The organism is Streptomyces spongiicola, assembly GCF_003122365.1.
GTDB lineage: Bacteria > Actinomycetota > Actinomycetes > Streptomycetales > Streptomycetaceae > Streptomyces > Streptomyces spongiicola.
Window position 1 is genome coordinate 1,036,565 of sequence record NZ_CP029254.1, and the last position, 57,270, is coordinate 1,093,834.

General features: G+C 74.2%; 49 protein-coding genes (2 of these 49 only partly in view). 26 read left to right on the forward strand and 23 right to left on the reverse strand.

Annotated features, from left to right (window positions below):
- The 3 genes from DDQ41_RS04415 to yaaA form a co-directional block, all read left to right on the forward strand.
- Window positions 1-544, forward strand: partial view of a MerR family transcriptional regulator gene (locus tag DDQ41_RS04415; protein WP_109297530.1) — the 3' portion only. Its footprint begins 251 nt before the window's first position; 544 of the gene's 795 nt are visible here — the last part of the coding sequence; its start codon lies off the left edge, out of view; its stop codon occupies window positions 542-544.
- Window positions 545-621: 77 nt separating this feature from the next.
- Window positions 622-1,455 carry a hypothetical protein gene (locus tag DDQ41_RS04420; protein ID WP_262508350.1) on the forward strand — a complete coding sequence of 278 codons (834 nt, stop codon included), beginning with the start codon at window positions 622-624 and terminating at the stop codon, window positions 1,453-1,455.
- Between the two features lie 256 nt (window positions 1,456-1,711).
- A complete protein-coding gene (gene yaaA / locus DDQ41_RS04425) occupies window positions 1,712-2,512 on the forward strand; it encodes a peroxide stress protein YaaA (protein ID WP_109293295.1) in 801 nt (266 codons plus the stop codon).
- Window positions 2,513-3,122: 610 nt separating this feature from the next.
- On the opposite strand, the gene DDQ41_RS04430 is transcribed toward yaaA, so the two are convergent.
- From DDQ41_RS04430 to DDQ41_RS04440, 3 genes are read right to left on the reverse strand one after another with little or no spacing between them, the layout of a single operon-like run.
- Window positions 3,123-4,595, reverse strand: a complete 1,473-nt coding sequence (locus DDQ41_RS04430) for a bifunctional RNase H/acid phosphatase (RefSeq protein ID WP_109293296.1) — start codon at window positions 4,593-4,595, stop codon at window positions 3,123-3,125.
- Window positions 4,595-5,338, reverse strand: coding sequence for a zinc ribbon domain-containing protein (locus DDQ41_RS04435; RefSeq protein WP_217364456.1), 744 nt, complete (start codon window positions 5,336-5,338; stop codon window positions 4,595-4,597). Before DDQ41_RS04435 ends, DDQ41_RS04430 begins: the two co-directional genes overlap by 1 nt.
- On the reverse strand, window positions 5,335-6,150 hold the full coding sequence (locus DDQ41_RS04440; RefSeq protein ID WP_109293297.1) for a Nif3-like dinuclear metal center hexameric protein: 816 nt from the start codon (window positions 6,148-6,150) through the stop codon (window positions 5,335-5,337). Before DDQ41_RS04440 ends, DDQ41_RS04435 begins: the two co-directional genes overlap by 4 nt.
- A 360-nt stretch (window positions 6,151-6,510) precedes the next feature.
- Here DDQ41_RS04440 and DDQ41_RS04445 point away from each other — a divergent pair, with 360 nt between their 5' ends.
- Together DDQ41_RS04445 and DDQ41_RS31590 are read left to right on the forward strand one after the other, a co-directional pair.
- A complete protein-coding gene (locus DDQ41_RS04445; RefSeq protein WP_174720237.1) occupies window positions 6,511-7,707 on the forward strand; it encodes a hypothetical protein in 1,197 nt (398 codons plus the stop codon).
- A gap of 104 nt (window positions 7,708-7,811) precedes the next feature.
- Window positions 7,812-7,982: a hypothetical protein gene (locus DDQ41_RS31590; RefSeq protein WP_167450234.1), complete on the forward strand. Its 171-nt coding sequence runs from the start codon at window positions 7,812-7,814 to the stop codon at window positions 7,980-7,982.
- Window positions 7,983-8,236: 254 nt separating this feature from the next.
- On the opposite strand, the gene DDQ41_RS04450 is transcribed toward DDQ41_RS31590, so the two are convergent.
- The 6 genes from DDQ41_RS04450 to DDQ41_RS04480 all read right to left on the reverse strand — a co-directional run bounded on the left by DDQ41_RS04450 (window position 8,237) and on the right by DDQ41_RS04480 (window position 16,597).
- Window positions 8,237-9,178, reverse strand: a complete 942-nt coding sequence (locus tag DDQ41_RS04450; protein ID WP_109293299.1) for a 3-oxoacyl-ACP reductase — start codon at window positions 9,176-9,178, stop codon at window positions 8,237-8,239.
- An 11-nt stretch (window positions 9,179-9,189) separates the two neighbouring features.
- Window positions 9,190-10,266, reverse strand: a complete 1,077-nt coding sequence (locus DDQ41_RS04455) for a Zn-dependent alcohol dehydrogenase (RefSeq protein WP_109293300.1) — start codon at window positions 10,264-10,266, stop codon at window positions 9,190-9,192.
- A gap of 369 nt (window positions 10,267-10,635) precedes the next feature.
- Complete coding sequence (locus DDQ41_RS04460; protein WP_109293301.1) at window positions 10,636-11,490, reverse strand: MaoC/PaaZ C-terminal domain-containing protein; 855 nt, start codon at window positions 11,488-11,490, stop codon at window positions 10,636-10,638.
- A gap of 593 nt (window positions 11,491-12,083) precedes the next feature.
- Window positions 12,084-13,547, reverse strand: a complete 1,464-nt coding sequence (locus DDQ41_RS04465; RefSeq protein ID WP_109293302.1) for an MFS transporter — start codon at window positions 13,545-13,547, stop codon at window positions 12,084-12,086.
- A gap of 748 nt (window positions 13,548-14,295) precedes the next feature.
- Window positions 14,296-15,486 carry a thiolase C-terminal domain-containing protein gene (locus DDQ41_RS04475; protein WP_109293304.1) on the reverse strand — a complete coding sequence of 397 codons (1,191 nt, stop codon included), beginning with the start codon at window positions 15,484-15,486 and terminating at the stop codon, window positions 14,296-14,298.
- An 829-nt stretch (window positions 15,487-16,315) separates the two neighbouring features.
- Window positions 16,316-16,597, reverse strand: a complete 282-nt coding sequence (locus DDQ41_RS04480) for a hypothetical protein (protein WP_109293305.1) — start codon at window positions 16,595-16,597, stop codon at window positions 16,316-16,318.
- Between the two features lie 708 nt (window positions 16,598-17,305).
- On the opposite strand from DDQ41_RS04480, the gene DDQ41_RS04485 reads away from it, so the two are divergent.
- The 5 genes from DDQ41_RS04485 (at window position 17,306) to DDQ41_RS04510 (ending at window position 23,929) form a co-directional block, all read left to right on the forward strand.
- Entirely contained in the window at window positions 17,306-17,956 is a 651-nt protein-coding gene (locus DDQ41_RS04485) for a class I SAM-dependent methyltransferase (protein WP_109293306.1), read from the forward strand.
- A gap of 486 nt (window positions 17,957-18,442) precedes the next feature.
- Window positions 18,443-19,384 carry an N-acetylmuramoyl-L-alanine amidase gene (locus tag DDQ41_RS04495; RefSeq protein ID WP_109293307.1) on the forward strand — a complete coding sequence of 314 codons (942 nt, stop codon included), beginning with the start codon at window positions 18,443-18,445 and terminating at the stop codon, window positions 19,382-19,384.
- Between the two features lie 161 nt (window positions 19,385-19,545).
- The gene (locus DDQ41_RS04500) at window positions 19,546-20,304 is read left to right on the forward strand and encodes a DUF5336 domain-containing protein (protein ID WP_262508352.1); all 759 of its coding nucleotides are present in this window, start codon (window positions 19,546-19,548) and stop codon (window positions 20,302-20,304) included.
- A 158-nt stretch (window positions 20,305-20,462) separates the two neighbouring features.
- Window positions 20,463-21,482, forward strand: coding sequence for an LLM class F420-dependent oxidoreductase (locus DDQ41_RS04505; protein ID WP_109293308.1), 1,020 nt, complete (start codon window positions 20,463-20,465; stop codon window positions 21,480-21,482).
- Window positions 21,483-22,405: 923 nt separating this feature from the next.
- Window positions 22,406-23,929, forward strand: a complete 1,524-nt coding sequence (locus DDQ41_RS04510; RefSeq protein ID WP_109297534.1) for an NHL domain-containing protein — start codon at window positions 22,406-22,408, stop codon at window positions 23,927-23,929.
- Window positions 23,930-23,983: 54 nt separating this feature from the next.
- Here DDQ41_RS04510 and DDQ41_RS04515 read toward each other — a convergent pair whose 3' ends face one another.
- Both DDQ41_RS04515 and DDQ41_RS04520 read right to left on the reverse strand, forming a co-directional pair.
- Entirely contained in the window at window positions 23,984-24,472 is a 489-nt protein-coding gene (locus tag DDQ41_RS04515) for a hypothetical protein (protein ID WP_109293309.1), read from the reverse strand.
- Between the two features lie 40 nt (window positions 24,473-24,512).
- Entirely contained in the window at window positions 24,513-25,607 is a 1,095-nt protein-coding gene (locus tag DDQ41_RS04520; protein WP_109293310.1) for a hypothetical protein, read from the reverse strand.
- Between the two features lie 396 nt (window positions 25,608-26,003).
- Here DDQ41_RS04520 and DDQ41_RS04525 point away from each other — a divergent pair, with 396 nt between their 5' ends.
- Window positions 26,004-26,723, forward strand: coding sequence for a hypothetical protein (locus tag DDQ41_RS04525; protein ID WP_109293311.1), 720 nt, complete (start codon window positions 26,004-26,006; stop codon window positions 26,721-26,723).
- Between the two features lie 143 nt (window positions 26,724-26,866).
- Entirely contained in the window at window positions 26,867-28,699 is a 1,833-nt protein-coding gene (locus DDQ41_RS04530) for an FG-GAP-like repeat-containing protein (protein WP_109293312.1), read from the forward strand.
- Between the two features lie 324 nt (window positions 28,700-29,023).
- On the opposite strand, the gene DDQ41_RS04535 is transcribed toward DDQ41_RS04530, so the two are convergent.
- From DDQ41_RS04535 to DDQ41_RS04545, 3 genes are all read right to left on the reverse strand, one after another.
- Entirely contained in the window at window positions 29,024-30,118 is a 1,095-nt protein-coding gene (locus DDQ41_RS04535) for a glucosidase family protein (protein ID WP_109293313.1), read from the reverse strand.
- Entirely contained in the window at window positions 30,115-30,846 is a 732-nt protein-coding gene (locus DDQ41_RS04540) for a class I SAM-dependent methyltransferase (protein WP_109293314.1), read from the reverse strand. The genes DDQ41_RS04535 and DDQ41_RS04540 overlap by 4 nt, the downstream gene beginning before the upstream one ends.
- 121 nt (window positions 30,847-30,967) lie before the next feature.
- A complete protein-coding gene (locus DDQ41_RS04545) occupies window positions 30,968-32,281 on the reverse strand; it encodes a glycosyltransferase family 4 protein (protein ID WP_109293315.1) in 1,314 nt (437 codons plus the stop codon).
- 274 nt (window positions 32,282-32,555) lie between these two features.
- On the opposite strand from DDQ41_RS04545, the gene DDQ41_RS04550 reads away from it, so the two are divergent.
- Window positions 32,556-33,185, forward strand: coding sequence for a TetR family transcriptional regulator (locus DDQ41_RS04550; RefSeq protein WP_109293316.1), 630 nt, complete (start codon window positions 32,556-32,558; stop codon window positions 33,183-33,185).
- A gap of 259 nt (window positions 33,186-33,444) precedes the next feature.
- Here the strand turns inward: DDQ41_RS04550 and DDQ41_RS04555 are convergent, their stop codons facing one another.
- Together DDQ41_RS04555 and DDQ41_RS04560 are read right to left on the reverse strand one after the other, a co-directional pair.
- Window positions 33,445-33,687 carry a ferredoxin gene (locus DDQ41_RS04555; RefSeq protein WP_109293317.1) on the reverse strand — a complete coding sequence of 81 codons (243 nt, stop codon included), beginning with the start codon at window positions 33,685-33,687 and terminating at the stop codon, window positions 33,445-33,447.
- Window positions 33,680-35,149 (reverse strand): aldehyde dehydrogenase, encoded by a 1,470-nt coding sequence (locus DDQ41_RS04560; protein ID WP_109293318.1) that lies wholly within the window; start codon window positions 35,147-35,149, stop codon window positions 33,680-33,682. Before DDQ41_RS04560 ends, DDQ41_RS04555 begins: the two co-directional genes overlap by 8 nt.
- Before the next feature lie 511 nt (window positions 35,150-35,660).
- On the opposite strand from DDQ41_RS04560, the gene DDQ41_RS04565 reads away from it, so the two are divergent.
- A complete protein-coding gene (locus DDQ41_RS04565; protein WP_109293319.1) occupies window positions 35,661-36,704 on the forward strand; it encodes an MBL fold metallo-hydrolase in 1,044 nt (347 codons plus the stop codon).
- Between the two features lie 259 nt (window positions 36,705-36,963).
- Here the strand turns inward: DDQ41_RS04565 and DDQ41_RS04570 are convergent, their stop codons facing one another.
- Window positions 36,964-37,494, reverse strand: a complete 531-nt coding sequence (locus tag DDQ41_RS04570; protein WP_262508353.1) for a PaaI family thioesterase — start codon at window positions 37,492-37,494, stop codon at window positions 36,964-36,966.
- Window positions 37,495-37,970: 476 nt separating this feature from the next.
- On the opposite strand from DDQ41_RS04570, the gene DDQ41_RS04575 reads away from it, so the two are divergent.
- The 6 genes from DDQ41_RS04575 to DDQ41_RS04600 all read left to right on the forward strand — a co-directional run bounded on the left by DDQ41_RS04575 (window position 37,971) and on the right by DDQ41_RS04600 (window position 45,244).
- A complete protein-coding gene (locus DDQ41_RS04575) occupies window positions 37,971-39,230 on the forward strand; it encodes a prenyltransferase/squalene oxidase repeat-containing protein (protein WP_109293320.1) in 1,260 nt (419 codons plus the stop codon).
- The gene (locus tag DDQ41_RS04580) at window positions 39,227-40,045 is read left to right on the forward strand and encodes an SCO2322 family protein (protein WP_109293321.1); all 819 of its coding nucleotides are present in this window, start codon (window positions 39,227-39,229) and stop codon (window positions 40,043-40,045) included. Before DDQ41_RS04575 ends, DDQ41_RS04580 begins: the two co-directional genes overlap by 4 nt.
- A complete protein-coding gene (locus DDQ41_RS04585; protein WP_109293322.1) occupies window positions 40,042-41,415 on the forward strand; it encodes a cobalt ABC transporter permease in 1,374 nt (457 codons plus the stop codon). Before DDQ41_RS04580 ends, DDQ41_RS04585 begins: the two co-directional genes overlap by 4 nt.
- Window positions 41,412-43,499 (forward strand): ABC transporter ATP-binding protein, encoded by a 2,088-nt coding sequence (locus DDQ41_RS04590; protein WP_109293323.1) that lies wholly within the window; start codon window positions 41,412-41,414, stop codon window positions 43,497-43,499. Before DDQ41_RS04585 ends, DDQ41_RS04590 begins: the two co-directional genes overlap by 4 nt.
- A complete protein-coding gene (locus tag DDQ41_RS04595; RefSeq protein WP_394342124.1) occupies window positions 43,496-44,542 on the forward strand; it encodes an ECF transporter S component in 1,047 nt (348 codons plus the stop codon). Before DDQ41_RS04590 ends, DDQ41_RS04595 begins: the two co-directional genes overlap by 4 nt.
- 300 nt (window positions 44,543-44,842) lie before the next feature.
- On the forward strand, window positions 44,843-45,244 hold the full coding sequence (locus tag DDQ41_RS04600) for an aggregation-promoting factor C-terminal-like domain-containing protein (RefSeq protein ID WP_109293324.1): 402 nt from the start codon (window positions 44,843-44,845) through the stop codon (window positions 45,242-45,244).
- Window positions 45,245-45,587: 343 nt separating this feature from the next.
- Here the strand turns inward: DDQ41_RS04600 and DDQ41_RS04605 are convergent, their stop codons facing one another.
- On the reverse strand, window positions 45,588-46,757 hold the full coding sequence (locus tag DDQ41_RS04605) for a steroid 3-ketoacyl-CoA thiolase (protein ID WP_109293325.1): 1,170 nt from the start codon (window positions 46,755-46,757) through the stop codon (window positions 45,588-45,590).
- A 261-nt stretch (window positions 46,758-47,018) separates the two neighbouring features.
- On the opposite strand from DDQ41_RS04605, the gene DDQ41_RS04610 reads away from it, so the two are divergent.
- Window positions 47,019-48,284, forward strand: coding sequence for a cytochrome P450 (locus tag DDQ41_RS04610; RefSeq protein ID WP_109293326.1), 1,266 nt, complete (start codon window positions 47,019-47,021; stop codon window positions 48,282-48,284).
- 236 nt (window positions 48,285-48,520) lie between these two features.
- Window positions 48,521-49,753 (forward strand): serine hydrolase domain-containing protein, encoded by a 1,233-nt coding sequence (locus DDQ41_RS04615; protein ID WP_109293327.1) that lies wholly within the window; start codon window positions 48,521-48,523, stop codon window positions 49,751-49,753.
- A gap of 164 nt (window positions 49,754-49,917) precedes the next feature.
- Here DDQ41_RS04615 and DDQ41_RS04620 read toward each other — a convergent pair whose 3' ends face one another.
- Both DDQ41_RS04620 and DDQ41_RS04625 read right to left on the reverse strand, forming a co-directional pair.
- Window positions 49,918-50,253: a DUF397 domain-containing protein gene (locus DDQ41_RS04620; protein WP_109293328.1), complete on the reverse strand. Its 336-nt coding sequence runs from the start codon at window positions 50,251-50,253 to the stop codon at window positions 49,918-49,920.
- The gene (locus DDQ41_RS04625; protein ID WP_109293329.1) at window positions 50,234-51,061 is read right to left on the reverse strand and encodes a helix-turn-helix domain-containing protein; all 828 of its coding nucleotides are present in this window, start codon (window positions 51,059-51,061) and stop codon (window positions 50,234-50,236) included. The genes DDQ41_RS04620 and DDQ41_RS04625 overlap by 20 nt, the downstream gene beginning before the upstream one ends.
- Before the next feature lie 92 nt (window positions 51,062-51,153).
- Here DDQ41_RS04625 and DDQ41_RS04630 point away from each other — a divergent pair, with 92 nt between their 5' ends.
- The 3 genes from DDQ41_RS04630 (at window position 51,154) to DDQ41_RS04640 (ending at window position 53,181) form a co-directional block, all read left to right on the forward strand.
- Window positions 51,154-51,639 carry an ATP-binding protein gene (locus tag DDQ41_RS04630; RefSeq protein WP_109293330.1) on the forward strand — a complete coding sequence of 162 codons (486 nt, stop codon included), beginning with the start codon at window positions 51,154-51,156 and terminating at the stop codon, window positions 51,637-51,639.
- Between the two features lie 369 nt (window positions 51,640-52,008).
- Window positions 52,009-52,677, forward strand: coding sequence for an O-methyltransferase (locus DDQ41_RS04635; RefSeq protein ID WP_109293331.1), 669 nt, complete (start codon window positions 52,009-52,011; stop codon window positions 52,675-52,677).
- A gap of 132 nt (window positions 52,678-52,809) precedes the next feature.
- The gene (locus DDQ41_RS04640) at window positions 52,810-53,181 is read left to right on the forward strand and encodes an antibiotic biosynthesis monooxygenase family protein (RefSeq protein WP_167450235.1); all 372 of its coding nucleotides are present in this window, start codon (window positions 52,810-52,812) and stop codon (window positions 53,179-53,181) included.
- Window positions 53,182-53,361: 180 nt separating this feature from the next.
- Here the strand turns inward: DDQ41_RS04640 and DDQ41_RS04645 are convergent, their stop codons facing one another.
- Both DDQ41_RS04645 and gdhA read right to left on the reverse strand, forming a co-directional pair.
- Window positions 53,362-54,513, reverse strand: a complete 1,152-nt coding sequence (locus DDQ41_RS04645; RefSeq protein WP_262508354.1) for a serpin family protein — start codon at window positions 54,511-54,513, stop codon at window positions 53,362-53,364.
- 218 nt (window positions 54,514-54,731) lie between these two features.
- Window positions 54,732-56,093 carry an NADP-specific glutamate dehydrogenase gene (gene gdhA / locus DDQ41_RS04650; protein ID WP_109293333.1) on the reverse strand — a complete coding sequence of 454 codons (1,362 nt, stop codon included), beginning with the start codon at window positions 56,091-56,093 and terminating at the stop codon, window positions 54,732-54,734.
- Between the two features lie 402 nt (window positions 56,094-56,495).
- Between gdhA and DDQ41_RS04655 the strand changes: the two genes are divergently transcribed.
- Window positions 56,496-57,002: a GNAT family N-acetyltransferase gene (locus tag DDQ41_RS04655; protein WP_174720257.1), complete on the forward strand. Its 507-nt coding sequence runs from the start codon at window positions 56,496-56,498 to the stop codon at window positions 57,000-57,002.
- A 263-nt stretch (window positions 57,003-57,265) separates the two neighbouring features.
- Here DDQ41_RS04655 and DDQ41_RS04665 read toward each other — a convergent pair whose 3' ends face one another.
- Window positions 57,266-57,270, reverse strand: the end of a protein-coding gene (locus DDQ41_RS04665) for an MDR family MFS transporter (RefSeq protein ID WP_262508640.1). The gene runs 2,074 nt beyond the window's last position; only the last 5 of its 2,079 coding nucleotides appear in the window; the start codon falls outside the window, past its right edge; it ends in the stop codon at window positions 57,266-57,268.

Sequence of the window (57,270 nt, forward strand, 5' to 3'; positions counted from 1 at the left end):
CGATCTCGCCCGGCAGCAGGAACTGCTCGCCGAACGGCGCGCACGGCTGGGCGCGGTGCTGGAGCAGGCACGCTCCGGGCGGTTGCCCGCCGAGGGCCCGGTGTCGCCGGAGCTGGCGGCGCTGTTCGGCAGTCTCGCCGGGGAGGCCGCCGGACGGCCCGAGTCCGCGACGGCTGCGAAGGAACGCGAGGTACTCGCCCTGCTGGACACGGTCGTACCGGCCGGGGACCGCGACCGGCTGCTCGGCGCGATGCGGCGGATAGCCGAGGCTCCGGGGGCGGTGGAGCGCGTGTACGAGGTGTACGGGCTTTTCGACGCGCTCGCGGACGTGGACGCGGACGCCCGCGATCCCCGGGTCGAGGCGGCGGCCCGGGCACTGGCCGGCTGCGTACCCGACGAGGTCGTGGCGGGGCTGGGGGAGAAGGACACTTCGGCGGGAGAGGGCGGGAGTCCGTTCGTGGACGCCTTCTTCGCCGAGTTCCACCCGGCCCAGGCCGAGGCCGTGCGCCGTGCGCTGCGCCTGGTCGCGGAGCGGACCCGATGATGCGGCTGAGGCGGTTGGGCTCGAAGATGCGGCCGGGGTGGCTAGGCTCGAAGATGCGGCCGGGGTGGCTGGGGTGGATGAGGCAGCCGAGGCGACTGCTCAGAGGCGTCGCGTATCTCGTCGTACCCGGTGAACTGACGCTGCTGGTCTGTCTGTTGGCGGGTCTGCGCCCGCCCGCGCCGGTGCTCGCCGCCGGTGAGGCGGCCGTCCTGCTCCTGCTGACGGCCGAGGCCGCCGTGTTCCTGCGGCTGTGGCGCCGGGAGGGGCGGACACCGCGCGAGGCCGTACGTGAGCTGGTCCCCCAGCCGGTACTGCGGCTGGCAGGGCACGAACTGCGTCTCATGTGGAGCCTGCTGCTCTGGGCGGCCCGGCGGCGCTCGGGTCCCGGGCCGGGCGAGCAGGTCTTCGGACATGCCCGCGACCAGGCCGGGCTCCTCCTCGGCCTGGGCTTCGTCTGCGTCGTCGAGACGGTGGCGATGTCCTACCTGCTCAGGCCCTGGCCGGTACTGCACGCCGTGGTGCTCGCCCTGGACGTCTACACCGTTCTCTTCGTCGTGGGCCTGCACGCGGCGTCCGCGACCCGCCCGCACACGCTGTCCGAGCACACACTGCGGCTGCGCCGGGCCACCCACGTCGATCTGCGGATCCCGCTGGAGCGGATCGCGTCCGCCTCCTACGAACTGCTGTCCGCGCACGACGGGAAGGAGGACGGCGTGCTCGACCTTCCCGTCGGATCGCAGACGTCGCTCACCTTCACGCTGTCGGAACCCGTCGAGTCGGTGGGGCTGCTGGGCGGGACGCGCCGGGTGCACACCGTGCGCTGCCACGCCGACGACGCCCGTTCGCTGCTCCAGGCGGTCACGCGGGCACGGAGTTCCCTGCCACCGCCCCGGGGCGGGCCGCCGTCCTGAACCGTACCCGCAGCGCCTCCCGCGGTGGCAGCCGCGCCTCACCGCCGTCGGCAGGGGCCACGGGCGGGCGCATGCAGGGCACCGGGCGGGCACGGGCGAGCACAGGCGGGCCACGGGCGAGCACAGGCGGGCCACGGGCGGGCACAGGCAGGGCACAGGCGGGGCACGGGCGGCATACCGAGGCGGGCGATTACGCTGGTGCGGGGCCGCATCCCCGGATTCCCGGATTCCCGTACACAGTCAGAGGAGAATCGCCGTGCTCGTGCTGTTGCCGCCGTCCGAGGGCAAGGCCGCTTCGGGCCGCGGTGCGCCGCTCAAGCCGGAGGCACTCTCGCTGCCCGCCCTGGCCGGGGCTCGCGCGACGGTCCTGGACGAGCTCGTGGAACTGTGCCGGGGGGACGAGGAGAAGGCCCGGGACGTACTCGGGCTCAGCGAGGGCCTGCGCGACGAGGTCGCGAAGAACGCCGGGCTGCGGACGGCCGGGACACGCCCGGCGGGCGAGATCTACACCGGCGTGCTGTACGACGCGCTCGGACTGGCCACCCTCGACGCCTCCGCGCGCCGCCGGGCCCGGAAGTCACTGCTGGTGTTCTCCGGGCTCTGGGGCGCGGTCCGCATCGGCGACCGCATCCCCTCGTACCGCTGCTCGATGGGCGTCAGGCTGCCCGGGCTCGGGGCACTCGGCGCGTACTGGCGGGCGCCGATGGCGTCCGCCCTGCCCGAGGCGGCCGGGAGCGGCCTGGTCCTGGATCTGCGGTCGTCGGCGTACGCGGCCGCCTGGCGCCCGCAGGGCGAGGTCGCCGGCCGTACGGCGACCGTGCGGGTGCTGCACTCGCAGATCGTCGACGGCGTCGAGAGGCGTTCCGTGGTCTCCCACTTCAACAAGGCGACCAAGGGGCGCATCGTACGCAGTCTGCTGGAGGGCGGCGTGGCGCCGAAGGGGCCGGGAGAGCTGGTGGAGGCGCTTCGCGACCTCGGCTACGCGGTCGAGGCGGAGGCACCGGGGAAGCCGGGGAAGGCGTGGGCGCTCGACGTGGTGGTCACCGAGATCCACTGATCGGGGTCCACTGACGGTCCACTCACGGTCAACTGATCGAGTCCGGTGAACGGGATCCGGTGAGGGTGAGCGTACGGGGTGCGAGGCATTCGTCCCCGGTGTGAACGCCGGGGCGTTCTGCAGGTGTCCCGCCAACCGCGCCGAGTGCCGGAGCGGTAGGCAAGGCGACGTGCACTCCGTGCTCGGCCGGGCCCGTCGTCCCGTGGCGGTCCCGGGCCGGGCGTCCGTCCCCGGTCGCGGGCTCAGGTCCCCTGGTGACCGGCGTCGGGCGCCGGATGCCCGATGGCCGATGCCCGATGGCCGATGTTCCCACCGTCGGGTCGCCACCGGGCCACCGGTGGGCGACCGCCGGGCGGAACACCGAAGGCGTCGCGCACGCCGAGCGCGGGAGGGCACTGGCCGGACACCGCACGCCCCGGACACCGCACGGGCCGAAGCAGCACGGGTCGGCGCCGTCACGACCCGGCGCGGCGCCGGGCCGAGAGCGGCGCCGGGCACGAGGCACCGAGCACCGGGACCACGTCGGCAACGTGGTCGGCGCCTGGTCGGCGCCGGTGACCCGGCGCCGGCGCGAGGCGGACCCCGGCGCCGGCACCAGGCCGGCCCGACGTCAGCGCAGGTGGCCCGTGTCGTTCAGCAGCCGCAGCGACGCGTTGCCGTCCGCGTAGTACGCCACCGCCGACACCGAAGCCGCCGAGAGCTCCATGCGGAACAGGGACTCCGGGGGCGCGCCGATGGCCAGGCGTACCAGCGTCTTGATGGGAGTGACATGGGTGACCACGAGGACCGTGCGTCCCCGGTACTCCCGGACCAGCCGGTCGCGCGTCGCCGCGACGCGCTTCGCGACCGTCGCGAAGCTCTCCCCGCCGCCGGTGGGCGCCGCCTTGGTCGAGGCGAGCCAGGCGTCGAGGTCGTCGCCGTGACGCTCCCGGACCTCCGCGAACGTCAGGCCCTCCCACGCGCCGAAGTCCGTCTCCCGCAGCCCGTCGTCGATCCTTACGTCGAGCCCGAGGCGGGCCCCGACCGCCTCCGCGGTCTGCCGGCAGCGCTTGAGGGGCGAGGAGACGATCGCCTGGATCGTGCCGCGCGCGGCCAGCGCCGCCGCCACGGCCTGGGCCTGGCGCCGGCCCACCTCGGACAGCTCGTGGTCGCCGGTACCGGAGAAGCGCTTCTCCGGGGTCAGCGCCGTCTCACCGTGCCGCAGCAGGACGAACGTGGCGGGGGGGCCGAGGTCCGGGCCCCAGCCGGCACCCTCGACCTCGGTGCTCTTGGGCAGTGCCGCCTGCGCGGCAGCACCACCAGTCGCAGCACCACCGGAAACGGCTGCACCACCGGAAACGGCTGCACCACCGGAAACGGCTGCACCACCGGAAACGGCTGCACCACCGGATACGGCAGCACCACCGGATACGGCAGCATCAACCCCGGCGCCGCCGATCCCGCCACCACCGGAAGCCGCGTCGCCGGACACCGCATCGCCGGACGCAGCCGAAGCGGCCTGCGCCCCGGCCGCGTACGCGTTCCCCGCACCGGAGTTCACGGCCGCGCGCGAGTTCAACGCGGCCCGCGCCTTCGCCGCACCCGCCGCCGCGTCGCCGACGACCCGGGCCGCCCGGTCCTCCTCCGCGGAGGACGACAGCGCCGCCGAGGACGCCGAAGGCTCCCACCGCTCGCCGCGCCGTCCCGCGTCCATCGCCTCGTTGGCCAGCCGGTCGGCGTGCTTGTTGCGCTCGCGTGGGATCCACTGGTAGGTGACCTGCCCGGACGGGAGGATCCGCGCGGCCTCCGCGGCCAGCGGCTTCATGTCCGGGTGCTTGATCTTCCAGCGGCCCGACATCTGCTCCACGACGAGCTTGGAGTCCATGCGGACATGGACACGTGCGTCCGGGTCGAGTTCCCCCGCCGCTTTCAGGCCGGCGATGAGTCCCCGGTACTCGGCGACGTTGTTCGTGGCGACGCCGATGTACTCGGCCCGTTCCACGAGGGTTTCGCCGCTCGCCGCGTCGCGGACGACCGCCCCGTAGCCCGCCGGTCCCGGGTTCCCCCGGGAACCGCCGTCGGCCTCGACGACCAGCTCGCGCATCAGAGACCGGACTCCGGTGTGCGGACCAGGATGCGGCGGCAGTTCTCGCAGCGCACGACCGCGTCGGGGGCGGCGGCGCGGACCTCGTTCAGTTCGGTGATGTTGAGCTCGATGTGGCAGCCCTCGCAGCGCCGCTGGTACAGCCGGGCCGCGCCCACACCGCCCTGCTGCTCGCGGAGCTTCTCGTACAGCTTCATCAGGTCCGCGGGCACGGAGCCGGCGACGACCTCGCGCTCCTTGCCGACCGACGCGGACTCGCCGTCGAGTTCCTCGTACGCCGCGTCCCGGCGGGCCGCCGCGTCGTCGGCCTTCGCCTGGACCGAGGAGACGCGCCCGCTCAGTTCGGCCACGCGCTCCTGCGCGGACTCGCGGCGCTCCATCACCTCGAGGACGACGTCCTCCAGATCACCCTGGCGCTTGGCGAGCGAGGCGATCTCCTTCTGGAGGTTCTCGAGGTCCTTGGGGGAGGTGACGGCCCCGGAGTCGAGGCGCTGCTGGTCCCGCGCCGAGCGCTGGCGGACCTGGTCGACGTCCTGCTCCGCCTTGGTCTGCTCGCGGGCGCAGTCGCTCTCCTCCGTCTGCGCGGCGACGAGCAGGTCGCGCAGCTGCGAGAGGTCCTTGTTCAGCGACTCCAGTTCGGCGTGCTCGGGCAGCGACTTGCGCCTGTGCGCGAGCTGCGAGAGGCGGACGTCGAATGCCTGGACGTCGAGGAGTCGGATCTGGTCTGCGGGCGCGGCGTTCAGTTGGGGGCTCCAGAGGTGTGGTGGGAGGACCAGGGGTCGGTGACCGTCTTCGAGACATGGACCCGCAGGTTCCAGCCGTGGCGGTCGGAGATCTCGTCGAGCTGGGCGGCGGCCTGTTCGCACCAGGGCCACTCGGTGGCCCAGTGGGCGGCGTCGACCAGGCCGAGCGGTGACTGCTGGACGGCCTCGGACACGGGGTGGTGCCGCAGGTCGGCGGTGAGGAAGGCATCCACGCCCGCGGCCCGGGCGGCCCCGATGAGGCCGTCGCCGGAGCCGCCGCTGACGGCGACGCGGCGGACGGTCGCGTCCGGGTCTCCGGCGACGCGGATGCCCTGCGCGGCCGCCGGCAGCCGTGCGGCGGCGCGGGCCGCGAACTCCCGCAGCGTCTCGGGGTGGTCGAGTTCGCAGATCCGGCCCAGGCCGTTCTCGGGCACCAGCGGCCCGGTGACGCGGAGGTCGAGCGCGCCGGCGAGGGCGTCGGAGACACCCGGGTCCGCGGTGTCGGCGTTGGTGTGCGCGACGTGCAGCGCGATGTCGTGCTTGATGAGGGTGTGGACGACCCGGCCCTTGAAATGGGAGGCGGCGACGGTCGTCGTACCGCGCAGATAGAGCGGATGGTGCGCGACGACCAGGTCCGCGCCGAGGGCGACGGCCTCCTCCGCGATCTCCTGGACGGGGTCCACGGCGAACAGGACGCGGGCGATCTCGGCGCCGGGGTCACCGCAGACCGTGCCGACGGCGTCCCATTCCTCGGCCCGCTCGGGGGGCCAGAGGGCGTCGAACTCGGCGATGACTTCAGACAGGCGGGGCACGGGGGCAAGGCTACCTGTCATCCGTGCGCCGTCACCCGGCGCCGGGTGCCCCGGGACGGGCAGGTCCCGGGTAGGGCCCGGCCGAACGGCCCCGGGACCTGCCCGGCCGGTGACGGGCCCCGGCGGCTTCCAGGCGCCCGCGGCGGGAGGCGGGCAGGGCGGAGCGGACCCGCGGCGGGCAGGTCCCCGGGCACCCGGCGCCACCCGGAGGCACCGGGTCTTCAACACCCGGGGAGCACAACCACCAGCCCCCTCTCAGCCGAATCCGGATTCGGCCACCCTTATGTGTGAAGTGAAACGGCTCGCGGCGTTCGGCTGGAAGTGCGAAAACTAGCTTCGATGTCCGGAGGTGACCATCCGATGACAGCGTGTGCCATCGAAGAAGCCGCGGACCACGAGGCCCTGCGGCCCGCCCCCCGGGCGGCGCTCACGGTCGGCGCGGGCGGCGGCTACGCGGCGCGCCTCACGGGGCGGGGAGACGCCCTGTTCGCCGAGCGGTGGACGCTCGACGGCCCGGAGCCGTACGCGGTGTCCCTGCCGCTCGGGCAGCCCGAGGAGCCGGACACGGAGGTGGCCCCGCTCGCCGACGGCCGGGTGCTGGTCCACCGGCGGGTGGCAGGGGTCCGCTCGTTCTCCCTGCTCTACCCGGCGGGTCCCGGTACGGGTGAACTGCCTCTGGGCCGCGTGGAGTCGGCAGAGCTGCGGCTGCTCCCGCCATCGCCGGACGGCACCTGCGCCTACGCCCTGGCACCGGGTGAGGGCTCGACCGCCGTGTGGCTGGTGGCGGGCGGGGCGTTCGGACCGGAGCGGGTGGCGGTGGTGCCGGGCCGCTGCTCGGGCGGGGTGTGGCTGGACCGGACGGGCCGGATGCTGGCGCTGGACCGCGAGCGGGACGGGGTCACCAAGGCGGTGGTGGTCGATCTGGAGCGGGGCGGTGAGGTGACGCCGCTGCTGCAGATCACGGAGGACAGCAACGACCGGTTGCTGCTCGCCGACGCGGAGAGCGGACTGCTGATGATCCGCTCGGACGCGGCGGGCCACGACCGGCTCGGATGGGGGGTGCTGGGGAGCCTTCGTCCGGTCCGGTTCCCCGAGTGCCTGCGGCTGCCGGACGCGGCGGTGACGCCGTTCGCGATCCAGCCGGGGCGGGTGCTGTTACCGGAGAGCTGCGCGGTGGCGCTGCGGATCGACGCGGCGGCGGGCACCCGGGTGGGGGTCTGGCGGCCGTCCGGGCGGCGCCTTCACCGGTTGCCCCCTCCCGGGGGATGGCTGGCGGGCTCCGGGCTGTGGACCCGGGAGGGAGCGCTGCGACTGCCGTACTCGACGGAGGAGGTGGCGTGCGGAATGGCCAGGCTGGAGCCCCCCGGGGACGCTCTTCCACCGGGTCCACCGGGTCCGCCGGCGTCCGGCTCGGCACCGGCACCGGCACCGGCACCGGCACCGGCACGACCGGAGCACGCAGGTGGGGAACCGTACGGGGAGGCAGGACGTCCTCCCGTGCGCAGACCCGTGCCGCTTCAGCAGGCGCCTCTCACGGGGCGTGTGGCGCGTGGTTAGACTCTGCGGCCGGGGGATACACAGTCGCACCGTCCGGATTCCGGCGGTGACGGCTACCCCGGTGACACCAGATCGGCGATGGAACAACGGGGTGGATTTCCCACATGTCTGAGGCCCGAACCGACACGACCCAGGCGCGTCCGCAGGGAGCGGCCGCGAACCAGGCCGAGGCCGTCGGCTCCGGCAAGCACCGGGGCGGTGCCGCTGCTTCGGAGGACACGGCGTCTCCGGTACACGGCCGCCACCGCCGCCCGGCGAAGAACGAGGCGGCATAAGTAAGGCCCCGCGAGACACATCGGATGAGTGAGGGCCGCCGCGGGGCTTCCGTGGCGGCCCTCACTCATGCGTGCCGCGCTCCCGCCCGGTGGGTCCGGCGGGGGATCGCACGGCAAGGACGCCGGTCGGCCCGCACCGACCGTGCAGCACGGCCCCCCAAGGCCCCCATGTCCCCCACGCCCCGCACGCCCCCGCGTCCCACACGGCCGGTGTGCCTGTGGAGGCCCGCCGGAGCAGGAGTGGGGAGGAGGGGCTACGCCCGCTTCAACGACAGCACCTCCGCCGCCGCGAAGGTCTCGTCCGGCGGCCGGTGGGCGTAGTACGGGCCGAGGACCCCCTCCAGCTCCTGGTACGAGAAGGCCTCCCCGGCCGAGTCGAACTGCGCCGCGACCCTCGGGCGGTCGACTACCGCGACCATGCCTCCGTGCACGACGAGGAGCTGCCCGGTGATACGGGACGCGGCCGGCGAGGCCAGGTAGCCCACCAGCGGGGCGACGTGTTCCGGTGCGAGCGGGTCGAGTTCGCCGGGGGCGGGTTCGGCGAACCCGGCGAAGACGTCCTCGGTCATTCGGGTACGGGCCCGGGGGCAGATGGCGTTGGCGGTGACCCCGTACTTCCGCAGCGCCAGCGCCGTGGAGGTGGTCAGGCCGACGACGCCGCCCTTGGCCGCCGCGTAGTTGGGCTGTCCGGCCGAGCCGGCGAGGAACGCCTCGGAGGAGGTGTTGACGATCCGGCCGTGGACGGGACCGCCCGACGCCTTGGCGCGTTCGCGCCAGTGTGCCGAGGCGAAGTGGGTGGTGTTGAAGTGCCCCTTGAGATGGACCCGGATCACCGAGTCCCACTCGTCCTCGCTCATCGAGAAGATCATCCGGTCGCGGAGGATGCCCGCGTTGTTCACCAGGATGTCGAGCCTGCCGTGGGTGCAGATGGCGAGCGCGACGAGGGATCGGGCGACCTCGAAGTCGGAGACGTCGCCGGTGTGGGCGACCGCCCGGCCGCCCGCCGCCCGGATCTCCGCCGCGACCCGCTCGGCGGGGGCGGTGGACGCCTCGCCCGAGCCGTCGCGGCCCGGCTGCCCGTAGTCGTTGACGACCACCGCCGCGCCGAGCCGGGCGAGTTCGAGCGCCTCGGCCCGGCCGAGGCCGCGGCCCGCGCCCGTGACGATCGCGGACAGGCCCCGGAGTGGGAGTGACATCGCGGTCCCCCTCAGATCTCGATGCAGGTGCGCAGCGCCTCGCCCGTCCGCATCTGGGTCAGGGCCTCGTTGATCCCGGTCAGCGGGACCCGGTGGGTGATGAGCGACTCCAGGTCGATCCGGCCCGCGCGCCAGAGCGCGATGGCCCGTTCGTAGGAGCGGAGCACGTCGCCGCCGCCGTACAGCGAAGGCAGGATGCGCTTCTCGTCGAAGAACAGCTCGAACATGTTGAGCCGGAGGAAGTCGTCCATCGCCCCCGCGCCGACGATGCACAGGGTCCCGCCGCGCCGGGTCGTCTCGTACGCCGTCCGCGCGGTGGCCGACCTGCCGACGACCTCGAAGACGTAGTCGAACCCCTCACCGCCGGTGATCCGCTGCTTCGCGTCACCGAGCGCGTCGGGCGCGACGGCCTCGGTGGCGCCGAAGCCCAGCGCCGCCTCCCGCCGTGAGGCGACCGGGTCGACGGCGACGATCTGCGCGGCCCCCTGCACCCGGGCGCCCTGGACGACGGAGATGCCCACACCGCCGCAGCCGATGACGGCGACCGACGAACCGGGCTCCACCCGGGCGGTGTTGAGGGCCGCGCCGAGGCCGGTGGTGACACCACAGCCGATCAGTGCCGCGATCTCGTACGGGACGTCGTCGGGGATCGGGACCGCGCAGCCCGCGTCGACGACGACCTCCTCCACGAAGGTGCCGGTCCCGGCGAAACCGAAGACATCGCCGCCGGGGCGCCTGAAGTTGGGCGTGCCGGCGTTCACGAATCCGGCGAGGCAGAGCTGGGTCTGACCGCGCCGGCAGGCCGGGCAGTTCCGGCAGGCGGGCAGCCAGCACAGCAGCACCCGGTCGCCCCGGCCGACGGCGGTCACGCCGTCGCCGACGTCGAGCACCTCCCCGGCGCCCTCGTGGCCGGGGACGAACGGCGCCGGCTGCGGCAGCACCCCGCTCATCGCGGACATGTCCGAATGGCACAGACCGGTCGCCCTGACCCGGATCCTCACCTTCCCCGGGCCGAAGCCCACCGCCTCGACGTCGTCGAGGACGTCGAGCTTGTCCTGGCCGATCTCATGCAGTACGGCAGCGCGCATGGGGTGCGTCCCCTTCGGGAGTCGGGCTTCGGTCGGGTGGGGTGGGGGTGGGGTGTGGGTCGGGACGGGTGCGGTTAGGTGGGGACGGTTGGGGTCGGGTCGGGGTCGGGTCGGGGTCGGGGCCGGGTGGGGTTGGGTGGGGTGGGGTCGTCCTCGCCGCCGTTCACGGGTGCGGGGGTGCACGGCGGACTGATCGGCTGAGTGCGACGGTCGGCCCGGTGGCCGGGGGCTCACGGGCCGTCCGGGTGGCCGGGGTCTCACAGGCCTTCCGGGGCCGGGCTGCCGTCCGGGTGGCCGGGGGCTCACGGGCCGTTCTGGGGCCGGTCCGCTCTCGGGTGCGTGTCGGTCCGGCGTACCCGGCGCACCCCGTCAGGCGTGTTCGACGACGGTGTCGGCGAGCACGGGTGCGTCGTCCCGCTCCACGGCCGTCACCGCCGCCTCGACCCGGCCCTCGCCCGCCCACATGCGGATGCGCAGGGTCTCCCCGGGGAACACCACCCCGGCGAAACGGGTGCCGTACGACCGGACGCGGGTGACGTCCCCGCCGAGGAGCGTGTCGACGATCGCCTTGAGCGCCATGCCGTACGTGCACAGGCCGTGCAGGATGGGCCGGTCGAAGCCCGCGAGCTTCGCGAACTCCGGGTCGGCGTGCAGCGGGTTCCAGTCGCCGGAGAGCCGGTAGAGGAGCGCCTGGTCCTCGCGGACGGGCCGCTCCACGGTCCAGTCCGGCGCGCGGTCCGGCTGACCGGGGCCGACGGAGGGGCCCCGTTCACCGCCGAAGCCGCCCTCCCCGCGAACGAAGATCTGCGCGTCGCTCGTCCACAGGGGACCGTTCCCGTCGGCCGCTTCGGAGCGCAGTACGAGGACCGCGGCCTTGCCCTTGTCGTAGACGGCTGCGACACGGGACGTGCTGGTGACCCGGCCGCCGGCGGGGACGGGGCGGTGCAGGGTGACCGACTGGCCGCCGTGCAGCACCGCGGCGAGGTCGATGTCGATGCCCGGGGCGGAGAGCCCGCCGACCACGCCCATGCCCGCTCCGGCGACGGTGGCGAAGCTGGGCAGCACATGCAGCCGGGACTCGAGGGTGTAGCGCAGCTCGTCGGGGTCGGTGGCCGGCACGCCGGCGCCGATCCCGAGGTGGTAGAGCAGGACGTCCTTGTGGTCCCAGCTGATCTCGGCACTGCGGGGTTCGGCGGCGATCGCCCTGGCGGCGTCGATGGGCATGGGGATGCTGCTCCTTGGTTCCTTGGCTCCCGGAGGGAGCGGAAGACCTCGGTGCGGCCGTCCGCACCGTCGGCCGCACCGAGGCCGTACGGGGCCGGCCGCTCGACGAGCCCTGTTCTAGAACGCGTTCTAGGCCGGTTGGCCTCATGTATAACGCACCCCCCGTCGCTTGTGAAGGCCACTGACGGCACGTCAGATCAGCGTGTCCGGCGGGCCGCTCGGTCGCATGAGGGCACCGCTCGGGCACACCGGGCCGCCGCTCGGGACCCTGGTGCGCCCTCGAACGGGATCCGCGGGGCCGCCCCGGTCACAGGTCCCGGCGCATGAGCCTCGATACGTGAGCCCGGTACACACGCGCCCCCACCGACCACCCCGAGAGCCTCCCCGCCTCCCCGCATACCCGCCTACCCGGCGGCCCCCCGTACCGGGGCCCGCGCGCCCGCGGTCACCGGGCGCGTCGTGCCGCGCTTCACCGGAGGCCGCCGCCCGCGGCCGAGGCCGAACACCCCGGAAGCGGCGTGCGGAACACCCCGGAACCGGCGCGCGGACCGTGCGCTCCGTAGCGTCGCCCGGACGGTGCTCAGGCCCGGTGCTCAGGCCCGGTGCTCGCGGTCCTTCGGCAGCCACAGCAGCATCATCAGCACGCAACCGACCAGCGTCGCCGTACCGGTCCTGAAGGCGAGGGCGTAACCGGCCGTCAGCGCCTCGGGGGACATCGAGCCGTCGGTACGGGTGGCGGCCACCGTCGCGAGGACGGAGAGGCCGAGCGCCCCGCCCATCACCCGCGAGGTGTTGACCAGACCGGAGACCACGCCGGCGTCGTCCGGTGCGGCGCCCGAGGTGGCCAGGGCGGCGAGCGGTGTCCCCGCCAGCCCCGCGCCGGCCATCATCACGATGCCCGGAAGCATGATCCCGGTCACATACGGGCCGTGCGCGTCCATCGTGGACTGCCAGCCGAAACCGGCCGCGGACACCAGTACCCCCAGCACGGCGACATGGCGCGCGCCCAAGGTGCGCATCAGCCGCGGGGCGAACTTGGCGCCGAGGACGACCGCGAGGGAGCTGGGCATGAGGGCGAGCCCGGCTTCCATCGGGCTGTAGTGCAGCACGTTCTGGGCATAGAGCGTCATGAAGTACCACATGCAGAACATGGCGGCGCCGCAGGTGAACATCGCCGCGTTCGCCGCTGCCACCGACCGAATCCGGAACAGCTTCAGCGGCATGAGGGGCGTCCGCGAACGGGCCTCCACCGCGACGAACGCCCCGAGCAGCACCAGCCCGGCGCTCAGCGGCAGCAGGGCCGAGGGAGCGGTCCAGCCGTCCCGCTCGGTCTGCACGATGCCGTAGGCGAGTGTCGCGAGGCCCGCCGTGACGAGCACCGCACCCGGCAGGTCCAGCCGGCGGCGCTCCCCCGCCCGGCTCTCCACGAGCCACCACGCGCCGAGGACGACGGCGGCCGCGCCGATGGGCACATTGACCAGCAGGGTCCAGCGCCAGGACAGGGCCTCGGTGAGCACCCCTCCGACGAGTCCGCCCGCCGCGCCGCCGCCCGCCCCGACGGCGGTCCAGGTGGCGATGGCCCGGGCCCGGGCGGGGCCCTCCGGCACGGCGGAGGTCAGCAGCGTCAGCGTCGAGGGGGCGAGGACGGCCGCGCCCAGACCCTGGCCGGCGCGCGCGGTGAGCAGTTGCCAGCCCTCCTGCGCGAGTCCGCCCGCCAGCGACGCGACGGTGAACACCCCCAACCCCAGCAGGAACATCCGCTTGCGGCCATAGAGATCGCCCGCCCGTCCGCCGAGGAGCATGAACCCGGCGAGGACGATCGAGTACGCGTTGACGACCCACTGGAGTCCGGCGGCGCTCAGCCCCAGGTCGGCCCGGATCGACGGCAGCGCGGTGTTGACCACGGAGATGTCCAGCACGACGAGGAACTGCCCGGCGCAGGCCGCCAGGACCACCGCCCACATGCGCTGCCCGGCACCGTCGGCGCCCCCCGCGGCCGGTGGGACGAGGTCTGGGGTGCCGAGTGAGGCGCGCTGGACGTGGGTCATGGGCGTCATACTCCCAGGCACCTGTTGATCCGTACATCCGGATTTCGGCGGACGGAAGCCGGGCCGCTGGTCCTAGGACCGTGAGCCCGGCCGGCGCTCGGCGCGCCTACTCCGGTGGCGACCGCGCTCGGCGCACATGGCCCGGTAGCTATCGTGCTCGGCGCACATGGCCCGGTGCCGATCGCGCTCGGCGCCGCCGTCCTCGCCTCGTCACCATCCGCGCCGCCGCTGCCACCGCCGCCTTCGCGGCCGTCACCACGCCCACCGCCCCCGCCCCCTCGCCCCTTCCGCCGCTGTCTCCACCCTCGCCACCCACCCATGTCGCCGTCGGCGCCCTCGTCGGCGCCCTCGTCGGTTCCACCGTCGTCGGCACCGTCGGTTCCACCGTCGTCGGCACCGTCGGTTCCACCGTCGTCGGCACCGTCGGTTCCACCGTCGTCGGCACCGCTCGCCGCGCAGGGGCGCGGCCGGACGGCCCGGAGCCCCGGCCGCACATGCCGCCGAGGCCCCACCACCCCGTGCACCGGCCGCACGGACCGGGTGCCTCGCCTGTCCCTGAGGCGCCACTCGCCCGGCCCGGTGGGGCTGGTAGGGGGCTGGTAGGGCTGCCGGGCCCGGTAGGACCCGGTGGGCCTACCAGGACAGGGCCGGCCGTTGCCGTGCCCGCCACGCCCCACCGTGCCTACCGTGCCCGCCACGCCCGCCACGCCCACCGCGCCCACCACGCCCACCGCGCCCACCGCGCCCGTGCGGCCCCTCACCCCTTCCGCAGCACCGTCACCACCGCCGCGCCGCCCAGCCCGATGTTGTGCGCCAGCCCGGTGCGCGCCCCCGGGACCTGGCGCGGTCCCGCCTCGCCGCGGAGCTGCCAGGTGAGTTCCGCCGCCTGGGCGAGGCCCGTCGCGCCCAGCGGGTGGCCCTTGGAGATCAGCCCGCCCGACGGGTTGACCACCCACCGGCCCCCGTGCGTCGTCGCCCCGGACTCCACCAGCCTTCCGGACCCGCCGTCCGGGCACATGCCGAGCGCCTCGTACGTCAGCAGCTCGTTGATCGAGAAGCAGTCGTGCAGCTCGACGACGTCCACGTCCTCGATGCCGAGGCCGGACGCCTCGAACGCCCGGCGGGCCGCGGACCGGGACATGGGCGTGCCGACGACGTCGACGCAGGAGCCCGAGGCGAAGGACTCGGCGGTGTCGGTGGCCATCGCCTGCCCGGCGATCTCGACCGCCCTGTCGTGGAGGCCGTGTGCGACGACGAACCGTTCGGAGACGACCACGGCCGCTGCTGCCCCGTCGGAGGTCGGCGAGCACTGGAGGCGGGTGAGCGGCCGGTGGACCGCCTTGTCGGCGAGGATCTCGTCCGCCTCGTACACCTCGCGGAACTGGGCGTACGGGTTGGCGGCGGAGTGGCGGTGGTTCTTGGCGGCCACGGCGGCGAGCTGCCGCTCGGTGGTGCCGTGGCGCTCCATGTGCTCGCGGGCCGCGTTGCCGAAGATCTGGGCGGTTGGCGGGGTCCGCTCGAAGCCGTGGGCGGCGGCCATGATCCCGTAGTGCCGGGCCACGGGTGAGGCGGCGAAGTCCCCGCCGTCCGTTCCCCCGCCGAGTGCTCCCTTCCTCATCTGCTCGAAGCCCAGGGCCAGTACGCAGTCGCTGAGCCCGCCCGCGACGAACTGCCGCGCCATCATCAGCGCCGTGGAGCCGGTGGCGCAGTTGTTGCTGACGTTGTACACGGGCACTCCGGTGAGTCCGAGTTCGTACACGGCGCGCTGCCCGGCCGTGGAGGGCTGGAAGCAGTAGCCGACCGGGACCTGCTGGACGAGTTCGTACGGGATGCCGGCGTCGGCGAGGGCCGCGGCGCCGGCCTCCTTCGCCATGTCCGGGTAGCGCCAGTCCCTCGACTCGGGTTTCTCGAACTTCGTCATCCCGACGCCGACGATGTAGCTCTTCACCGGGGGGACTCCTTCGGTCTCGAAGCGGTAGGGCCGGGGCGGGCCCTCCGGGAGGGTCCGCCCCGGGCGGGCCGGTCCCGGGAAGGCCCGGGCGCCCGGTCGGTCCGGTTCGGTCCCCGCCGGGCACGCGGTCGGGCACGTGGTCGGGCACGCGGTCGGCCACGCGGTCGTCGCCGGGCGTTCCGAGCAGGTGCCCGGCGATCGCCTCGGCGCTTCGGGTACTTCGGGTGCTTCGGGTGCTTCGGGTGGTACGGGTGCTTCGGGTGGTACGGGGCGCGCGCGTCCGACGGCGCCCGGAGTCCGCGAGAGCGCACCGGTCGCGAGCGGTCGCGACGCTTCCGCTCCCTGTGCGGTGGAGGCCCCGACCGAGCGGAAGAGTAGAACACGTTCCAATCCGATGGAAGGCCGGAAGAGCACCGAACCGCTCCCGGCCGGCCTGGAACGGAACACGCCGCCCGGGAGGACGCCGCGCCCGGCCCGGGAGCCCTCTCGACGACCAGTTCGGGAGGACGCGGCGCCCGGCCGCCCGCGCACGGGCTCGCCCACCGCGCATGCTGGGCCGCGTTCGCGACCAGCGCCGCCCGCGCCCGCGCCCGCGCACGGGCTCGCCGCCGGGCCGGGTCGGGTCGGGACACGCGCGCGGCCAGTCGGAAGCGGAAACACGGGACCGGTACGAGAGGCGCCCGGCCCGTCGGGACCGGAACCACGCAACCACGGAACCACGGGACCAGAGGGCGACCGGCATGCGTCCAGCACGTGACGCCCGGCGCGTCGGAACCGGCACGGGCCGCCGACGCCCGGGAACGCAGCGCGCGGCGCGCGTCTCAGCTCATACGGGGAACGAGAACGCCCTGCCGCCGCCTTCCCTGACCGCCTCCACGGCCGCCTGATGCACGGCCCGCCCCACGTCCTCGTCGTCGGCGGGCACGGGGCTGCCCTGCACGGCGTACCACTCGGTCGCCCCGGTGTGCTGCACGGTCACCTGCGCCAGGCCGTCGATCCAGGTGGTGTGGACGGTCACGTCGCCCGTGATCGGGCCGCCCTCCGTGGTCATGACCCCGCCGGTGCCTGCGATGATCCCCTGAGTGGTCCACGTCGCCCAGGTGTCCATGGCGCCTCCGCAGCAGTCGTCGTCCCGGGCGCTCGCCGGGCAGCTCTCGTGCGTGTGTCCATCGTGTCCCCGATTCGGCCGAAGCACCCCTTGGCGCCGGACGGCCACGTGTGGAGAGCGGGCCGGCGGAAGGGCCGGGGCTGTACGAAGCGGCGGGCCGGGGTCGTACGAGGAGGGGAAGGGGACTGGTCGGCCGGACGCGAAGAGCGCTCGACCGGTCTGGGCGCCACTCGGCACCGGGGCCGCGCGCGGGGTATCCGGCCGGGGACGAGCACGAGGGCGCCGGATACGGGCTCCACGGAGCGGGCGGCCGCAGCCGCAGTGGCAATGGCGCTGACCCTGGGAATGGCGCCGGCGCTGGGAATGGCGCCGGCAACGGCAAAGACCGCAGCGACGGCGGTGCGCCCCCGCCCGAACGAATCACCGGCGTGCGCGAGACGCGGATACGCCAGGTGCCAGGTGCCAGGCGCCAGGGCCCAAGCGCGAGCGCCAGGCGCGAATCCGCGAGGCGCGATCCGGCGCCGGAAACCACGTCGCACGCCCCCGTGCCCCCGTGCCCGCCGCGGCCCCCGCACCCACCGTGGCCGGGGCCCGGGGCCGCGTTGCCCACCGCCCCCGCCTACCATATGACCGCCGAGTAGCCCCGCCCGCCCACAGCCCGCAGCCCGCAGCCCGCAGCCCGCAGCCCGCAGCCCGCCGGAGGAACGCATGTCCGCCGCCCCCAAGCCGGAGATCCTCGCCGCCTTCGAGGCCGCCAAGGGATTCATGCCCGCCGCAGAGGGTCTCGCGCTGTACGCGGCCGCCGTGGAGGCCGGGGGGCTCGGGCTGCCCCTGCTGGAGGTCGGGACGTACTGCGGGCGGTCCACGATCCTGCTGGCGGACGCCGCCCGCGAGGCCGGGACCGTGGCGGTCACCGTGGACCACCACCGCGGCAGCGAGGAGCAGCAGCCGGGCTGGGACTACCACGACCCGGAGCTGGTGGATCCCGATGCCGGGCGGATGGACACCCTCCCCGCCTTCCGCCGAACCCTGCACGCGGCCGGGCTGGAGGACCACGTGATCGCCGTGGTGGGGCGGTCCCCGCAGGTGGCGAAGGTGTGGGGCCGGCCGGTGGGCCTGGTCTTCGTCGACGGCGGGCACACCGACGAGCATGCCGTGAACGACTACGAGGGCTGGGCCCCGCACGTGGCGGAGGGCGGCCTGCTGGCCATCCACGACGTGTTCCCGGACCCGGTGGACGAGTGGACCGGCCAGGCGCCGTACCGGATCTACCTCCGGGCGCTGGCGTCCGGCGCCTTCACCGAGGTGGCGGCCACCGGCTCCCTGCGGGTGCTGCGGCGCACCGGCGGCCGAGTCTGAGGTACCGCCCGGTCGTCCCCTAGCATCACGACGTGCCGAACGAGCTGAACCCGCCGCCCTGCCCGAAGCCCCGGCCCCACCGACTCGCGCCGCAGCGCCGACTCGCACCGCAGCGTCAACTCGCACCGCAGCACCGGCCCCACCGGCTCGCACCGCCGCCCTCCCCGATGCCCCGGCCCCGGCCCCGTGGCGGAGCCGTCGGGCCGCGGCCCCACAGCGGAGCCGTCGTCGCGACCGCCGCGCTGACGGCGATGGCGGTACTGACGCTCGCCGGCTGCGGCGGTTCGGGCGGCCCCGGCGCCGCTCCCGCACCCGCCGGGCCGGAGGGGACCGGCGGCACCCCTTCCGCCGCCGTAAGGGGGAAAGCGCCCCGCCAATCCACCTGATCCCGCTTCAGATACACAAAGGAGACACCTCACCGGACCCGGGGCCGGGGGGCCGAGCCGGAGTTCGCGGTCCGCACCGGGATCGGGATCGCGGTTCGGGATCCGCGCCCGGGATCGGGATCGGCATCGGGATCGCGGTCCGGGATCCGCGCCCGGGGCCGGCCCCGACGCGACCTGCCCAGCCGGCCCGGTCGACCCAGCCGGCCCGGTCGACGCGATCGACGCGATCGACGCGATCACCCCCAACCCAACAGCTGGAGTTCACCGGGACCGGCGTACAAAGGGGACAAGCCACAACGGCCCGTGCCCTCAGGGCCCGGGCGCTGCGGCGCCGTCCCGGGGCGCCGGGGCGGCCGGCGCCGGAGCGGGGCCGCTGGCGGGGAAGGTCGTGGTGGTCGACCCCGGCCACAACCCCGGGAACTTCCGCCACACCCGCGAGATCGGCCGGCTCGTGGACATCGGCACGAACCGCAAGGAGTGCGACACCACGGGCACGGCCACCGGCGACGGCTACACCGAGGCCGCGTTCAACCTCGACGTCTCGCACCGCCTCCGCGCCCTGCTGGAGAAGCAGGGCGCGACGGTGCTCCTCACCCAGGACGGCGACCGGCCGTTCGGCCCCTGTGTGGACGAGCGGGCCCGCTTCGGCAACGGGGCCGCAGCCGACGCCGCGGTCTCGATCCACGCCGACGGATCGGGCAGCGGCAACCGCGGCTTCCATGTGATCCACCCCGCGCAGGTCAAGGGCGGCGCCGCCGACACCGCGGGGATCGTCGGCCCGTCACGTGAGCTGGCCGAGCGTATCGCCGGGAGGCTCGTGCGGGTCACGGGCAGCGCACCCGCCGACTACGTGGGCGGTGGAACCGGGTTGCACGAGCGCGGCGACCTCGGCGGGCTGAACCTGTCGACCGTCCCCAAGGTCTTCGTCGAGTGCGGGAACATGCGCGACGCGAAGGACGCGGCCCTGCTGAAGAGTTCGCGGTGGCGCCAGGACGCGGCCCGGGGCATCGCCGAAGGCATCAGCACCTACCTGCTGGGGTAGACCGGGCAGGCGATAGATTCGTCTCCCGCCGGCGACGGGGGTCGCACACCGGTCCGCACGGGCACCCGTACGATGGGGCCGCCCCCGAGCTTCCGCGCCGTGCACCGCCGACCGGGCGTCGACGACCGCCACGACGAGACGCAACCGACTAAGGACTACACGTGAACATCCGCTCCCTCACTCGAGGCGATGGCGTGGTGATCGGAGCAGCGGTGGTGCTGTTCATCGCCTCGTTCCTCGACTTCCTCAGCGTCGACTGCCCGAGCGGCGCCGACTGTCCGGTGCCGAACGCCTGGGACTCGCTGGGCACGGTGATGTCCGTCTACCTCGGCGGGATCATCGCGGCCGGACTGGTGGTCGCCGGGCGCCGCGCCATGCCGGGGCGCAAGGTCGTGGGCATGGACGTCGCGCAGTTCGGCACGGCCCTGAGCCTGTTCGCGCTCTGGACGATCCTGTGGACGGTCATCGACATCGCGGGCAACGCCGGCGCCGGTGCGATCCTCGGCCTGTTCGGCGCCCTGCTGCTGGCCGCAGGCGCCGTCGCCACCCCGCTGGTCCCCGCGCTCAAGGCACCTCTGCTCGGCGCGCCCGGGCCGCAGGCCGGGCAGCCCTACGGCGCCCAGCAGCAGGACGGTTACGGGTACCCCGGCACCCGGCAGCAGCCCTACGGCCAGCAGCAGTCCGGGGGCCGGCCGGGCCCGCAGGGCGGCGATCCGGCACAGGACTTCTCGCCGTTCTGGTTCGCGGTGCCGGTGGCCCGGCCGCTGTACTCGGAGGACGGTTCCCCGACGCCCATCGCCGAGCTGGCGCCCGGCACCTGGTACCTCGCGGTCGACCAGCGCGGCCCTGCCCTGGTGGCCCAGACCCAGGACGGCCGGCGCGGCGTGCTGCAGGACACCACGGGCATCCAGCGCGGCTGACCCCGCCCGTCCGGCGCACCGCGCGGCCCCTCGCCCTTCGCGATGCGGCGTCCCTTCCCGATGCCGCGTCCCTTCCGGGCGGGGGGCCGCTGCCGTACAGTCCCCCACGGAGCCTTTACTGACGTACCGTCAGCAGGATGCCGGAGAGGGGCTTGGGCATGCGGCTCGGACTGGCACTCGGGTACTGGGGGCGCGGCCCCGACCCCGCGCAGACCGGCCTCGCCGTGGAGGCGGAGCGGCTCGGCTACGACTCTGTGTGGACGGCCGAGGCCTGGGGATCGGACGCCTTCACTCCGCTGGCCTGGATCGCCGCGCGGACGAAGCGGATCAGGCTCGGCACCGCGGTGGCGCAGATGGCGGCCAGGACCCCCACCGCCACGGCCATGCACGCGCTCACCCTCGACCACCTCTCGGGCGGGCGGATGCTCCTGGGGCTCGGGCTGTCGGGACCGCAGGTCGTCGAGGGCTGGTACGGGCGGCCGTTCCCGAGGAGCCCGCTGACGGCGACCCGGGAGTACGTGGACATCGTCCGCCAGGTCCTGCGGCGCGAGGCCCCCGTGGAACTCGCCGGACGCTTCCACACCCTCCCGTACACCGGGGAGGACGGCACCGGTCTCGGGAAGGCGCTCAAGGCGATCACGCACCCGCTGAGGGCCGGCCTGCCGGTGCTGCTGGGGGCCGAGGGGCCGAAGAACATCGCCCAGACGACCCGGATCGCGGACGGCTGGCTGCCCCTGTACTGGTCCCCGCTGCGGACCGGCGTGTACGAGGCGTCGCTCGCCGATCTCCCGGCCGGCTTCATGATCGCACCGATGGCCCGCGCGCAGGTCTGCGACGACGTCGCAGAGGGGCTGCTGCCGGTCAAGGCGATGCTGGGGTTCTACATCGGCGGCATGGGCCACGCCGCCCGCAACTTCCACGCCGATCTGATGGCGCGCATGGGCTACGAGCCCGAGGCCCGGCGCATCCAGCGGCTGTTCGCCGAGGGCCGCCGCGAGGAGGCGGTGCTCGCCGTCCCGGACGCCTTCGCCGACGAGATTTCGCTCGTCGGGCCGCGGGAGCGCATCGCCGAGCGGCTGGAGTCGTGGCGCGCGGGCCCGGTCACCGACCTGCTGGTGACGGCGCCGGACCTCCGCACGCTGAGGGTCCTGGCCGAGCTGAACGGCCGGCGGCCGTGACCGCGAGCGCCTGCCGGGAGACGCGCGGCCGTCCGGGGCGGCACAGCGGCGGAGCGGGCCGTGCCGGCGGAGGGAGCCGTGCCGGCGGAGGGAGCCGCAGGGCCGCCTGAGGCGTCCGGTGAAGGCCGCCCCCGACGGGGTGGCTCCGTGCCCGTCGGGGCCCCGGCGGATTCAGGGCCCTGCCCTCACGGGCCACGGGCCGTCCCAGTAGGACGCGAAGTCGTCGCCGAAGGCCCTGCCCTGGCCTCACGAGCCCCGACGGCATCAGGGCCGTACCCTCACGAGCCCCGACGGCACAGGGCCCTGCCCTGACGAGCCCCGGGCCGTCGCGGTCCCGCCACCATCGCGGTCCCGGCACCGTCGAGGCCCCGGCGGCATCGGCCGCGGCCGCCCGCCGGGCGGTACCGGCCCCGGGTGAGGGAGCGGCCCGCGGGAGGTGCTGCGGAGGCTGCTCTCCGCGCCGCGCGCGGGGGCGCGCAGTCGCGGCAGCCGGCCCCCGGCTTCCGCCCCACCTCCGCGCCGCGCGCGCGGGGGCGCACATGCTTCCGGAAATAGGGGCGGCAGTCGACGAGAAGCTCCGCGCCGCGCGCGGGGGCGCGCATGCCGGGCGCCCGGTCGCACACCGTCCGCCCGGCGCGTGCCAGGGCGGGCCGACCGTGCACCGGTCCGGCGGGGTGTGCTTCCCGATCACTTGATGGATGGGTTTGCCCGCCGCGGGCCCGGACGAGGGCCCGCCGGCCGACAGCATGGGAGCAGCGCACCTCCCGGGCGACAGGGTCGCGCCGTGCGTGGGCGCCGAAGACGTTCGCCGTCCGACCGGAAGGGCCATGCCGTCCGCGACCTGTGCGGGCGGTACGGCACCGGGCCCGGCGACCTCCGACAACCGTCCGCGGTGGGCGGTTCATCACGATGAGGGGATGACGATGGGCACTGCCCGCGCGCAAGCCGCAGACGGCGGGAACTCCGCCCCGCCGATCAGCACGGTGGCGGGGACCGGGGTCGCCGGATCCCATGGGGACCATGGTCCGGCCGTCTCGGCCCAGCTGAACCGTCCGTCGGGGATCGCGGTGGACGGCACCGGTTCCCTCTACGTCGCCGACTACAGCCACCGGGTCCGGAAGATCACGTCCGACGGGACGATCAGCACCGTCGCCGGCACCGGCGTCGCGGGCTTCGGCGGCGACGGCGGCCCCGCCGCGTCGGCCCAGTTGAACTACCCGCGTGGGCTGGCGGTGGACGGCGCGGACGCCGTCTACATCGCCGACGGCAACAACCACCGGGTCCGGAAGATCACGCCCGACGGCACGATCAGCACCGTCGCCGGCACCGGCGCCGCGGGCTTCGGCGGCGACGGCGGCCCCGCGACATCGGCCCGGCTGCACACCCCGCTGTCGGTGGCGGTGGACGGCACCGGCGACCTCTACATCGCCGACCACGGCAACCACCGGATCCGGAAGGTGACCGCCGACGGCACGATCAGCACCGTCGCCGGCACCGGCGCCGCGGGATTCAGTGGCGACGGCGGCCCGGCGGCATCGGCCCGGCTGCACAACCCGTACGCGGTGGCGGTGGACGGCACCGGCGACCTCCACGTCGCCGACTGCGGCAACCAGCGGGTCCGGAAGATCACGCCCGACGGCACGATCAGCACCGTCGCCGGCACCGGCAGCGTGGGCTTCGGCGGCGACGGCGGCCCCGCGACATCGGCCCGGCTGCACACCCCGCTGTCGGTGGCGGTGGACGGCGCGGGCGACCTCCATATCGCCGACTACGGAAACCACCGGGTCCGGAAGATCACGCCCGACGGCACGATCAGCACCGTCGCCGGCACCGGCGCCGCGGGCTTCGGCGGCGACGGCGGCCCCCCGGCATCGGCCCAGCTGAACAACCCGTTCGGTCTCGCCGTGGACTGCGTCGACACCCTCCTCATCGCCGACCACGCCAACAACCGGGTGCGGAGGGTCGCGTCCGCGAAGCTGGCCGGGCTGCCCGACTCGGGCACGGTGGTCTGCTGGGCCAATGTCCGCAGCAGGCTGCGGATGGGAGTCTGGCGTGAGTCCACCGGGGACGGGGCCGTGATCCACCAGTTGCTCGCCGCGTCCAGGGACCACCAGCGGTGGCGGCTGGTGGCGGCGGGCCGGGACGGCGAGGACATCCTGTACCGGATCGAGAACGTGCGCAGCGGCAAGGCCCTGGAGGTCGTCGGGGCGCAGCAGGCGGCCGGGGCGGCGGTCGCGCAGCGGGCGTACGAGGGTGCCGACGCACGCCACCAGCAGTGGAGGCTGAACCCGGTGGGCTCCGCGGACGGCACCCCGCAGGTGTACGAGATCGCGAACCGGAGCAGCGGTCTGCTCCTGCTCGTCGACACCAACGCCCGCACCGCGATCATGCAGGGCAGGGCGGACGGCGACCGGCAGGGCCGGCAGTGGCAGTTGCTTCCGGTGTGACGCGCCGAGGGGTCAGGGGCGGTCTCGCCCCTGACCCCTTCGTGACGTGTGCGTTCAGCTGGAGGCGGATGGGTCCTCGGCCGCCGGCTTGGCCGCCTTGGGGGGCTGCGGTGCCTCGGGGGGCTTGGTGAAGTCGCTTCTCTTCGGCCTGTTCTCCAGGTCCGCGTCCTTCTGCAGGCCGCTGTGCTCGGTGACCGTGGTGCTCGACTCCCGCATGCCGTCGGCCGCAGCCCGGGAGACCGAACCGGGATTCCGGGCGTACCGGGCCTGTTCATCGGCCGACGCCTGGGCGGTCCGGATGAAGGAGCCCAGGAAGCCCAGGACGGCCCGCGCCTCGGGCGACTGCTCCTGCACGACCTTCGCGCGGGAGGAGGCCCCGTGGATGGCGGTTTCGAACAGGCTCGGGCTGGTGTCGTCGTATGTGTCGTCGTCGGCGTCCTCGAAGTCGACGCCGGCACCGGGCTGCGGTCTGGAGCTGCCGGTGGTCACCGAGAAGAGCCCCGCGCTCCTGCCCGCGGAGCCGAAGACGTTGTCGAACACCATGGTCGTCCTCCCTGCTGGTGGTGGTGGTGGAGCCCGCAGCTCAGGGCTGCTTGTAGAGCGCTCGTGGGTCGTCGGTCAGACTCTCGACGTCGAACATCGTGTGGTCGACCTCCAGGGCGGAGACGACCTCGGCCAGTCCCTTCATGCGGAAGTCGCCGCCGGCCAGGCCGATGTCGGCGATGTCGCGGGCGACCAGCCGGTCCAGACCGGGGTAGTTCCCGGGCTGCGGGGGAGACAGGACCGCCACCGGCACGTCGTAGTTCACCGCGATCAGCCCGGAGAACGTCACGGGGATCTCGTAGGTGAACTGCTTGCGGGTACGCCGCTGCGCGACGATGGTGTGCACCCGGGAGTTCGCCGGGACCTGGCCGGAGATCTGCGACTTCGAAGCCCAGCTGGTGGTCAGGGAGCCGCCGACGGAGGCCGAGATGCCCAGCAGCAAGGAGGCGTTGAGCGTCCCGGTCCCGGTGGCGCTGCCCTGGGTCGTGAACCCCACCGAACTCGTCACCGTGTTCGCCGCCGAGTTCCCGGCCGAGTTCGTCATGGCCGTTTCGGTGGCGTTGGCGTTGTCGACGCCGATGTTGTCCTTGCTTTTCTTGTCGGTCACGGTGGTCGTGTTCTTGTTCGTCATGTCGTTGCGCAGCTGGGTCTGCAACTGCGACTGGAGGTCCATCCGGAGCTGGTTCTGGAGCTGGAGCTGGAGCTGCGCGCTGACGCTGCCGCCGAAGGTGAGCTTCGCCTCCCCTTGCAGCGACCATGTCACCCCGTTCGACACCGTGAAGTCGATCGAGTCGGTGAAACCCATCGGTTCCTGGCTGCGGTTGACGTAGGAGCGCGAGGAGAACGTGTCGGGCGGCGGCGGGCCGATGTCGCCGCGCTCCTCGATCAGTGGCTCCCCGAGGTTCATATAGGCGATCCAGCCCAGCTGGGACGCGGACCCGGGAAACGTGCCGAAGCTCGACTTGTTCACGGAGAACCCGACGGGCTTGTGCTGCGCACCGTAGTCGTCGACGTAGACCAGGCTGGGATGGTCAAGGATGGACCGCCAGGTTTGCTCGATGTCGAGTTCCCGCAGGTTCTTCTTCGTCAGCGGCCGGCGCTTGGCGCGCTCCAGGATGTACGCGGTGGAAGGCATGACCCGTCCTCGAATGATTCCGGTCGAACCGCACCCGGCAATATGGGAAAAGACATCTGTGCGCGGTCCGAAAATCGAAACTAGCACGGCATCATTTCTCCGGGAAGACGCCCCCCGCCATCACCCTCAATCGAGTGATTGGGCTTCTTCCCGATACTCGACTCGGCTTTTCGCACGCTACCTTGAAGAACCAGCCGGCCACTGCGCCGAGGGTTTCCGCAAGTTCTGCGCAAAAGCTCCGCATCTTGGACGCCGCCGCGATGACGGCATTTCCTCCTGGCCGTCCGTGCGTTTCGATCGAGGCCGAATCGACTTCCTGCCGTTGCATCCGGCGGGCGGCGGCACCGAATGTCCGACGCATTGTTCTCCACATCCAGAACAGGTGAGGTTCCCGCGATGTACACCCAAGAACGCGCCACGATGACGAACCTGGTGGTCGGCGGCCCCGTAGCGGTGAACAGCTACGACAACGCGATCGTGGCGGCGCTGGCCGAGAACCGGCCGGTCATGCTCGTCCACGCCTTCAACGGCGGCTATCTGCGGCCCGTCGAACTGAGGGAGGCCGCTCACGACAAGGGTGTCCAGCTCTCCACGGCCCTCGACCCGGCCACCAAGGACGCACAGGGCCACCTCTGGTACATCACCCCCGCCGGCTTCTTCGGCCAGCGGCCGCTGTACTTCGTCGAGAGCGCCGCGGGCCAGGTGACGCCCAGGCCGGCCGCCGCGGGCGCGGCCGACACCGGCCGCGGCGACGACGGCACGCCGAAGCCGCAGCGCAGGCGGATCACCGTCCACCAGGATGCCCCCAGGAGCACGGCCGACACCGTCCAGGTCGGCCTGCCCGACAAGGTCGGCGACAAGTGGCGCGGGAAGAACGGCGCTCCCGAGGACACCCAGCTCTGGATCGTCACGGTGACGCCCTGGGGCGGGATCACCTTCGTGCCGATCACCCACCCCGACGCCATCCTCGGGTTCAAGGACCACGCGGTGACCGCGAGCAGCGAGGTGCGCGTCACCTACAACTGGGGCGGAGACTTCACCGGGACCGTCATCAACACGTTCTATCCCCGGCTGCCCAGCGAGTGGGACGTCCCGTACCACCACCTCTTCACCTGATCCGCGGCAGCCCCGCCCCGGATCCGCCCCTCCGTCCCGGACCGCCTCCGATCCGCCTCCGATCCCGACGGCCCGACGGCTCGACGGCCCGACGGCCCCGAACGCCCAGCCCGACGCCCCCACCGCCTGGAAGAGGCACCACCATGCCCGTGCCCACGGAAGAAATGAAGCTGGAGATCGTCAACGCCGCCACGGGGAAGACCCTGGGCGTCAGCGCCGCCCCGGGCGCGAACGGGACGCTCGTCGTCCGCGACTCCCCCGGCCCCGGCCCGGACCGCGAGCACTGGCAGTTCGTCCCCGTGCGGACCGCACAGGGCGAACAGGCCCTGGTGGTCCGCCACGCGGTCAGCGGCAAGGTGCTCGACAACCCCGCCGCCCCGGACCGCGGCGTCCGCCGGTGGGACGCCACCGCCGGCCGCAAGGGCCAGCAGTGGCGGCTCGTCCCCGTCGAGGGCGAACCGGGCCTCTACACCATCGAGGGCGTGACCGACGGCTCCGTGCTCGACCTCGCCGGCCCCGGCCCGGACGGCGCCCGGGTCGTCCTCGCGGAGTACGACGACAGCGCGGAGAGCCAGCGCTGGCGCCTCGCCCCGGCCGAGCCCGAGCGCACCAGCGACCCCGTGCTGCGCTGGGCACCGCTGAGCCACTGGAACGGCCGCAGGTCGTGGCGGCTGGCCCGGTCGACCGCGCTGCGCCCGGCACCCGAGGCGGCACCCTCGTTCAGCGACATGCTGCTGGTCCTCAAGCGGTTCGGGAGCGACCAGGACGCCGGCGGGTGGAACAGCGACGGGGCCGGGCGCCCGCCGGGCGGTCAGCCTGGCCGGTGGGCCGGACCCGGTGCACGGTTCCCCGCCGACACCGCCGGAGCGGGGCGGACGGACGTCCTGGGGCTCACCCCCGCGAGGTGGGTCGTGGCGGCGTCCGGCAGGGGCGACGGGACGTTCGACGACGAGGAGCGCGTCCTGCTCCCGTCCGCGCCCTCCTCGCACCCGGCGGACCTGTGGACCCTCCAGGACCTCGCGGGCGACGGCCGGCCCGACGTCGTCGTGCTCGCCGCCGACGGTGTCCGGGTGTCCGCTCAGGACGAGCAGGGGACGTTCGCACCCGCGGGCGGCAGGCTGGTCCTGAGGGCTTTCGGCCACGGCGGCAAGGCCGGCGGATGGCTGGCCGACCGGCACCCCCGCTTCCTCGCCGACACCACCGGCGACGGACGCACCGACATCGTCGGCTGCCACGACGACGGCGTCTGGATCTCACTCCAGGACGAGGACGGCGAGTTCGCACCGCTCGGCGACGAACCGGCCCTCAGGGCGTTCGGCCACGGCGGCAAGGCCGGCGGATGGCTGGCCGACCGGCACCCCCGCTTCCTCGCCGACACCACCGGCGACGGACGCACCGACATCGTCGGCTGCCACGACGACGGCGTCTGGATCTCACTCCAGGACGAGGACGGGGCATTCGCCGAACCCCTCTACGTCCTCGACGACTTCGGGGTCGACCAGGGGTGGAGCACGGCCTTGGAACACCCCCGGTTCCTGCTCGCGACCACCGGCGGCGGGGCGGTCGACCTCATCGGGTTCGGCCCGCAGGGTGTCGTCGTCTCACCAGGGCGCGGCGACGGCACGTTCGAACCCGCGAGACTGGTGCTGAACGACTTCGGACTCGCCCAGGGGTGGACGGGCCTCAGGCACCTCCGTCTCCTGGCCGACGTCACCGGCGACGGCACCCCGGACATCGTGGGCTTCGGCGACGAAGGCGTCTGGGTGTCGCACAACCGCGGTGACGGCCGTTTCGAGCAGGCCCAGCTGGTGTGCCGCGGGTTCGGGCACGACGACGACGCGGGCGCCTGGCGGGTCGGCCGGCACCCCCGCTTCCTCGCCGACACCACCGGCGACGGACGCGTGGACATCGTCGGCTTCGGCGGGCCGGGAGTGTACGTGGCCCGAAACCTGCACCGCCGGTTCAGGACCCGATGACCTCACGTCGCCTTCGGTAGCCGCCCCGGCCGGGGCGGCTACCGGCGCCCCCGGCGACCGGCCGCCCCCGGTGACCGCTGCCGCCCGTCGGGCCCCCCGCCGACTCCCGGTGGTGACGAACGGTCGCGGAGCAGGCGGACACTGCCGCACCCCCTCCCCCGTACGGCCCGCATCGGTCCACCGCGCGGCCGACAGGAGCCCCACCGTACGGCCCGCATCGGTCCCCCCGCGCGGCCGGCAGCGGTCCCACCGGACGGCCGGCAGGAGTCCCACCGTACGGCCCGCATCGGTCCCACCGGACGGCCGACGGCGGGGGCGGCGGTCCTACCGGCAGCACTCCGGTTCGAGGCCGCGCGGCAGCCGCTCCCCGCCGAACACCGCGGTGGTCGCCTCGTCGCCCCCCAGGGCGGCCACCGCGAGCAGCAGCGAACCCGCCGTCCAGGTGGTCAGTTCCTCCGGCCACACGGCGCGTTCGCCCTCGAAGACGTAACCGGTCCAGTACATCCCGCCCTCGGCGCGCAGGTGCCGGATGGACTGGAGGACCTCCAACGCCCGGTCAGACTCCCCCACCGCCCAGAGGGCCAGGGCGAGTTCACAGCTCTCGCCGCCGGTCACCCACGGGTTGGGCAGCACGCACCGCACCCCGAGCCCGGGGACCACGAACGCGTCCCAGCGCGCGTCGATCCTCGTCCTGGCCTCCTCGCCGGTGACGGCGCCGCCGAGGACGGGGTAGTACCAGTCCATCGAGTAGCGCGACTTGTCGAGGAAGCGCTCCGGGTGGCGGCGGACGGCGTGCCCGAGCGCTCCGGCCGCCAGCTCCCAGTCGGGCTGCGGCTCCTCGCGCTCCTCGGCGATGGCGAGGGCGCAGCGCAGCGCGTGGTAGACGGACGAACTCCCGGTCAGCAGGGCGTCGCCGACCGCCGCGCCGCCGTCCTCCGGCGCCTCCCGCTTCCAGCCGATCTGGCCGCCGGGCAGCTGGAGCCGGAGCACGAACCCGATCGCCGCGCGGACGGACGGCCACATCCGGTCCAGGAACACGTCGTCGCCGGTGGCCAGGTAGTGATGCCAGACGCCGACGGCCGGGTAGGCGCAGAAGTTGCTCTCCCGTCCCCGGTCGGTCGGCCGGTCGGCCTCCCCGTCGTGGTAGGCGGCGTACCAGGAGCCGTCCTCGTTCTGATGGCGGGCCAGCCACTCGTAGGCGCGCGCCGCCGCGTCGTGCTCGCCCGCCGCGTCCAGCGCCATGGCGGCCTCGGTGTGGTCCCACGGGTCCAGGTGGTGCCCGCGGAACCAGGGGATCGCCCCGTCCTCGCGCTGGACGGCGAGGATGCCCGCGACGGTCTCGGCGGCCTGCTCGGCGGTGAGGACGCCGGGCAGGACGAGGTGCTCGGTACGCCCCTGACGGCGCCAGGGCACGGTCACGCGTCGGCCTCCGGCAGATGCGGCTTGGTCGCGTACACCACGAAGCTCTTGCCGACGAGAGGGTTCAGCGCCTGCTCGGCGACCCTGGTGAGCAGGGGCTTCTTCATGATGTCCCAGACCAGGAGCTCATGGTAGGCGCGCACCGGCAGGGCCTTGTCGTTGTCCACGCCGAACGCGCACTTCAGCCACCAGTACGGCGAGTGCAGCGCGTGGGCGTGGTGGCTGCCGTAGGGCCTGAGGCCCGCCTCGCGGATCCTGCCGAGGAGTTCGTCGGCCTTGTAGATGCGGATGTGGCCGCCCTCGACCTCGTGGTATTCGTCGGACAGCGCCCAGCAGACCTTCTCGGGGCCGTAGCGGGGCACGGTGACCGCGATCCGGCCGCCGGGCCTGAGCACCCGGACCATCTCGGCGAGGACGCCCTTGTCGTCCGGGATGTGCTCCATCACCTCGGAGATGACGACGACGTCGAACGACTCGTCGGGGAAGGGGAGGTTGAGCGCGTCGCCCTCCATCGCGGTGGCGCTGGCGCCCTCCGGCGCCTCGCCCGCTTCCTTCATCGCCGCGAACCACGTGGCGACCTCGCGGATCTCCTCGGCGTTCCGGTCGAGGGCCACGACCCGGGCGCCGCGCCGGTAGCACTCGAACGCGTGCCGTCCGGCGCCGCAGCCGAGATCGAGCACGCGGTCGCCCGGGGCGAGCGGAAAGCGGGAGAAGTCGACGGTCAGCACGAGGTCTGCCCTTCCGGGTGGGTCGCGGCGGCCGCACGGGGGGCGCGCCTTGCGGAGGGTGCGGACCCGCCGTCCGCACCCGCGGAGCGGGTCCCCGCCCGCGCTGCGGGACGCCGGGTGCTCATCGGGCACCGGCCGGCACCGGGCGGGCCGCGATGGCCTCGCGGTAGAGCTCCGCCGTGCCCCGGGCCGCGCGGGTCCAGGTGAAACGCGACAGCACGCGGTCCCGTCCGGCGGTGCCGATGCGGCGGCGGAGTCCTTCGTCCCCGAGGAGCCGGCCGAGCGCCGCGGCGAGGGCGTGGGCGTCGCCGGGCGGCACGGCGAGGCAGGTCTCCCCGTCGGGGCCGGTGACCTCGGGGATGGCGCCGCCGGTGGTGGCGACCAGCGGGGTGCCGGTGGCCATCGCCTCGGCGGCCGGCAGCGAGAAGCCCTCGTACAGCGACGGCACACAGGCCACCTGGGCGCCGCGCACGAGGTCCACCAGCTCCCGGTCGGAGACGCCCTTCACGAACCGCACGGCGCCGGCGAGCCCGTACCGCTCGATCATCCGGGCCACCGGGCCGTCCTCGGCGCGCTTGCCGACGACGACGAGATGGGCGTCCGGCCGCTCGGAGCGGAGCCCGGCGAGCGCCTCCACGAGGAACACCAGGCCCTTGAGCGGCACATCGGCGCTGGAGGTGGTCACGATCCGGCCGGGCACCTCGGCGACCGACGGATCCGGCGAGAAGAGACCGGTGTCGGCGCCGATGTGCACGACCCGCAGCCGCTCGGGCCGCACGCCGAGGTGTTCGACGATCTCCTGCTCGGAGGAGCCGGAGACGGTGAGGACGGACGGCAGTCGGCGGGCGACCCGCTTCTGCATCCGGGTGAAGCCGTACCAGCGGCGCACCGACAGCCGCCGCCGCCAGTCCTGCGCCGCGTCCAGGTCGAGCCGGCGGTCGACGGTGATGGGGTGGTGGATGGTGGTGACCAGCGGTGCGCCGAGGTCGCCGAGGAGTCCGTAGCCGAGGGTCTGGTTGTCGTGGACGACGTCGAAGTCGCCCCGGCGCGCCAGCAGATGGCGCCGTGCGCGCAGCGAGAAGGTCAGCGGCTCGGGGAAGCCGCCGGTCCACATCGTGGCGACCTCCAGCCCGTCGATCCAGTCGCGGTACTCGCCGCGGCCGGGGGTGCGGAAGGGGTCGGGCTGCCGGTAGAGGTCGAGGCTGGGCAGCTCGGTGAGCGGCACGCCTTCGTCGAGCACGGGGAAGGGCTGGGCGCCGATCACCTCGACGCGGTGGCCGAGGCGGGCGAGTTCGCGCGACAGATGGCGTACGTAGACGCCCTGGCCCCCGCAGAAGGGGTTGCCCTTGTAGGTGAGGAGCGCGATGCGCAGCGGTCGGTCACCGGCGCCGGACGCACCCCCACGGGGCCCGGCCGCTATGGCCTCAGCGGTCACCTACGGCCCCCTTCTCACTCCACTTTCGCCGGAGCGTAACCGCTCGCGTTAATCTAGAACAAGTTCCACACTCGATCGTTCTTGATCGCTCAAGGAGCATCGAATCTACCGGCAGGTAGCGCTGCCGGAAGGCCTGGATCAGGTGATTCGCGCCACGGCGCGGAGCCCTGCCATGCTGGGCCCTCCGCAGCTCCCGGAACGGGAACGCAGCACGGATCCGGACAGCGGGCCGGGAAGGGCCCCTGGACCGGGGACGGGGACGGGGACGAGAGAGATGAGCGCGGACACCAGGCCGGCGGTTCCGGCGGCCCTGCCCCTGACGGAGCGCCAGGAGGCCAGGCGCCGGCGTATCCTGCACGCCACCGCCCGGCTGGCCTGCCGGGGCGGCTTCGACGCCGTGCAGATGCGGGAGGTCGCCGAGGCCGCGGGGGTCGCCCTCGGCACGCTGTACCGCTACTTCCCCTCCAAGGTGCACCTGCTCGTGGCCACGATGCAGGACCAGCTCGAGCATCTGCACGCCACCCTGCGCGAACGCCCGCCGGCCGCGGACAGCGCGGCGGAGCGGGTGGCCGAGACCCTGATGCGGGCGTTCCGCGCCCTCCAGCGCGATCCGCATCTGGCGGACGCGATGGTGCGGGCGCTGACCTTCGCGGACCGCAGCGTCAGCCCCGAGGTGGACAGGGTCTCGCGGCAGACCACGGCGATCATCCTGGACGCGACGGGCCTTGAGGACCCGACGCCCGAGCAGCTCTCGGCCGTCCGGGTCATCGAGCACACCTGGCACTCGGCCCTGATCACCTGGCTGTCCGGCCGGGCCTCCATCGCCCAGGTGCGGATCGACATCGAGACCGTCTGCCGGCTGATCGACCTCACGGACCCGGGGCGGGACCGGCGGTCCGGCTGACGCCCGCGGCGGCGCGGGACGGGCCTGATCCCGCACCGCGCGCTCCGGATGCACCTCGCTCCCCGCCCGATCCGGCCCGCACCGCCCGCACCGCGCGCCCCGCCCGCATACGGCACCGGGCCCGCCCTCGCGTATGCGGCACCGGGCTCTCAGGTCTTGATGACGGACGGGGAGGACCGGGCCCGCCCGCGCGTACGCGGCACCGGGCCGCCGCAGGCCGCCGGTGCCTCCTCCGGCGGGCCCCACCCGGCCGCCGCGCCTACTCCCCGGGCTCCTCGGGCGGGAACACGGCGGCACCGCCCCCGGACCGCCGGATCGAGATGGCCTCGACCGGGCAGCCCTCCGCCGCCGCGAGGATGTCGTCGTCGGCATCGGTCTCCGGCTCGGTGGGACGGGACTGGCGGGCCGCGTCCAGCGCGAAGCCGTCCGGCGCGCTGCCGACACACATTCCCGATCCGATGCACACACCCCGGTCGACCTCGACCTGCCAGCGGTCACCCATCAGTCTCGCTCCCGTATCCCGACGGCAAATGCACCATCTTGTACTCGAAGTACTCACCGTATCCCTCGGGACCGAACTCCCGCCCCAGCCCGGAGTTCTTGTATCCGCCGAACGGTCCAAGCATGTCGATGCTGAAGGTGTTGACGCTGTACGTACCGGTCCTGATCCGCCTCGCGAAGTCGACCCCGCGTGCCGCGTCGGCCGTCCACACGCTGCCGCTGAGCCCGTACTCGGAGTCGTTCGCGATCGCCGCGGCCTCGTCCTCGCCGCCGTAGGGCAGCAGGCAGACGACGGGGCCGAAGATCTCCTCGCGCGCGATCCGCATGGCGTTGTCCACGCCGCCGAAGAGGGTCGGCTCGACGTACCAGCCGCGCTCCAGACCGGCCGGGCGGCCGCCCCCGGCGAGGATCTTGGCGCCCTCCGCCTGGCCGATCGCGATGTAGTCGAGCGACCTCTGCTGCTGGCGGCGTGCGACGAGCGGGCCGACCTGGGTCGCCGGGTCCATCGGGTCGCCGGTCACCAGGTCCCCGGCCGCCGCGGCGAAGGCGTCGGCGAACTCGTCGTAGCGGGCGCGCGGGACGAGAACGCGGGTCTGGGCCACACACGCCTGGCCGTTGTTCATCCACGCCGCCGGGACGATGCCCCGGACGGCCGCCTCCGCGTCGGCGTCGGGCAGGACCACCGCGGCGGACTTGCCGCCGAGTTCCAGCGTGACGCGGGTGAGGTTGCGGGCGGCGACCTCCATCACGCGCCTGCCCGCCGCGACCGAGCCGGTGAAGGAGACCTTGTCGACGTCGGGATGCCCGACGAGGTACTCGCCGACCTCGCGGCCGGCGGGCAGGATCGACAGCACGCCCTCCGGCAGCCCGGCCTCACGGACGATGTCGGCCAGGATGTACGCGTCCAGCGGGGTCTCGGGCGAAGGCTTGAGGACCACCGAGCAGCCCGCGAGCAGAGCGGGCGCGAGCTTGGCCGCCGCGACGAACTGCGGGACGTTCCAGGGAACCACGGCCGCGACCACGCCCACCGGTTCACGCCGGACGAGCAGCGGACCCAGGAGTCCGCTTCGCCGTTCCTCGTAGGTGAAGTCGCGCGCGACGGCGAGGGCCGCGTCCCAGACCATCACGGCGCCGAGTGCCTGGGCCAGCACGCTCCAGGAGTACGGCGAGCCGTTCTGCGCGCTGATCGAGCGCGCGATCTCCTCGTGCCGTGCGGCGATCGCGTCCTTGATCCTGCCGACGACCTCGAGACGCTCCCCGAGCGGGCTGCGCGGCCAGGAACCGTGGTCGAACGCGGCGCGGGCGGCCGCGACGGCGCGGTCCGCATCGGCCCGCGAGGCATCCGGGACACGTCCGATGACCTGCTCGGTGTGCGGCGAGACCACCTCGATGGTGCCGGTGCCGCGGGGATCGACCAACTCCCCGCCGATGAACAGCTTTCCGTGCTCGACAAGTCCGGTCATGACGACTGCCTCCCGCGGCCCGGCTCCCCGCCACGAACTGACGGGGCATCAGAAACGGTCTACTGCCTGAACTGATAACAGCTATCGCCGGAGGAGTCCACGGCAGGGACGCCGCGGCCGCAACCGCGCGGCCGGGACGCTCCGGCCGGAACCCCTTGGCCGCAACGCGCCCCGGGAAGTCGGCGGAGGCAGGACGGGCGCCCCGGAGGAAGGGCGGAGACCGCGCGGCCGGGACGCTCCGGCCGGAACCCCTTGGCCGCAACGCGCCCCCGGAGGTCGGCGGAGGCAGGACGGGCGCCCCGGAGGAAGGGCGAAGACCGCGCGGCCGGGACGCTCCGGCCGGGACGCCCCGGCCGGAACCCCTGGGCCGCAACGCGCCCCGGACGGAGAGGCGCAGGCGGGAGCGGCGCCCCGGAGTCCGCGTCCGGCCGGCCCTTTGCAAAGAAGTCGCCTTGGGCGACCATGGGAACGGGTTCTCCTCACGGGCCCCGGTCGGGAGGACGGAGAACCCATGACGCGGGTGACTGAGCACGGCGGCGGTGTCTGGTCCCTTCAGGTGCCCATCCCGGACAACCCCCTGGGCCACACCCTGGTCCATGTCCTCGACACCGGCCGCGGACCCGTCCTCGTCGACACCGGCTGGGACGACCCGGCATCCTGGTCGGCCCTCTCGGACGGCCTCGCCGGGCTGGGCCTCGCGGTGGCCGACGTCCACGGCGTCGTCGTCACCCACCACCACCCCGACCACCACGGGCTCTCCGGCAGGGTCCGGGAGGCGTCCGGGGCGTGGATCGCGATGCACGCGGCGGACATCGCCGTCGTCCGCCGCACCGGCTACACCCGGCCCGGGGCCTGGCTGGACTACCTGACCGGGAAGCTGGCCGCCGCCGGCGCGCCGGAGGAGCACCTGGCCCCGCTGCGCGCCGCCCGCGAGACCGGCGGGACGCGGACGCCGCCCGGGATGCGGGCGGCCCTGCCCGACCGCGAGATCGCCCCCGGTGAGCTGCTGGACCTGGCCGGACGGCGGCTGCGGGCGGTCTGGACCCCCGGTCACACACCCGGCCATGTGTGCCTGCACCTGGAGGAGGACCATCCGGCGAACCTCCCCGGCCGCGGCCGGCTCTTCTCCGGCGACCACCTGCTGCCCGGCATCAGCCCGCACATCGGCCTGTACGAGGATCCCGACGACGCCACGGTCACCGACCCGCTCGGCGACTACCTCGACTCGCTGGAACGCGTCGGACGACTCGGCGCGGCCGAGATCCTCCCGGCCCACCAGCACCCCTTCACCGACGCCCCGGCCCGGGTCCGGGAACTCCTCGCCCACCACGAGGAGCGGCTGACCGGGCTGCTCGCCCTCCTCGCCGCACCGCTCACCCCCTGGCAGCTGGCCGAGCGCATGGAGTGGAACCGGCCGTGGGACGACATCCCGTACGGCTCCCGCACCATCGCCGTCTCGGAGGCGGAGGCCCATCTGCGCCACCTGGTGAAACGGGGTCGCGCGGAGGCGGTGGCGGGCAGCGACCCCGTGGCGTACATCGCGGCAGCGGGCTGACGGACGCACCCCTGGCCCGGGCCCGCGCCCGGACCTTCGAGTGCGTCGCCGTCCGTGTCGCCCGGTGCGTTCCCACCACGGCCGGCGCCCGCCGGCACGGCCACACGGCCACACACCTCAAACCACAGACCGCAGGACCGCAAGACCGCAAGACCGCAGGACCGCAAGGCGGCAGACCACAGGACGGCAGACCACAGGACCGACAGGACCGCAGACCACACGCCCGGCGCCTCGTCGTCCGGCCCCTGATCGCCCACGATCACCGACGGACGGTCTGGATCCGCGCGGTCGCGGTCGCCACGGCCACGGTCTTCCCCTCGGGATCGACGAGTTCACCGGCGAGAAAGCACACCTCCTTGCCACGCTGCACCACGCGTCCCCGTCCCACCAGCCGTCCGGGCCGGGCGGGGCGGAGGAACTGGACATGCAGATCGAGGGTCGGAGCGAACTGGTTCTCCGGCAGCGACGCGACCAGCGCCGGCCCCAGGGTGTCGTCGAGCATCGCGGCCAGGAACCCTCCCTGGATCACGCCCACAGGGTTCGTGAACTGATCACCGGCGTGGAACGCCACCTCGATCGTCCCCCGCTCCGGATCCGCCCTCACCAGTTCCCAGCCGAGCAGCGTCGCCGCAGGCGGCGGTGGCACCCGCCCCGCCTGCACATCCCAGAACAACCCGCGTCTCCGCGTCTCCGTCTCCATTTCCGGCTCCGGCTCCATCTCCATGAGCCACATTGAACAGGCCACCACCGACAGCGGCCGGAAGCCGGACTCGCCCACCTCCTGCCGCACCTGCCGCACCTGCCGCACCTGCCGCACCTGCCAGGCTCGACGAACAGGCGGGCACATCATCGGGGCCACGCGTCCCCGGTGGAGCGGAACGGCGGACGGCCCCCGGCCCGCCCCCGCCCCCGCCCCAATCGCGCCCCGGCACGGGCCTGGGCGCACCCGTCGGCGACGCCGGTCCCACACGGTCCCTCCCCGGGCGCTCCCCGCCCGGCGCCCGTCCCGAGGGGCCGGGGTGACGGGCCGGTAGAGTGTGCGAGTCGTCATCACACCCGTACGGGGGAAAGCCGGCGCGATTCCGGCACTGACCCGCAACCGTGAGCCGCCCTGGTGGGCGGTGAGTCGGAACGCCCCGTGCCGGCGGTGACCGGCTCGTGCCGTCGGGACCGCCCGGTGGCAGGCACCGTCGAGGAATACGGAGCCGGAGCCCGGTGCCTCAGGGTGCCCGTGCCCGGCTCCCCGCAGGAGAGGCCCAGCCCGCCATGCCCGTACGCCGCAGCGCAGCCGCGCTCACCGCCGCCTCCGCCGTGCTCGCCGTGGCCGCTGCCCCGGCGGCGACGGCCGCCCCCACGCCCTCCCCCTCGGCCGCGCTCCCGGCCGGGCTGTACGGCACGAACGACCCCGCGTACGACGGTGTCTGGCGGCAGTCGCTGGCACTGCTCGCCCAGGACGTCGTCAAGACCGTGCCGGCGGAGCAGGCCGTCGGCTGGCTGGCCGGCCAGCAGTGCGACAACGGCGGCTTCGCGTCCTACCGCGCCGACGTGTCCAGGCCGTGCGACGCCAAGACGATGCTGGACACCAACGCCACCGCCGCCGCGGTGCAGGCCCTGCACGCCCTCGGCGGCCACCGGGGCGCCGTGGACAAGGGCCTCGGATGGCTGAAGTCCGTGCAGAACGAGGACGGCGGCTGGAGCTACAACCCCGGCATGCCCTCCGACGCGAACTCCACCTCCGTCGTGATCGGCGCGTTCGCCGCGGCCGAGGCGCGCCCCGGCGAGGTGAGGTCGAAGAGCGGCAAGGGCCCGTTCGACGCGCTCGTGACGTTCGCCGTGCCGTGCTCGGACCCGTCGGGCGGCGGCGCGTTCGCGTACCAGCCGGACAAGGCCGGCAAGCTCCTCGCGAACGGCGACGCCACGGCGGCCGCCGTGCTCGCCGGGCTGGGCCGCGGCCTGGTCGTCTCCGGCGCCGAGCCGGACGGATCCCCCGCCACCTGCCAGGCACCGGCGAAGGCCACCGCCGAGCAGTCGGCCCGCAACGGCGCCGCCTACCTGGCCGGGGCGCTGGCGAAGACCGGGCACCTGGACTCGCCGCCGATGCCGGGCGCCGACGACCCGGCCCCGCAGCCGGACTTCGGCAACACCGCGGACGCGGTCGTCGCACTCTCCGCCGCCGGACACGGCGACAAGGCGGACAGGTCGGTCGAGTGGCTGGCGGAGAACTCCGCCGGGTGGGCGAAGGACGGTGGCCCCGCCGCGTACGCGCAGCTGATCCTCGCCGCGCACGCCCACGGCGACGACCCGAGGGACTTCGGCGGCGCCGACCTCGTACGGCAGCTGAACGCGACCGGTCCCGCGCCGGTCTCCACCACCGCGCCGCCGGCCCCGAAGGCGCAGCGCGACGCGGCCGAGGAGGACAAGGGCGGCGACAGCGCCGGGATCTGGTGGATGGTCGGGGCCGGTGTCGCCGCGGGTGCCGGCATCGGGATCCTGCTCAGCGGCCGCAGGAAGAACAGGCAGCGGTGATAGGCGGGCGACTGACCGCGCTGGTCGTCGCGCTCGGCGCCGTTCTCGCGGCGCCGGGGGTGACGGGGCAGGCGCAGGCCGCCGGTTACCGCTACTGGTCGTTCTGGCAGACCGGCGGGAGCGGCTGGGCCTACGCCACCCAGGGGCCGGCGACGGCGCGGCCCGCCGACGGCACGGTGGACGGCTACCGGTTCTCCGTCAGCGCCGACTCCCAGGACGCTTCGAAGCCGCGGAGCGCTCCGTCCTTTCCCGAGCTGTGCGCGGACACGCCTGCGAGACCCGGCGCCAAGCGGGTCGGCGTCGTGATCGACTTCGGTACCGGAGCGGACGCCCCGGCCGGGGAGAAGCCCCCGTCGGCGCAGGCCTCCGGCTGCGCCTCCCTCCCGGCGGACGCGACCAGCGCGGAGGCCCTCGCTGCGGTGGCGGGGCCCCTCCGCTACGACTCGGCCGCGCTGCTGTGCGCGATCTCCGGCTACCCGGCGACCGGGTGCGGCGAGCAGGTGTCGGCCGGAGAGCGGGCGTCCGCGGAGCCGGGCGCGTCCTCGCCGTCGGCCGGGCAGGGGCCCGAGGGAGGGTCCGGGGCAGGAGCAGACGAAGCAGGAGCCGACGAGGCGGGAGCGACCGGGGCAGGAGCCGACGGGGCAGGAGCGGCCGCCGGGAAGGACACCGGAGAGGACACCGGGGAGGACACCGGGGAGGGGGCCACGGCGGCCGAGGGCGCCGAAGAGGGCCCCTCGCTGGGGCTCTTCGCGGGCGTCGCGGCCGTCCTCGCGCTGGGCGGGGCGGCGTTCTGGCAGTCCCGCCGCCGCGGATGAGCCGCCCACCCCTGCCCGCACCGGCCGGCGGGGCCGCCCGGCCGCACGGAGCGCGGCGCCCCGGCCGGCTGCTCGGCGGTGTCCCGTGCCCCGCTCCGGCCGGCCGCGCGCGGGGCGCGGAGGGCGGCGACGGCGGTGGGGGCGGTGCAGAGGAACCGGCCGGCCGCGCGCGGGGCGCGGAGACGGAGCCCGGGACCGGGGCGGGTTCCACGTCCACGGGCGGACGCCGGGGGTACCGCCGGCCGACGGCGGAGCGCCCGCCACCTGGCGGTTCGCTCCGTGCGCCCGGCGCCGACCGGAGCAACGCCCTGCACGCCGGGGCCTGGTGGGTCTGGGCACTGGGCCTCGCCACCGCCGCTTCGCGGACGACCAATCCACTGCTGCTCGGACTGCTGGTGGGCGTCGCCGGGTATGTCGTGGCGGCCCGGCGCACCGATTCCCCCTGGGCGCGTTCGTACGGCGCCTTCGTCAAGCTCGGCCTCGCCGTGGTGGCCGTCCGGCTGGTGTTCTCCACCGTCCTCGGCTCGCCGATCCCCGGGACCCATGTCCTGGTCACCCTGCCCGAGGCGCCGCTGCCCGACTGGGCGCAGGGCGTCAGGATCGGCGGCCGCGTCACGCTGGAGCAGACGCTCTTCGCGCTGTACGACGGGGCGAAGCTGGCGACCCTGCTGATCTGCCTCGGCGCGGCGAACGCGCTCGCCAACCCGGCCCGGCTGCTGAAGTCCCTCCCCGGTGCGCTGTACGAGGCGGGGGTCGCGGTCGTCGTCGCCATGACGTTCGCGCCGAACATGGTCGCCGACGTGCTGCGGCTCCGAGCCGCGCGGAGGCTGCGGGGCCGTCCGGCCGGCGGGGTGCGGGCCGTCCTGCAGATCGGCGTGCCGGTCCTGGAGGGGGCGCTTGAGCGTTCGGTCGCGGTCGCCGCGTCCATGGACGCGCGCGGGTACGGCCGTACCGCGCGGGTGCCGCCCGCCGTCCGGCACACCACCACCGCCCTGGTGCTCGGCGGGCTGCTCGGGGTGTGCGCCGGTTCGTACGGGCTGCTCGCCGCGGAGGGCGCGGGCTACGGACTGCCCGTGCTCCTGGGCGGGTTCGCGGCCGCGCTCGGCGGGCTGTGGCTCGGCGGCCGGCGCCAGCTGCGCACCCGGTACCGCCCCGACCGGTGGGGGCCGCGGGCCTGGCTGGTGGCGGGGTCCGGTGCCGCCGTCGCGGCGCTGATGATCCGCGCCGAGACGTACGCGCCCGGCGCGCTGCATCCCGGTGTCGTACCGCTGACCGTGCCCGCCCTGCCCCTGTGGCCCGCGGTGGCGGTGCTGCTGGGCCTGCTGCCCGCGTTCGCGGCGCCCGTACCGCCGAAGGAGCCCTCCTCATGATCCGCTTCGAGAACGTCTCGGTGACGTACGGCGGCGCCGGAGCGGCGCCGACGGTCGCCGGGGTGGACCTCACCGTCCCCGAGGGCGAACTCGTCCTGCTGGTCGGGCCCTCGGGGGTCGGCAAGTCGACCCTGCTGGGGGCGGTCTCCGGGCTGGTTCCGCACTTCACCGGCGGCACGCTGCGGGGCCGGGTGACCGTCGACGGTCGCGACACCCGCACCCACCGGCCGCGTGAACTCGCCGACCTCGTCGGCACGGTGGGCCAGGATCCGCTCGCGCACTTCGTCACCGACACGGTCGAGGACGAACTGGCCTACGGCATGGAGTCACTGGGGCTGGCGCCGGCGGTGATGCGCCGGCGGGTGGAGGAGACGCTCGACCTGCTGGGGCTCGCGGAGCTGCGCGACCGCCCCCTCGCGACGCTCTCGGGCGGCCAGCGGCAGCGGGTCGCCATCGGGTCCGTGCTGACCCCCCACCCGAAGGTGCTGGTCCTCGACGAGCCGACCTCGGCGCTCGACCCGGCCGCGGCGGAGGAGGTGCTGGCGGTACTCCAGCGGCTCGTACACGACCTCGGGACGACGGTGCTGATGGCCGAGCACCGGCTGGAGCGGGTGGTGCAGTACGCGGACCGGGTCGTCCTGCTGCCCGCGCCCGGTGAACCCCCGGTGGCGGGCGCCCCCGCCGACATCATGGCGTTCTCCCCGGTCCGCCCCCCGGTCGTCGCCCTCGGGCGCCTCGCCGGCTGGTCGCCCCTCCCCCTCTCCGTCCGCGACGCCCGCCGCCGCGCCGGGGACCTGCGCGTCAGGCTGGCGGGCTCGGCCCCGGGGACCGCGCGGCGCACCGGCCCGGCCGTGCACCCCGGGGACGCCCCGTCGTGCGCTCCCTCCGCGCGGGACGGCAGCGGGACGCCGGCCGCCCCGTCCGCGCCCGCGCCCCCGTCCGCGCCCCCCTCCCCGTCCGCGCCCGGGATCGCCTCCGTACCGGCCCCCGCCCCCGCTTCCGTCCCGGCCTCCACCCCGGCCTCCACCCCGGTCGGCACGGGAACGACCGGCACGGGAACGACCGGCACAGGGGCGACCGGCACAGGGGCGACCCGCACGGGGGCGACCCGCACGGACGCGAGCCCCACCGGCACCGACGGGCTCGGCACCGCAGCGCCGGGCACGACGGGCACGACGGGCACCGCTGCTCCCCGACCGGCCTCCCCCGCCCCGGCCCCGGCCCCCCGCGGACGGCGGGCCCCGGGGAAGCGAGGGCTGGGCGCCCTGCTCCCGTGGGCCGGGCGACGGCGGCCGGCGCGGGACGAAGCACCCGACGAGGAGACGCACGACCCCGCCGTACTCGCGGACGCGGCCCGGCTCGCGGTGCGGCACGGGCGGGTCGAGGCGCTGCGCCGGGTCGACCTGGCGATCGGGCCGGGGGAGACCGTCGCGCTCATGGGCCGCAACGGCGCCGGGAAGTCGACGCTGCTGGGCAGCCTCGTCGGGCTGGTCGAGCCCGCCTCCGGGACGGTCCGGGTCGGCGGGCGCACCCCCCACCGCACGCCGCCCGCGGAGCTGGTACGAAGGGTCGCGCTGGTCCCGCAGGAGCCCCGGGACCTGCTGTACGCGGACACGGTCGGGGCCGAGTGCGCCGCCGCGGACGCGGACGCCGGGGCCGCGCCCGGGACCTGCCGGGAACTCGTCTCGGCGCTGCTCCCGGGAGTGGCGGACGCCACGCATCCCCGCGATCTGTCCGAAGGGCAGCGGCTGGCGCTCGCCCTGGCGATCGTGCTGACCGCCCGCCCGCCGCTGCTCCTGCTCGACGAGCCGACCCGCGGACTCGACTACGCGGCGAAGTCGCGGCTCGTCACCCTGCTGCGCGGCCTGGCGGCGGAGGGCCACGGAATCGTGCTCGCCACCCATGATGTGGAACTCGCGGCCGAGATCGCGGACCGTGTGGTGATCCTCGCGGGCGGGGAGGTCGTCGCGGACGGCCCGACGGCCGACGTGGTCGTCTCCTCCCCCGCCTTCGCCCCGCAGATCGCCAAGGTCCTCGCCCCGGAGCCGTGGCTCACCGTCGCCCAGGTGGAGGCCGCCCTGTGAGCCCCGCCGACACCGGCGGCCGTCCGGGCAGCCGTGACACCCACGGCCGCCGGGCCCCGCACGACCACCGCGGTCCCCACGACCCTGACGACCACGACGGCCCTCGTGACCACCACGACCACCGCCCCCCTGACGACCACCACAACCCTCGTGACCACCACGACCACCGCCCCCCTGACGACCACCACGACCCTCGTGACCACCGCGGCCCTCTCGGGAAGACGGCCCGTCCCGTCCGGCTCGGCCCGCGGGCCGTCACCGCGCTCGCCCTGGTCAGCGCGATCGGCGTCGTCGCCTTCTGCTGGCCGCTGCTCGCCGACGCGGACTCCGCCGTCACCGGCCACGCACAGGACGCCCCCTGGCTGTTCGCCGCGCTGCTGCCGCTGCTCGTCGGTGTGGTGGTCGCCACCATCGCCGACGGGGGGATGGACGCCAAGGCCGTCGCCATGCTCGGCGTGCTCGCCGCGGCCGGTGCCGCGCTGCGGCCGCTCGGCGCGGGCACGGCGGGTCTGGAGCCGATGTTCTTCCTGATGGTGCTGAGCGGCCGGGTTCTGGGGCCCGGCTTCGGATTCGTCCTCGGCTCGGTGACGATGTTCGCGTCCGCGCTGCTCACGGGCGGGGTCGGGCCGTGGATGCCGTTCCAGATGCTCGCCATGGGCTGGTTCACGATGGGTGCGGGTCTGCTGCCGGGTGCCGACCGCCTCAGAGGCCGCGCGGAGCTGCTGATGCTCGCCGGGTACGGTTGCGCGGCGGCGTTCGCGTACGGCACGGTCATGAACCTCTACGGCTGGACGATCGTTCCGGGCCTCGCCTCGGGTGTCTCCTTCCAGGCGGGCGCCCCGGTCGCCGAGAACCTGGTCCGCTTCGGCGCGTATGTGCTCGCCACCTCCCTGGGCTGGGACCTGGGCCGTGCGGCCCTCACCGTCGTCCTGACCCTCGCTGCCGGTCCGACGCTGCTGAGGGCGCTCCGGAGGGCGACGAGACGGGCCGCGTTCGAGGCGCAGATCACGTTCGAGGCGGCCGGAACCACCACCGGGAGGTGAGGCGGCCCACAGGACCTTGGTCCCGGAACTATCGGCCCTCGTAGCCGTCGTCCGAGGAAGCCGGCTCCCGGGTCACCCCTCCCCATCTGCACATAAACCACATATGTCCAGTTTGGGACTCAAGACCCCTAATGCCCCCTTCACGTCGTATCCACGGCGTGAGCCCGGTCACGGCACGGGGCCCTCGGGGCTCGCTACAACTGTTCCCGTCGCACGGCGCAGCAGGGCCTGGAGCCCGGCACACGAGCCCGGCTCGGCCCGCCCCGCGCGACCCGGAGTCCCCGAACGTTAGGTAAGCCCTTGTCCCGCTCGCTGATCACCCGCGCCTCCACCCGCAGCAAGTCCCTCGCCGCCGGTACCGCCGTGCTTCTGGGTGCGGCCGGCGCGGTCATGGGGACGGCGTCGACGGCCTCGGCCGCGGCGCCGCAGGAGGTCGCGAAGCAGATGATGCCCGCCGCCCAGTTCCAGTGCTTCGACAAGATCGTCTCGAAGGAGTCGAACTGGAACCCCACGGCCACCAACGCCTCCTCCGGCGCCTACGGACTGGTCCAGGCCCTGCCCGGCGGCAAGATGGCCTCGGCCGGCGCCGACTGGAAGACCAACCCCGAAACCCAGATCAAGTGGGGCCTGGACTACATGAAGGAGCGCTACGGCAGCCCGTGCGGCGCCTGGAGCTTCTGGCAGGCCAACCACTGGTACTGAGCCCATCCGGACGGCGGACGACGGACGACGGACCGCCGCGCACAGCGGCCCCGGGCCCCGTGCCGACGCACCGTGCGCCGGCCCGGGGCCTTCGCCGTGGCGGGAGACCGGCGCCGCCGCGCGCGGACCGCCGCGCAGCCACCCGACCATCGTCCCGGGCCGCCGCTACTCCGCCCCCGAGCCACCCGACCCGGCCCAGCCCGGCCCGGCCCGGCCCGGGGCCTCTCCCGCTCCACCGCCACAGCCCTCCGGGCACCGCCCCGGACCACCACCCGGGCCTCTCCCGCTCCACCGCCCCGAACCGCCCGACGGGCCCGCCCGGGTGCCGAAGACGAACGGCGGCTCACAGCCGCTGAAGGATCGTCCCCGTCGCCAGCGCCCCGCCCGCACACATCGTCACCAGCGCGAACTCCTTGTCCGTCCGCTCCAGTTCGTGCAGCGCGGTCGTGATCAGCCGGGCGCCCGTCGCGCCCACGGGGTGGCCGAGGGCGATGGCCCCGCCGTTGACGTTGACCTTCGCCAGGTCCTGGTCGAAGACCTGCGCCCAGCTCAGCACGACGGAGGCGAACGCCTCGTTGACCTCCACGAGGTCGATGTCCCTGAGCGACATCCCGGCCTTCCCCAGCACCGTCCGTGTCGCGTCGATCGGCCCGTCGAGGTGGAAGTGCGGGTCCGCCCCGACGAGGGCCTGCGCCACGATCCGGGCGCGCGGCTTCAGCTTCAGCGCCCGCGCCATGCGCTTGGACGCCCACATGATGGCCGCCGCGCCGTCGGAGATCTGCGAGGAGTTCCCGGCGGTGTGGACCGCGGTCGGCATGACCGGCTTCAGCCCGCCCAGCGCCTCCATCGAGGTGTCCCGCAGTCCCTCGTCGCGGTCGACGAGCCGCCACATGCCCTGGCCCGCGTACTGCTCCTCCTCGGTCGTGGGCACCTGGACGGCGAACGTCTCGCGCTTGAAGCGCTCCTCGGCCCAGGCCGCCGCCGCCCGCTCCTGGGAGATGAGGCCGAGCGAGTCGACGTCCTCGCGGCCGAGTCCGCGGTGGCGCGCGATGCGCTCGGCGGCCTGGAACTGGTTGGGCAGGTCGACGTTCCACTCGTCCGGCCACGGCTTGCCCGGGCCGTGTTTGGAGCCGCTGCCCAGCGGCACCCGCGACATGGCCTCGACACCGCAGCTGATGCCCACGTCGATGACACCGGCGGCGATCATGTTGGCGGTCATGTGCGCGGCCTGCTGCGAGGAGCCGCACTGGCAGTCGACGGTCGTCGCGGCGGTCTCGCAGGGCAGCCCCATGGCGAGCCAGGCGTTGCGCGCCGGGTTCATCGACTGCTCACCGGCGTGGGTGACGGTGCCGCCGACGATCTGCTCGACGCAGTCGGCCTGGATGCCGGTGCGGCCCAGCAGTTCGCGGTAGGTCTCGCCCAGCAGATAGGCGGGGTGCAGGTTGGCGAGCGCGCCACCGCGCTTGCCTATGGGTGTGCGTACGGCTTCGACGATGACGGGTTCCGCGGCCATGAGCCTGTCCTCTCCTCAGCACCGGTGCGGGGCGTCCCGGCACGCCGCACCCGAGAACCGCAAGAAGAACTAGTACGCGTTCTAGTTCCCTAGCAGTCTTATGAGGGTTACCCCAGGTATGCAAGGCTCGTGCAGGCAGGAGTTCGCGCCATGCGTCTTGCCAGTTGGAGAACCCGTCACTACCTTGCGAAAGATTCTGATGGGTCGTCAGAATCGCGCAGCCACCGCACAGCTGTCCAGCCGCGAGACCTGGAGTTGCCGATGTCCTGCCCCCATCTCCCCGAAGGGTTCGACGCCACCGACCCCGACCTGCTGGAGAGCCGCGTCCCCCACGCCGAGTTCGCCCGGCTGCGGCGGACGGCCCCCGTCTCGTGGTGCCCGCAGCCACGCGGCGCCACCGGCTTCGACGACGAGGGCTACTGGGCGGTCACCCGCCATGCGGACGTCAAGTACGTCTCCACCCGCCCCGAGCTGTACTCCTCCCGCGAGAACACCGCGATCATCCGCTTCAACGGGCACATCAGCCGCGACCAGATCGAGGCCCAGCGGTTGATCATGCTCAACATGGACCCGCCCGAGCACACCCGGGTCCGCCAGATAGTGCAGCGCGGCTTCACCCCGCGCGCCATACGCGGCCTGGAGTCGGCACTCCGCGACCGCGCCCGGCGGATCGTCGAGGAGGCGAGCAGGGACGGCGGCGCAGGCGGCGGCGCGGGCGGCGGCTTCGACTTCGACTTCGTCACCCGGATCGCCGTGGAACTCCCGCTCCAGGCCATCGCCGAACTCATCGGCGTACCGCAGGAGGACCGGGCCCGGATCTTCGACTGGTCGAACAAGATGGTGGCGTACGACGACCCGGAGTACGCGATCACCGAGGAGATCGGCGCCGAGGCCGCCACGGAAATCATCGGCTACTCCATGAACCTGGCCGCCGCGCGCAAGGAGTGCCCGGCCGGGGACATCGTCACCCGGCTCGTCGCGGCCGAGGACGAAGGCAACCTCTCCTCCGACGAGTTCGGCCTCTTCGTACTGCTGCTGGCGGTGGCGGGCAACGAGACGACCCGCAACGCGATCAGCAACGGCATGCACGCCCTCCTCACCCACCCCGACCAGTGGGAGCTGTACAAGCGGGAGCGCCCGGCGACCGCCGCCGACGAGATCGTCCGCTGGACCTCGCCCGTGGTCTCCTTCCAGCGGACCGCGACCCGGGACACCGAACTCGGCGGCCGGAACATCAGGAAGGGCGACAGGGTGGGGCTCTTCTACTCCTCCGCCAACCGCGACCCCGAGGTCTTCGAGAACCCCGAGGTCTTCGACATCACCCGCGACCCCAACCCGCACCTCGGCTTCGGCGGCGGGGGCCCGCACTTCTGCCTCGGCAAGTCGCTGGCCCTCAGGGAGATCGACCTCATCTTCGGCGCGATCGCCGACACCTTCCCGGACCTGCGCCTGGCCGGCGACCCGCGCAGGCTGCGCGGGTCCTGGCTCAACGGGATCAAGGAACTCCGGGTCAGCACCGGGGGATAGCCTGTCGACCCGCGCCCGGACGCGGAGGCTGCGGGGCCCTGCCACCGAGCCCGCCCCCGCCTCCCCGTCCGGGCGGGTCACACCCCGTTCGAGTCGCCGTCCGGTTGCGACGATCCTATGATCGAAGATCCCTGTAACGACCACTCGGCCGACCGTCCGGCCGGCCATGCGACCGGAGGACCGTTTCACCTCGTTCGACCGGAAACCGGACGACCGGAAACCAGAGGTGGCCGCGGATGATCCGTCTCAGAGTCGTGCCGGCGATCCTCGCCGCGCTGCTGCTGGTCGCCACGGGCCTGACCGGCGCGCAGGCGCACACCGCGCGCCAGGAATTCGATCCCGCCCTGGTGGAAGCCCTCGACAGGGCCGTCGAGGACACCATGCGGGAGGCCGGGATCCCCGGCGCGATCGTCGGCATCCGGATTCCCGGCCGCGGTACGTACGAGAAGGCGTTCGGCGTTGCCGACAAGTCGACCGGCGCGCCCATGAGGACCGATCTGCACATGCGGATCGGCAGCGTCACCAAGACCTTCACGGTCACCGGCCTGCTGCAACTGGTCGACCAGGGCCGGGTCGGGCTCGACGACCCGGTCGGGAGGTACGTCGAGGGCGTCCCGGCGGGCGACCGCATCACCCTGCGCCAACTGGCCGACATGCGCAGCGGTCTGTTCGACTACTCCGAGGACGAGGAGTGGCGGAAGTCCCTCCTGGCCGACCCCCAGCAGACGTTCGCCCCTCGGCAGCTCCTCGACTACGCGTTCGCGCACCCGCCGAACTTCCCACCGGGCAGCCGGTGGGAGTACAGCAACACCAACACCATCCTGCTGGGGCTGGTGATCGAGAAGGTCACCGGGCAGCGGCTCGAGGACTACCTCCGGCAGCGCGTCTACTCCCCGCTGCGGCTCGGGCAGACCTCGTTCCCGACGGACGACACGATGCCCGAGCCGTACGCCCACGGCTACACCGACTACACCGACTACACGAAGTCCGGCACCACCAAGGCCACTCCGTCCGGCGGCACGCTCGACGCCGCCGACTGGAACCCGTCCTGGGCCTGGGCGGCCGGCGCCATGATCTCCGACCTCGGCGACCTGAACACCTGGGTACCCGCCCTGGCCGACGGCCGGCTCCTCTCCCCCGCCACCCAGAAGGAGCGCCTGAAGTTCGGCCCGACGGGCGTTCCCGAGGTCGGGTACGGCCTCGGCATCATGCGGGTCGGCAACTGGATCGGCCACAACGGGGAACTTCCCGGCTATGAGACGCTCGCCGTGCGACTTCCCTCCCAGCGCGCCACGCTGGTGATCCTGGTCAACTCCGACACCGACCACCGCGGCCGGTCGCTGAGCACACTGCTCGGGCGCGCCGTCACCGAGGTGGTGACCCCGCGCAACGTGTTCGACCTGCCGACCGCGCCCCAGCCCGAGAAGACCAGCCCGCCGCCGTCCCCGACGGCGTCACCGACGCCCTAGCGTCCGGAAGTGCCGGCGGACGCGTCCGAGCCGCCTCCGGGAGCGCGCGGGCGGCCCCGCGGCACCGCCGGCACGGGGCGCGCGGCGGTCCCGGGGCGGCACCGACCGCACCGGTTCCGGGCGCGATGCCGACCCCGGCCTGGTGGGTGCCGGGGGCTGCGCCCTCAGAGCGTCCGCACGAAGGCGGCGAACACGCCGGCCGGGAAGTGCAGCACGTCCCCCGCCGGGACCTTGGAGTCGCGCACGGCTACGAGTTGCGGGGTCTCGGCGACCTCGACGCAGTCGCCGCCCTGGTCACTGCTGTGACGGGACGTGCGCCATACGGCGCCGCCGAGCGGGGCGCACGCGACGCAATCGCCGCCCTGGTCGCCGCTGTAGCTGGACGTACGCCACACGGCGCCGCCGAGCGGCAAGCACTCGACACACTCGCCGCCCTGGTCGCTGCTGTAGCTGGACGTGCGCCAGCGGGCACCGGTCGGATCAGAGCTGCTGCTCCCCATAGCGTTCCTCCATCGTGCGCCGGATGAGTTCCGTCGAGTCCGTGAGGGACAGGGCGGTGGCCTGGAGGTGATCGTAACGGAGTGAACAGTCCCCGACCGTGGCCGGGTTGGCCGTCGGATGGCCCTTCCCATATCCCTCGGGGTAGAGGATGGCCGGGTCGCTCCCAAAGCGGTAGACGGTGAACGAGCCTGTCAGTCCCGCGTGGGCCCCGGCCCGGAACGGCAGGATCTGGACGTTCACCCGGAGGTCGTCGGCGAAGGACAGCAGCCGCGCCAGTTGCTCCCGCATCACCGCGGGCCCGCCGATCGACTGGCGCAGGGCCGCCTCCCCCAGGATCGCCCAGAGCACCGGCGGCTCCTCCTTGCCGAGGATGCGCTGCCGCGCCAGCCGGACGGCCGTACGGTCGTCCAGATTCCCCCGGTCCACGGCCCCGAGCACCGCCCGCGCGTACGACGGCGACTGGAGCAGCCCGTGCACCATATGGGTCTGGAAGGTGCAGATCTCCGTCGCCCGCGCCTCCAACTCCGCCACCTGTTGGAACCACGCGGGCAACTGGCTGCGCAGCACCAGCCCCAGCAGCCGGGTCAGCAGCCCGTCCGTGCCCAGGGCCGCGTCCGTGCGCTCGCTGAACTCCTGCGTCGGCAGCTTCCGCGCCGTCTCGATCTGCCCCACCAGCGAGCCGGTGTAGTTGATGACGGCGCCCAGTTGCTTCTGGGTGAGCCCCGCCGCCTCGCGGTAGCGGCGGAGTTCGTAGCCGTAGTAGTCGAGCGGCGAGGCGCCCGGGTCGAGGACGTTGACATGCGTCACGGCGTGCTCCCTCGTACGCAACTCCGCCCACAGCCGGACGGGTTGTATTCAGGCCATGGCAGAGCGTAGCCGTCCGGCGCCACCCTCGCAGTGTGATCGACGACATCGCCCCCGCCCCGGGGCCCGCCTCCCAGTACGGCATGCGCTTCACCGTCGGGGACCACTCGGCCCGCCATGTGCGCCGCATCCTCCGCCACTACCTCGCCCTGTGGGGCCTGCCGGAACTGGCCGACGACGCGTCACTCGCCCTGACCGAACTGCTCGGCAACGTCCACGACCACGTCCCCGGCCGCCGCTGCGGGCTGCTCATCGAGCGCGGCCCGTCCGGCCTCCGGGTGGAGGTCAGGGACGAGTGCCCCGCGCTGCCCGTGCCGCGCCGGGCCGCACCCGGCGAGGAGTCGGGGCGGGGACTGGCGCTGCTGGACGCGGTGGTGCACAAGTGGGGCGTGTCGCGTACGGGCGGGCCCGGCAAGACCGTCTGGTTCGAGTGCCGCGCCCCGGGCGCGGGGCCCGGCGCCGGGCCGGGCATCGCGCCGCCGGCGCCCCTCGGAGCGCCGGCACCCGGACAGGCCCGCTGAGGTCCGGGAAGGGGCCCGTGCCGCGCCGCGGACAGGCACTCACGGACAGACGGTCGCGGACAGGCGGTCGCGGACAGGCACCCAGGGGCACGCGGCCGCGGACACGCGGCCGCCCGCTGACGGCCGCGGCCGAATGGCACGGTGGCCGCGGCCGAATGGCACGGTGGCCGCGGCGGGGGAAATGCCGGCCGGACGCGGCGATCCGCCCGGGAAGGCGCCGCATCGGTGCCGTCCCGCGCCCGACCGAGGCCCCGGCCGGGAGGCCCGGTTCCGTGTGTCGGAGGACCGTACGGCGCGGGGCGGTCGGGCGCCGGGGGCCGGGGGTCCGCGGTCCGGCCCGGGGGCCCGGACGTGGGATACGTTTCCCCTATGTCTGAACAGCAATGGAACGCCGTGGACGCCTACTTCACCGACCTGCTGGTTCCTGAGGACGACGCGCTGACGGCCGCGGTCGCCGCGAGCGACGCCGCCGGGATGCCGCAGATCGCCGTCGCACCCAATCAGGGGAAGCTGCTGCACCTGCTGGCCCTCACCCAGGGCGCGACGAGGATCCTCGAGATCGGCACGCTCGGGGGCTACAGCACCATCTGGCTCGGCCGGGCCCTGCCCGCCGACGGGCGGCTCGTCTCCCTCGAGTACGACGCCGAGCACGCGGACGTGGCCCGCGCCAACCTCACCCGCGCGGGGCTCGACAAGAACGTGGAGGTGCGGGTCGGCCCCGCGCTCGACAGCCTGGCCGCGCTGGAGTCCGAGGGCACGGCCCCGTTCGACTTCACCTTCATCGATGCCGACAAGGCCAACAACCCGCACTATGTGGAGTGGTCGGTGAAGCTGTCCCGCCCGGGCAGCGTCATCGTCGTGGACAACGTCGTACGAGACGGCTCGGTCCTCGACGCGACCAGCGAGGACCCCGCCGTCGTGGGCACCCGCCGGATGTTCGAGGTGGTCTCGGACCATCCGCGGCTCACGGCGACCGCCTTCCAGACGGTGGGCGCGCGGGGGTACGACGGCCTGCTGCTGGCCCGCGTCACGGGCTGAACGGGTCGGCGCCGCCGCGGGTGGGGGCACGACCCGTACGTGCCTCCGGGGCGGGTGCCCGGCAGGACGCGCGCCCGCCGCCCCGCCGGGTCGGGGCCGCGGGCGACTCGCGCCGCGCCTATCCTGCACCTCATGAGCGTCGTGAAGATCAATGTGCTGACCGTCCCCGCCGCGCAGCGGGAGTCCCTGGAGCAGCGGTTCGCCGCGCGAGCGGGGGCCGTGGAGTCCTCGGACGGCTTCGAGTGGTTCGAGCTGCTCCGCCCGCTGGAGGGCACCGACGACTACCTCGTCTACACCCGCTGGCGCAGCGAGGAGGACTTCCAGAACTGGATGTCCGGCCCGATGCAGGCCGCCCACCGGGGCGAGGGCGGCGGGAGCGGCGGGAGCGGCGGGAGCGGCGGGAGCGGCGGGAGCGGCGAAGGTGAACGCCCGAAGCCCGCGGCGACGGGTTCGACCCTGTGGTCCTTCGAGGTGGTCCAGCAGGCATCGCCGAAGCAGGGCTGACGCCGCGCGGTCGACCGCACCGGCCACCGGGAACGGGCGGCGGGAACGGGCGGCGGGAACGGGCGGCGGGAAGCGGCGCCGGGCGCGACGGCGGCAACGGCACCGACGGCCGGGAGGGCCGACGCCTCCAGGCTTCCACGGCGCTTCCACGGCGGCAGGGAGGGTCGGCCGGTGCGGTCGTCACTCCCCCGGCGCCGGGGCGCCCGCCGGGGCGGTCGACTGCCAGGCGGCGAAGAGCGGGAGCCGCCCGGAGGCGTCGAGTACGACGATGCCGAAGGGGCGGTCGTAGGCGAGCCGGAGGGCCCGGACGGGGCGGGGCGCGGCGCCCGCGCGGGTGAGGACCGCCGTCGCGGCCGCCGCCTCCACGCCGAGTTCCGCGATCCTGAGTACGGCCTGCTGGACGACCATCGAGATCGCCAGCGGCTCCGGTGACAGTCCGGAGAAGTCGGCGAGCGCGGTGGTGGCCCGACGTACGCCGAGAGCGGGCAGTCGGGGCGTCACGTCCGTCGTCGTCCGCAGGGCGAGGCGGGGCACGGCGAGGTCGACGGCCTCCGCGTCGACGGGTGCGCACTCCTCGCGGGGCGCCCAGGCGGCGGGCAGCACCTCCGCGGGACCGGCGCCCGGCGCCCCGAGGACGAGCCGGACCACCGCGCCCGAACCACCCTCGCAGCGCAGCCGGGCGATCCGCGCCGGGCCCGCGGTCCACGCGTCGCCGGGGGGCAGCCGCCGGTGCATCGTCGGCACCCGGTGCACGGTCCCCGAGGCGTCCGTGAACGGCGCGGGGACGGTCAGATGGCCGGGGAACGGCGTCTCCCAACGGGCTTTCAGAGCGAGGACGTTGACCAGGGCGAGGAGGGTGTCCGGGGGGACGGGGACAGGTAGCCCCCCGATCAGCCCGCCGGTCGCCTCCCTCACCCAGGCGTCGATGTCGTCCTGTCCGTCGCCGAGCCGGCCGAACCCGATACCGGGCAGTGCCTCGCGGTAGGCCCGGTGGACCGGGACACTGCTCCACACGCGGGTCGCGACGGCCAGCGCGTCCGTGCCGGCGAGTTCCAGCGCCGCCGAGGTGACGGCCGCGGCCGCGTCGTCGCCGGCCGCGCCGAGCAGGGCCCGGAGTTCCCCGGCGGTGCCGCCGCGTGCGCCCGCCGCCACGGCACCGAGCGCGAGCCACAGCCCGGCGGGCGAGCAGACGAAGTCGCCCTCCCCGGCGAACTCCCGCAACCACCGCTCGCCGACGGCCTGGACGGCTTCCGCGTGTCCGGGGTACGGGCCCGGCCGAAGCGGTGGCCCGGGGGCCGCGTCCACGCGTTCCGCCCTCGCCGTGTCGTCCACCGCAACCGCCCCCCGTCACCCGTGTCTTCCGCTGCCGGGTGCAGTGTGCCAGGGGGCGGCCGGGGTGTGTACCGAAGGCGCGGCTCACCGATGATGGACGACGAGGACGACGAGGACGACGAGAACAACGAGAACAACGACGAACGACAATGGACAATGGACAATGGACAATGGACAATGGACAACGGCGAACGGCGAACGGCGAGGAACGACGTGCGTCAGATCAGGCCCTGGGCGAGCATGGCGTCCGCCACGCGTTCGAAGCCGGCGATGTTGGCCCCCGCCACATAGTCGCCGGGCCGTCCGTAGCGGTCCGCCGTCTCGTACGCCGTGTCGTGGATGCTCCGCATGACCCGGGCCAGTTCCTCCTCGACGCGATGCGTGGGCCACAGGTCGCGGGCCGCGTTCTGCCGCATCTCCAGCGCGCTGGTGGCCACACCGCCCGCGTTCGCGGCCTTCCCCGGTCCGAAGGCGACACCGGCGTCGCGGAGGATGCGCACCGCCGCGGGGGTGGTGGGCATGTTCGCGCCCTCGGAGACGGCCTTGACGCCGTTGCGTACGAGGGCCGCGGCGTCGTCGGCGGTGAGTTCGTTCTGGGTCGCCGACGGGAGGGCCACATCGGTGGGCACCTCCCAGACGCTTCCGCCGGGCACGTACCGCGCGGACGCGCCGCGGCGGACCGCGTAGTCGCTCACCCGACCGCGCTCGGCCTCCTTGATCTCCTTGAGCAGCGGCAGGTCGATGCCCTTGTCGTCGACGACGTATCCGGCCGAGTCGGAGACGGTGCGCACATGCGCCCCCAGTGCCTGCGCCTTCTCGACGGTGTAGAGGGCCACGTTGCCCGACCCGGAGACGCTGACCTGCTGACCGGCGAGCTGCTCGCCGCGCACCCTCAGCATCTCGGCGGTGAAGAGCACGTTTCCGTAGCCGGTCGCTTCGGGGCGTACGTGCGAACCGCCCCACGAGGTGCCCTTGCCGGTCAGTACGCCCGCCTCCCAGCGGTTGGTGATGCGCCGGTACTGGCCGAAGAGGAAGCCGATCTCCCGGCCGCCGACACCGATGTCGCCGGCGGGCACGTCGGTGTGCTCACCGAGGTGCCGGTGCAGTTCCGTCATGAACGACTGGCAGAAGCGCATCACCTCGGCGTCGGAGCGGCCGCGCGGGTCGAAGTCGCTGCCGCCCTTGCCGGCCCCGATCCCCAGGCGCGTCAGGGCGTTCTTGAAGATCTGCTCGAAGGCGAGGAACTTCACGATCCCCAGGTTGACGGACGGGTGGAAGCGCAGACCGCCCTTGTAGGGGCCGAGGGCGCTGCTGAACTCCACCCGGAAGCCGCGGTTGACGTGGATCTCGCCGCGGTCGTCCTGCCACGGCACCCGGAAGATGAGCTGCCGCTCCGGCTCCGCCAGGCGCTCGACCACCTTGGCCTCGCGGAGTTCGGGCCGCCTGTCCAGCACCGGCCCCAGTGTCTCCAGCACTTCGTGTACGGCCTGGTGGAACTCGGGTTCACCGGGGTTGCGACGGCGGATGTCCGCTTCGAGATCGTCGAGGTTCGCGGAGGCGCTGGAGGAGATGGAGGGCATCGATCGGGTTCCTTCTCGTCGGCGGGACTGGTGCTGTGGGGTGCCGTGCCGGTGTGCCGTCGGCGTGGCGCCGGTGTGGGGCGCCCGCTGGCCGCGCGGCGCAGACGGTCAACGGCGCGGAGGCGACCTGGGACACGTACCCGCCGTTCCCGGGCGGGATTCGGCGTGTCCTGCGGCGGCCGCCGGGGGTCTGTCGTGCACGGGTACACATACGGACGCGGAGCCGAATATCGTCGATCATGGCGTCGTCGAGGATCCCGGCCGGCCGCGGTAAGGGCGGCGCGGGCGGCACGGTCTGCCGCACGCGGCGCCTGCCGGGTCGTACGGGGTGGACCGCCCCTCCCGCACGCGGGCCGGCAAACCGTTCGCGGTGCGCCGGGCCGGTCGGGTACAGCTGTCGGCATGACGCGATGGACCGTGCTCCCCGAGCGCTTCGACAGCCCTGACGCCACCGCCCTTCGGCGCGACTACTACGCCGATGTGGCCGGGAGCTACTGGCGGCGGCACATCGCCGACGCGGAGATCGACGAGGGTCTCGCGGACGACGATGCGGCGCTGCTCACCGCCCCCACCGGCGAGTTCGCCGTCGGACGGCATGGCGGGGAGGCGGCGGCCTGCGGCGGGGTGCTGCTGCTGGACGCCGAACGGGCCGAGCTGACCCGGGTGTTCGTGCGCCCCGCGTTCCGCGGTACCGGCGGCGGGGCGGCCCTGCTCACGGCGCTGGAGGACGCCGCCCGGCGGCTCGGGGCGCGGCGGATGGTGCTCAACACCCGGCTCGACCTGGTCGGGGCACGCACCCTCTACACACGGCACGGCTACCGGGAGATCCCCGCGTACTGCGAGGGACCGTACGTGGACGTCTGGTACGGGAGGGAGCTGGTGCACGGGGCGGATGGCGCGGCGGCCTGAGCCGCGCCCGCACCCGGCGGCCGCGGGCTGGGTCGGGGGCTGGGCCGGGGGCTGGGCCGGGGTCGGGGGCTGGGTCGGGGCCGGGGCCGGGGGCGGTGGCGGTGGCCCGAACGCGTTCCACGGGCAGGGAGTGCGGCTGTGTGCCCGGGCCGCTCCCGCACCCGGCGACCGCGGTCACACTCCCGCTCCCGGTCCCGGTCCCGGTCCCGGGGTCTCCGCCCGGCCCGGGGGCGCTCCGCGCGGCAGGCCGGGTTCCGGTGCCCTCAGT

Coding starts and splice junctions, on each gene's coding strand:
- DDQ41_RS04555 (WP_109293317.1), bottom strand. CDS start 33,687: ATGGGTGACCGCTGGCAGGTCGAGGTCGACCGGGGTGTGTGCATCGGA.
- DDQ41_RS04515 (WP_109293309.1), bottom strand. CDS start 24,472: ATGGTGTTCGACAACGTCTTCGGCTCCGCGGGCAGGAGCGCGGGGCTC.
- DDQ41_RS04480 (WP_109293305.1), bottom strand. CDS start 16,597: ATGGACACCTGGGCGACGTGGACCACTCAGGGGATCATCGCAGGCACC.
- DDQ41_RS04525 (WP_109293311.1), top strand. CDS start 26,004: ATGTACACCCAAGAACGCGCCACGATGACGAACCTGGTGGTCGGCGGC.
- DDQ41_RS31590 (WP_167450234.1), top strand. CDS start 7,812: ATGTCTGAGGCCCGAACCGACACGACCCAGGCGCGTCCGCAGGGAGCG.
- DDQ41_RS04610 (WP_109293326.1), top strand. CDS start 47,019: ATGTCCTGCCCCCATCTCCCCGAAGGGTTCGACGCCACCGACCCCGAC.
- DDQ41_RS04560 (WP_109293318.1), bottom strand. CDS start 35,149: ATGACCGGACTTGTCGAGCACGGAAAGCTGTTCATCGGCGGGGAGTTG.
- DDQ41_RS04450 (WP_109293299.1), bottom strand. CDS start 9,178: ATGTCACTCCCACTCCGGGGCCTGTCCGCGATCGTCACGGGCGCGGGC.
- DDQ41_RS04575 (WP_109293320.1), top strand. CDS start 37,971: ATGCCCGTACGCCGCAGCGCAGCCGCGCTCACCGCCGCCTCCGCCGTG.
- DDQ41_RS04520 (WP_109293310.1), bottom strand. CDS start 25,607: ATGCCTTCCACCGCGTACATCCTGGAGCGCGCCAAGCGCCGGCCGCTG.
- DDQ41_RS04565 (WP_109293319.1), top strand. CDS start 35,661: ATGACGCGGGTGACTGAGCACGGCGGCGGTGTCTGGTCCCTTCAGGTG.
- gdhA (WP_109293333.1), bottom strand. CDS start 56,093: ATGCCCTCCATCTCCTCCAGCGCCTCCGCGAACCTCGACGATCTCGAA.
- DDQ41_RS04455 (WP_109293300.1), bottom strand. CDS start 10,266: ATGCGCGCTGCCGTACTGCATGAGATCGGCCAGGACAAGCTCGACGTC.
- DDQ41_RS04615 (WP_109293327.1), top strand. CDS start 48,521: ATGATCCGTCTCAGAGTCGTGCCGGCGATCCTCGCCGCGCTGCTGCTG.
- DDQ41_RS04635 (WP_109293331.1), top strand. CDS start 52,009: ATGTCTGAACAGCAATGGAACGCCGTGGACGCCTACTTCACCGACCTG.
- DDQ41_RS04655 (WP_174720257.1), top strand. CDS start 56,496: ATGACGCGATGGACCGTGCTCCCCGAGCGCTTCGACAGCCCTGACGCC.
- DDQ41_RS04550 (WP_109293316.1), top strand. CDS start 32,556: ATGAGCGCGGACACCAGGCCGGCGGTTCCGGCGGCCCTGCCCCTGACG.
- DDQ41_RS04640 (WP_167450235.1), top strand. CDS start 52,810: ATGAGCGTCGTGAAGATCAATGTGCTGACCGTCCCCGCCGCGCAGCGG.
- DDQ41_RS04530 (WP_109293312.1), top strand. CDS start 26,867: ATGCCCGTGCCCACGGAAGAAATGAAGCTGGAGATCGTCAACGCCGCC.
- DDQ41_RS04585 (WP_109293322.1), top strand. CDS start 40,042: ATGAGCCGCCCACCCCTGCCCGCACCGGCCGGCGGGGCCGCCCGGCCG.
- DDQ41_RS04460 (WP_109293301.1), bottom strand. CDS start 11,490: ATGCCCATCGACGCCGCCAGGGCGATCGCCGCCGAACCCCGCAGTGCC.
- DDQ41_RS04465 (WP_109293302.1), bottom strand. CDS start 13,547: ATGACGCCCATGACCCACGTCCAGCGCGCCTCACTCGGCACCCCAGAC.
- DDQ41_RS04420 (WP_262508350.1), top strand. CDS start 622: ATGAGGCAGCCGAGGCGACTGCTCAGAGGCGTCGCGTATCTCGTCGTA.
- DDQ41_RS04485 (WP_109293306.1), top strand. CDS start 17,306: ATGTCCGCCGCCCCCAAGCCGGAGATCCTCGCCGCCTTCGAGGCCGCC.
- DDQ41_RS04620 (WP_109293328.1), bottom strand. CDS start 50,253: ATGGGGAGCAGCAGCTCTGATCCGACCGGTGCCCGCTGGCGCACGTCC.
- DDQ41_RS04445 (WP_174720237.1), top strand. CDS start 6,511: ATGACAGCGTGTGCCATCGAAGAAGCCGCGGACCACGAGGCCCTGCGG.
- DDQ41_RS04605 (WP_109293325.1), bottom strand. CDS start 46,757: ATGGCCGCGGAACCCGTCATCGTCGAAGCCGTACGCACACCCATAGGC.
- DDQ41_RS04590 (WP_109293323.1), top strand. CDS start 41,412: ATGATCCGCTTCGAGAACGTCTCGGTGACGTACGGCGGCGCCGGAGCG.
- DDQ41_RS04430 (WP_109293296.1), bottom strand. CDS start 4,595: ATGCGCGAGCTGGTCGTCGAGGCCGACGGCGGTTCCCGGGGGAACCCG.
- DDQ41_RS04505 (WP_109293308.1), top strand. CDS start 20,463: ATGCGGCTCGGACTGGCACTCGGGTACTGGGGGCGCGGCCCCGACCCC.
- DDQ41_RS04510 (WP_109297534.1), top strand. CDS start 22,406: ATGGGCACTGCCCGCGCGCAAGCCGCAGACGGCGGGAACTCCGCCCCG.